We start from the raw sequence: 55,961 nt of genomic DNA, 5'->3' as shown, positions 1-55,961 counted from the left end.
GTTCGGCCAGTCGGCGGGCGAGCTCTCCGGCCTTGAGGCGCTGCAACTGGCCCAGATCGCCGCCCAGTTCTCGGGCGATGGCGACAGCGCGTTTGACAGCCTGCGCCGCACCCTTGGTCTCGGCGGCTCCGACATGGATGGGGACAGCAACCAGGGCTTCCTGGCGCGGGCCAGCCGGGCGCTTGGCAAGCGCATCCGCTTCAGCGTCAAGCCAGGCACGTCGCCGGAAACCACCGGCCTTGGCGTCAACATCAACGTGACCCGTCACATTCGCGTCCAGGGTCTCGTGGGGGCCACCGGCAATACCTCGGTGAATATTGGCGCCGAATGGGAATACTGATTCGCGCCGGCGAGTTGAGGGCCCCCATGGCGGTTGCCAATGGGGCGTCCGCTTCTCTGGCGCCCTTGCAAGGCTGTTTTGCAAGGTTGTTTTACCCGCTCCCTTTGCCGGACGGGGCGCCGGTCCCCGGGCGTCGATCCAGCGATTTTCGTTCAGAAATTTCTGGCGGCGGGCAATAAATCTTGCCGGTCCGTTACTGCCCTACTATTGTCCCCAGGCTTTCACATTTTGGTGAGATCGCTGGTATGTCCGCTGTGTGATTGAAGAATCGCCTTTTGGGGCGCCGGGCCGGGGGCCTGGCGCCGCCGGATGGCGGGAACATGGCGTTGCGTTGGGAGCAATGGATGAAGCGTTGGGCGATCTTGTGTGCGGTTGCGGGCATGGCTGTCGCCGCCGCTTCCACGGCGTCGGCGCAGTCGCTTCCCGCGTATCAGGCGAATGCCACCCTGAATTTTCCGGGCGCGACCAACCGTTACAGCGACCCGCTTGGCGCGCCGCGCAACGTCTGTTTCAGCGCAGCGGCGCTGCACCGCTGGTGCCGCGTGTTCGTGACGTCTTCGGCCGGGCCATGCGTTTGCGGCGCCACGGCGGGGGGCGGCGCGGTCTTCGCCGGCACGCTGATCACCGATGCGCAGCTTTATGAGCTGATTGGTGAGAACGTGAAGCAGGCCGAAGTCGGGGCCAACGGCCGCCGCGTGGCCAACTCCCGGAATTACAACGGCTACTGAAGCTGCTCCCTCCCTTCAGGGTTTTCCATCGCGAAGGGGCATCGCGCCCGCGCGTCCCGTCCTCTGTAACGAATTTGCCTCGGCTGGCCCGGATGGTTCGGGAGCGTGGATCGCGGCGTCGCCGCGTGAATGGCCGGACCAGGTCCGGCATGCTGGCGGCGGCCTGACGCTCGGGCAGAGGCGCCGGCTCAGGGGCCGGCTCAGGTTCAGGGGGCCGCCTGGGGGGCCTGTTCCGGCGTTGCCGGGAAGGTTGGCAGCGCCGTGTGAATGACGCCGTAAACCTTGGTTTTCTCACCCCGCGTCACCGCGCCGGCAAGGGCGTCCAGACAACGCTCCAGCTCATTGATGTCCGGGAAGCTCGGGTCGGCGGCGATGATGCCTGGCAGGTTGACGTCGCGGGTGGCCTCGCCGTCGTCCAGCACGATCTCCTCCAGACGCTCGCCCGGGCGCATGCCGCTGAACACGACGTCGATGTCGACATTGGGCCGCAGGCCGGCCATCTCGATCATGCGCGTGGCGAGGTCGAGGATTTTCACCGGCCGGCCCATGTTGAGCACATAGATCGAGGTGCCCTTGTCGGGGTCGTCGATGGCGTGGAACGACGCCACCACCACCAGATCACAGGCCTCCGGGATGGTCATGAAGAAACGCACCATGTCGGGGTGTGTGACGGTGACCGGCCCGCCCTTGTCGATCTGCTCGCGGAACTTGGGCACGACCGAGCCGTTCGAGCCCAGCACATTGCCAAAGCGCACCACGACGAGGCGCGTCAGGCGCGGGGCCTCGGGATCCCCGGCGGCGCCGTTGCGCGCCGCCAGTTCGGCGTCCTTGGCCTGCACATACATTTCCGCCAGACGCTTGGTGGCGCCGAGGATCGACACCGGCTTTACCGCCTTGTCGGTGGAAATCATCACGAAGGCTTCGGCGTTGCATGCAATTGCGGCGTCGGCGGCGTTCATGGCGCCGAAGACGTTGGTGCGCACGCCTTCGCTCCAGTCCTTCTCCAGGTAATGGACGTGCTTGAGCGCGGCGGCGTGGTAGACGACCTGCGGCCGGTAGTCGCCCAGAATGGCGAACAGCCGGTCGCGATCGCGCACGTCGCAGATGCGGCCAACCGGATTGCAACCAGGAATTCGGCCGAGGTCTTCGAGAATGGCGTGCAGCGCCGGCTCGGAATTCTCCAGGATCAGGATGTCCGTGGCGCCAAAGCGGGCGAGGCGACGGGCCAGCTCGCCGCCGATGGAGCCGCCGCCGCCGGTGATGGCGATGCGCCGGTGCGCCGCCAGCGACGTGATGGTGGCTTCATCAATGCTGATCGCCGGGCGCAGCAGCAGGTCTTCCATGGAGATCGGCGCCAGGCGCGCCGGGACGTTATGCGCGCCTTCGTCCAGCCCCTGGGTGCGCAGCACCTCCACGCCAAAGCGGCGGGCAGTGGTGAGGATGGTTCCCGGGTTCACCTCGTCAGCGAGAGCGGAGGGAGCCATGACCACGATGGCGGGGGCCTGGTCGCGGGCGGCGAGCCCCTGCATGACGCTGGCCAGATCATTGAAGCCGCCAAGCACCCGGATGTCGCGGATCGACTGGCCGGCGTCGGAGCCATGGCGGCTGAGGGCGCCGACCGGGCGCAGCCGCGACAGGGCGCCCTGCTCGATGCCGCGCAGGATCGCCTCAATCTCGATGCCCGTCCCCAGAATCAGCGCGGCGTCGCGCTTGCTGGCGGGGGAGGCGGAGGTGAGCTGCCGCTGTTTCAGGGCGCGATAGGCGACGCGCGGCGCCGCCAGCAGCAGCATTTCCAGCAGGCAGAACAGCAGGATCCAGCCGCGTCCGAAGAAGTTTTTGCCCAGCAGGTCCGGGTGCGACACCACGGTGTCGAACACCAGCAGCACCAGGGAAAGCGCCAGCGAAGCCTTGGCGATCTTGATGATGTCCGGCAGCGACGTGAAGCGCCACTTGGACTGGGGCAGGCGCACGGCGAGAAACACCAGGGCGGCCACCGGCAGCACGCCCGCCAGAATCAGCGGCAGATCATGCAGGTAGACGCCCAGGCGCTGGTCCTGAAACCGCAGGAAAAAGGCAAGCGCGGTCGCGCCAGCGGTGACGACGAGATCCGCCGTCAGGTTCAGCAGGATGGTCCTGATCGCGCGTCGCGACGCCATGGTGCTCCCCGGATACGCCGACAAACGGCGAAACTGTGCTGCAGGACATAAAGCATCATGCGCCCGCACGGAACCGGCGTTGGGCCCCGGCGCCCGTCAAATCATGCTCCCGCCTGGAGAGAGACGGCATTCGCGGCCATACCAGGGCGGTTGCAACGCCCATGGGCATTGGCGCCGCCAGAGCCCTTTAGCGAATTCTGGTCGATCAGACGGTTCTGCCGGGCCGGAAAGCGCTCCAGGCAGATGGCTTCAGGGCAGGCAACTACAAGGCAGGCAACTCCAGGGCGGGTCAAAGGCCTCGCCAGCGGCGGAACCAGTCCACGAAGCTGGCGACGCCGGTTTCCAGGGGCGTCGCCGGCACATAGCCGATCGCCGCCTGCAACGCATCGGTGTCGGCCCAGGTGGCGGGCACATCGCCCGGCTGCATCGGCTCCAGCACGATCTCGGCCTTGCGGCCGAGGCCTTCTTCCAGCAGGGCGATGAGGCGCGGCACCGGCGTTGGGCTGTTGGCTCCGATATTGTAGACGCGCCAGGGGGCGGAGGAGCTGCCCGGCGTGGGCGCGGCGCCACTCCATTGCGGATCAGGCCGGGCTGGCCGGTCGAGCAGGCGCACGACGCCTTCCACAATGTCGTCGACATAGGTGAAGTCGCGGCTGAGGTCGCCATTGTTGAACAGCCGCAACGGCTTGCCGGAGGCGATGGCGTCGGCGAACAGCCAGGTGGCCATGTCAGGGCGACCCCACGGCCCATAAACCGTAAAGAAGCGCAGGCCAGTGGTCGGCAGGCCAAACAGGTGGCTGTAGGCGTGGGCGGAAAGCTCGTTGGCCTTTTTGGTGGCCGCGTACAGGCTGAGCGGATGATCGACGTTCTGGCTGATGGAAAACGGCATGGCGCGATTGGCGCCGTAAACCGAGCTGGACGAGGCGTAAACCAGATGGCGCACGCCATTATGGCGGCAGCATTCAAGAATGTTCTGGAAGCCGACGAGGTTGGAGCGGGTGTAAGCGTCCGGATTGATCAGGGAATAGCGCACGCCAGGTTGCGCCGCCAGATTGACCACGAGGGCCGGTTTGCCGGCGCGGAACACCCCGGCGAGCGCGTTGGCGTCGGCGATGTCGGTCGGGCTGAAGCTGAAATTGCCGGATGGCGTCAGCTCCGCCAGCCGGGCGCGCTTGAGCGCCGGGTCGTAATAGTCATTGAGCGTATCCAGCCCAATCACGCGCCGGCCTTCCGCCAGCAGGCGCCGGCACAGGTGAAAGCCGATAAAGCCGGCGGCTCCGGTGACCAGAACCGTTTCCTGGCTGTCCATGTTCCCGCGCTCCATTCCGGATGCGCGATCCTGTCCGGCGCGCGCTGCTGTGATGCCATTGCTGGCGCGGGTTGGCCAGCCCCCGCGGTCCGCCCGCCCACACCGCGCGCCGCCGGAGGGCCGCCGCCCATGGGGGCCGGTTGACGCCGGCCAGGCTCCCGGCGACATTCAGCCAGCGGTTTTTTGGCTTAGGATGACAGGGCGCGGGCATGCGGCCAGTCGCGAAGCCAGCGATATCCACGAAGATCCAGCGCCATGGCGCCAGCAAGCGACGCGTCAGGCCGACCTCGCCGGCGGGCTACGGCGCAGGCGGCTACGGAGGCCATGTTGTCGAAATCTGCGCGAAACCTTTTGAGCCGTCGCGATCTGTCCCTCGGGGCGCTGGCCGCGGGGGTTGCGCTGCTATCGGGTGAAGCGTTCGCGGCGCCGGTCATGCTGCGCGGCGAGGTGGTCTATCGCGAGCGTATGGCCTTGCCGCGCGGTGCGCGCGTTGAGGTGCAACTGGTCGACATTTCGCGGGCTGACGCGCCGGCCAGCGTGCTGGCCACGGCCCAGGTCGGCAAATTCACCGGCAGTCCGATACCGTTCACCCTGCGCGTGGACAGCCGCAAGCTGGGGCAGGGGCGGCGTTACGCCCTGCAGGCGCGCATCAGCGACAATCGCGGCAAGCTGATGTTCATCAACGATACGGTTCATTCCTGGAAACCTGGCGACGCGGGCCCCTTCACCATCCAGGTCGTGCGCGCTGGCGGCTCTGGCAAGCCTGAGGCGGCCAGGCCGCGCGCGCCAACGGAGCCCTGGGGCCGCTGGGTGGCCGAGGACATTCTTGGCGGCGGCGTGGCGGAGCGGGTGCAGTCGGTGCTGGAAATCGCGCCGGATGGCCGCGTTTCCGGCCACGGCGGTTGCAATGGCCTGGGCGGCGCGGCGCGGGTGAAGGGCAAACGCATTGTCTTCGGCCGCATGGCCTCCACCATGATGGCCTGCCCGCCGCCGCAGATGAACCAGGAGCGCCGCTTCCATGAGGCGCTCGGACTGGTCCGCAGCTTCCGCGTGGAGGCCGAGCCCAGAAAGCTGTTGCTGCTCGATGGTTCGAACCGCGTGGTGATGCGGCTGGCGGCGGGTTGAGGCCGGGGCGCGGGCAGGCGCGCAAAGTCGCGGAGGCCTGCCGCTGCGCGATCTGGCGCAGGCGCCCTGGCAACGGCGGCGGGCGTCAGACGACGACGACGCCGCAGTGTTTGGCCTTGTGCTCCGGCTCGATGTGGATGGTGATCTGCGCCCCGGGCACTTCGTCTTTCAGCGCGGCCTCGATCCGGTCGCAAATGCAGTGGGCGGCCTCAACCGTGGAGTCGCCAGGCACCACCAGGTGAAAATCGATGAAGGTGACGCGCCCGGCGACGCGGGTGCGCACGTCATGGGCTTCCAGCGCGCCGATCGCCTCGCGGGAGATCACGCCCCGGATGGTGGCCAGCATGTTGTCGGGGGCGGCTTCATCCATCAGGCCGCTCATGGATTCCTTCGTCACCTTCCAGCCCGACCACAGGATATTGAGCGCCACCAGGGCGGCGAGCAGCGGGTCCAGCACCAGCCAGCCGGTAATCACGGCCAGCGCCACGCCAACGATCACGCCGAGGGATGAAACGACGTCGGTGAGCAGATGGCGGCCATCCGCCTCCAGCGCCGGGGAGCGCAGCTTGCGGCCCTGGCGGATCAGCACCCAGCACCAGATGGCGTTGATGACGCCGGCTGCGGCGTTGATCGCCAGGCCTTCCACGGGCGCGTCCAGCGGTTGCGGAGCCAGAAAGCCTTGCCAGGCCTTGTGCAGGATCAGCAGGGCGGCGACGACAATCATCACCCCCTCCATCACGGCGCTGAAATATTCCGCCTTGTGATGCCCGTAAGGGTGGTTGGCGTCCGCCGGCCGCAGGGCGATGCGCACGGCGGCGAGCGCCGCCAGCGCCGTCGCCACATTGACGATGCTCTCCATGGCGTCTGAATAAAGCGCCACGGAGCCGGTCACGCGCCAGGCAAGCAGCTTCAGGGCCAGAACCACCAGCCCGACCGCCAGGCTGCCGATCGCGATCTGCAGGGTTCTGTTCATGTCCGTCCTGACGCCTTCTCCGGAGCCCTGGGGTTTAGGCGATCGGACGGCTGACGGCAACTCTATGGTTTTTAAATGCAAATTGGTTGCAGTTGCGATATGTGGACAGACGTGCTGCAAATCTCCTGGAGCCTGGGTCTGGCGCTGCTTTCCTGACCCCGCGGCTGTTGGGAGAGGTCGTCATGTCGTCAGATATCCGGCTCAAGCGCATTTATGAACCCGCCGACGCGGCGGACGGCGCCCGCATCCTGATCGACCGTTTGTGGCCGCGCGGCGTGCGCAAGGAGAACGCGCATCTCACCCAATGGATGAAGGAAATCGCGCCCAGTCCCGAATTGCGCAAATGGTTCTGTCACGATCCGGCGCTGTTCGGCGAATTCACCTTCCGCTACCAGGCCGAGCTCGACGCCAATCACGCCGCCGTGGCGCAGATCGCCGGTTACCTGCAACATGGGCCGGTGACGCTGCTCTACGCCGCGCATGATCCGGTGCACAATCATGCGGTGGTGCTGGCGGATTATTTGCGGGCCAGCCTCGGGAATGCGGCCCCGCGCCGGAGCGCCTGACGCGTCAGGGACGGTCCCCGCAAAGCAGCTCCACCACCTGGCCGAGATTCATGGAATTGGAGCCCTTGACCAGGATGTGGTCGCCATGGACCAGCCAATGGTCAACGCCGTGCATCAGGCTGTCGACATTCTCAAACCAGCCGCCATGCGGCGATGCGCCAGTTGCGCCTGACAGGGTCGTCCACAGGTGGCGCATGAGGGGGCCGCAGGCGAGGACGCAATCCGGCTTCAGCTGGCTGATGTCATCGGCGAGTTCGACATGATGCCGGATCGCCTGGTCGCCCAGTTCGGCCATGTCGCCAAGCACGAGGACCTTGCGTCCGGTTCCCGCACTGGCCCGCGCCAGCGAAAGCGCCATCCGCATGGAGAGGGGATTGGCGTTGTAGGAATCGTCGATAACGGTGATTGACTTGCCCCTGAAGACGGCCTGCAGGCTTCGCCCCCGGCCTGACGCCGCCTGATACTGGCCCAATGCGGGCAGGATGGGCTCAATGGCATTGCCCAGAAGATGCCGGACCGCGATGCAGGCAAGGCTGTTCAGGGCCATGTGCAGCCCCTTCGCCGCCAGGGCGTAGACGTAACGGCGGCCATCGGGGGTGGCGGCCGCGATGGCGCCGGTTTGCGCGTCATGGGCGAGCAGCCGGAAGTCGGCGTCCGCCATCTGGCCATAGCTCAGAACCCGCAGGCCGCGCTGCTCCGCGCGTTTGCGCAGATCGTCAAAACAGGGCGTTTCCCGCCAGATCAGCGCTGTTCCGCCCGCGGACATGCCTTCGAAGATGTTCGCCTTGCGCTGGGCGACATAGGCAAGGCCCTTGCCCGGCGGCAGGTGGGAGGGGGCGATATTGGTGACAATGGCGATATCCGGCCGCACCAGCCGGATATTCTGGAAGTTGGGCGCGTTAATCGCGCTCACCGCCGCTTCGAGAACCACAAGACTGGTGTCCGGCAGCGTATTGGCCAGCAGGTGCAACAGGCCCACGCGGGAATTGTAGTTGCTGGATGCGTTGCTGCTCACCTTCTTGTCGACGGACATGGCCAGCGTCATCATGCTGGTCAACGACGTTTTTCCGGCGCTGCCAGTGATCGCCACGACCGGGGCCTGCAATCTGTTGCGGCCGGCGACGCCAAGCTGCATCAGGGCGTGCAGCGGATCCTCAACCTGCAGCAGGGGGAAGCGGGGATCCAGACCAGGGAGCGGGCGGGCGACCACGGCGCCCGCGAGGCTGCGCTGCAGCTCGGGCAGGCGCGCATGGGAATCCCAGGGGCGCGCCGACATATCCGTGTAAAGCTCATGCCGCGCCACCAGGCGCTGGTCGGTCGCGAAGAACAGGCGGGGGCCTGGCATGTCATCCCGCACGAGCATGCGCGGCTTGTGGGAGACTGAGCGGGCAAACCAGAATCCGGGCGGCGGCGTAAGCCATGCCCCGCCGGTGATCCGCTGGATCTGTTCGGCGCTCCACAGTATTTGCGGCGCCTGGGGCAGCGTCTCCGGCGCCGGAGCCCCGTACACGGGAACATTTTCCCTCAGCACCCTGAAGGCTTCCTTGCGGGAAAGCGCGAACCGCACCTCTACGGGCAGGGCCACCCGTTTCGTACGGATGTCGCGTTGCTTCAGGCGCACCGACAGCTTCAGTGCGCCATCCAGCCAGCGTCTGACGGCCGGCGGGCGCAAGGTATATGCATCGCGATAAATAACGCCGGACTCCCACCGGCTGGTCGGCCACATCCAGTCACAGGGATCGTGATCGCTGGAGGCGCCCCAGGCGCCGGAAATACCGGAAACCTGGCCAGAATCCAGGTAAGGGACCGCCTGAAATTCGATGCGCCAGTCATCCGCTGTTTTGTCTTCCGCGAGGCGCCAGAAGGATTCGACACAGATCAGCCCGCAATGATCAAGCTGTTTGGGGCTCGCCAGAGCGCCCAGCAATTCCAGCGGGCCAAGCCGGATCGGCGTGGCGAATGCGGCGTCGGCGGGAACCTGGTCAACACTCCAGTCAGAACCGCGTGGAGGGGCGGCCAGGATTGCTGGCGGGGCGGGCGCGGCCGCCGCCGGCGTGGGTTCAGCGGCGCGCGCGCTTTGCGGCAGGTCTTTCCGGGCGGGCGCTGGCAGTTCGATGACGCCTTCACCCGTTTCAGTGACAGTCATGACGGTCTGCAGTCCGGCGCATTTGACGGCAAGTCTGCGTGCAAGGGCGAGCGCCTCTTCGCCTTCCAGCGGCGATGTTTTGCAGAAATCCACCCGCAATGGCGTGAACCTGACCCGCCGCACGCCATTGCCCGTCGCCTCCAGCGTGAAAACGCCCGAGCCGGCGTCCCCGCGCTGGAACGCGTCGAACAGCAGGTCGCCCGCGTCATGGATGATGGGGCGGCCTTGGTAGATCTCAACGCCCTGCAACATGTGCGCCGAGGCGCCAAGCACCGCATCGGCGCCGGCGTCGATGATGGCGTGACCGGCGGCGATCTCGTGGCTGCATGGCGCGGCGCGATTGTTGGCGCCCCAGTGGACGGCGACCAGAATGAGGTCGGCGCCGCGCCGCGCATCCGCGATCAGCGGCGACAGCGTCTCGCGCCAGGCGCCGGGATTGGTCAGTTCGATATGCGCGTGCCCCGGTGAGGCGTGCGTCGCCGCGAAACTTGCCTGGGTTGCATCGAAGGAAAACAGGGCGATGTTCAGGCCGCCAACCTTGCGGATGACCGGGCGCCAGGCGTCGGCCAGCGTGGGGCCGGAGCCCGCGTGGCCGATGCCGGCCGCCGCAAGCCAGCGCGCCTGCTCCAGCAGGGCTTCCGGCCCATAGTCGCCGCTATGGTTGTTGGCGGTGGCGACGATGTCGACGCCGCCATTGACCAGCGTTTCGACCATCTCCGGCCGCGCGCGAAAGTAATAGGAGGCCCGCTCCCCCTTGTCAGCCGGGGCGCCGCAGGTGGCGATGACGCATTCCAGATTGACGATGGACAGATCGGCGTTGCGCAGGGGAGGGATCGTGGCGAGCGCTTGCGCGGCCGCGCGCTCCGTGAAGCAATAATGGAAGCGACGCCCGATATTGACGTCTCCGCCCCAGGCAATGGTAACGGTTTGTTGTTCCCCATCGTCAATCGCGCCTGTCATTACTGTTATCTCCTGGGGCATCAACAAGAGCCGTGGTGGGCGCGGCGCGCCTGAAGCCGGAACGGGCCCCTCTGGAGGGAGCATGCGGTTGCGCCGGGCGCCTCTTGGCATGGCCTTTGTCCTCGCGACCCTTCCAGCTGGCGCGACGGGCGGTGAACCCGCCGACGCGCCGCTGCTGTGGGGACAGCCAGCGCAAAGGGAGCATTGTCCTGACGCGCCAGGGTTCGCCTGGACGACAGGGGACGGCGCGCCATCCTGCCTGCGATATTTTGCCAGCGCGGAGATCGACGGGGCCGAACTGGCGATCGTCATGTTGCATGGCGACCGCAACCGCCTGATGGGCAAACCGCCCGGGGACATTCCGCTGAACACCGCGCGGCAGCGGCAGGCCATGGCCCGGCGCCTTGCGGCGCGTCTTGGCCGGCCGGTGATCCTGCTGGCGAGGCCGGGCGTCTATGGCAGTTCGGGAGACCACGGACACCGGCGCAGGCGCGCGGAGTTTACGGCGATCAATCAGGCGCTCGATCTGATCCGCCTGCGATACAATATCCGGCGACTGGTCCTGGTGGGCCATAGCGGCGGCGCCACGGCGGTCGCGGCGGCGCTCACCATGGGGCGGACCGATGTCGCCTGCGCTGTCCTGACGTCCGGCGCCTATGACCTGGTTGAGCGGCAGCAGATCCGGCGCAAGCGCGAAGGTCGGCCGCCCCTGACCCCGGAGGCGGCGTCGCGGGCGGCGTCGCGCGTTTACGATCCGATCCAGCATGTCGACGGCGTCAGGCGGGATCCGGCGCGGCGCATCGTGATCCTGGGGGATCCTGACGACGTGGTGACCCCTTACGCGCTCCAGCTGCGCTTCGCGAACAGGCTGGCTGACGCCGGGCACGCCGTGACGGTCAGGGAGGTTGCCGGCAAGCCGCCCGAACATCACGACCTGAACCGCGCTGCGGTTTTCGCGGCGATCAGGGCTTGCGCCGGAACCTGAAGCCGCGCCCTTTCCCGGGCCTGACAGCGCCACGTCACCGCTCCCGCATCGCCTCGCGGGCCCGGTTAAGCGGCCGCAGCAGATATTGCAGCACGGTCTTTTCGCCGGTGTGGATGTCGGCGGTGGCGATCATGCCGGGGAAGATGGGGAAGCGCTTGCCGACGCTGTTGGTCAGGGCGTCGGTTTTGGTTTTGATGAACACCCGGTAGTAAAACTGGTCGGCGCGCACCTCGTCGCGGATGGTGTCTGGCGAGATGCTCGAAACCGCGCCCTCAAGCCCGCCATAGATGGCGTAGTCATAGGCGCTGATCTTGACCACGGCGCGCTGCCCTTCGTGAATGAAGGCGATATCGCGCGGCGAGATGCGCGCCTCGATCAGCAACTGGTCGTCCAGCGGCACGATCTCCATCAGCTTGCCATTGGGCGGGATGACGCCGCCGAGCGTCGTGACCTCGATGTTCTTGACCACGCCGCGCACCGGAGAGCGGAAAACCAGCCGTGAAAGACTGTCCGTCCGCCCCCGGATCTGCGATTGCAACGCTTCCACGTCGGCATTGGCCCTGGCCAGTTCCTCGCGTGCGCGAACAATGTACTGGGACTGGAGGTCGGCGAGCTTCAGCTCCATGTCCACCATCTGGCGGTTGAGCCGGATGACGTCGATGTGGCTGGCGGCGCCGACCTTCTGGAGGTTCTCGCTGATCGCCAGTTCCTTGCGCACCAGGTCCATCGCGTGGCGGAGCCAGCGCGAGGATTCGTCCAGCGCCTTGCGGCGGGCGTTGTAGAGCCGGGTTTCGGACTGCACCAGTTCCGGCCAGGCGTTCAGCGCCGCCGGGAAGTCCAGCTCCGTCATGTTCACTTCGGCGGTGAGCCGGGCGGCGCTGGCCTGGGCGGCCCGCAGGCGCGCGGCGGCTTCGCCGACATTGGCCTCCGTGCGGGTCGGGTCGAGCTGGGCGAGGATCTGCCCGGGCGTGACGACATCATCCTGCCGCACGTTCAGCGCGGACAGGATGCCGCCTTCCAGCGACTGGATCACCTGCTCGCGCGACGACGGCGCCACCTTGCCCTGGCCGGATGCCACCTCGTCCAGCACCGCCACCGAGGCCCAGACGAGAAAAGCCGCCGCCAGGCCCACAGCCACCCAGATAACCCGCGTGGCGCGGGTCAGCCGGACGTCGGTCGCGTCATGGTCGAGGACATGATCGGGCTCAGGGCCGCTGACGCCCGGTGGCGAAGCGGACTGGAGGCCGAGGGCGCGGGTGATCATGCCGTTGCTCCGGTTTCGGTCACGGCTGGCGGGCGCGTCGCGGCGGCGGACGTGGGCGCCACGGGCTTCACGCCGGTGAGCCGCCGCAGCGCCGCCTCCTTGCCGTCGTCGAGTGCGATGCGGCCGTTGTCGACGACGAGGATCCGCCCGACCAGATCCAGCGCGCGCATGCGGTGGGTCGCGATGATGACCGTGCGGCCCTGCGACCAGGCGCCGAACTGGGCAATGAAGGCCCGTTCGGTGGTTTCGTCGAGGCTGGCGGTCGGCTCGTCGAGAATGATGATCTGCGGGTTGCGCAGCAGATTGCGGCTGAGCAGCAGCAACTGGCGCTGCCCCTGGGAAAAGCCGGCGCCGCCTTCGCCAACCGGGTGGTCGAGCCCCTTTGGCAGGCGGCGAACGAACGCCAGGGCTCCGGTCAGCGTCAGGGCGCGCACCAGTTCGCCGTCGCTGGCGTCCGGCGCGCCCATCATCAGGTTTTCCCGCAGGGAGCCATGGAACAGGCGCGCATCCTGGCCGACGTAACAGATGTCGCGCCTGACGTCGGCCGGGTCGATATGCGGCAGCGCGATGCCGTCGAGCATCACTTCGCCGGCGGCGGCGTCGAGCTGGCCGGCCAGCGCCTTGAGCAGCGTTGATTTGCCGGCGCCGTTCTTGCCAAGCACCGCGATGCGCTCGCCGGCGGCGATGGACAGGGTGCTGACGGTCAGCGCGATGGGCGTTGTCGCATCGCCATGGCGGAAGGCGGCGTCGCGCATGTCGTAGGCGCCGGCTATGGCCGGCAGATGCACCCGCGCTTCTTCCGGGGCGTGGTCCACCGGCAGGCGCATGATTGCCTCAAGGCTGCCGGTGGCGACGCGCGCCTGTTGCAGGCGGGCCAGCACCTGGGAGAGGTGCGCCATGGGGGAGATCATGCGCGAGCCGAGCAGGGACGCGGCGACCAGGCCGCCGGTGGTGATGTCGCCGGCGATGACCATGGGCGCGCCCACCACCACGACGCCGGCGTAGACCAGCATCTGCACCGTGTGCACCCATGACGACATGCCGTTGGTGAGGGCGCGCAACTTCAGCTGCGCCCCGGCGGTGACGGCGTTGTAGTGGTTCCACAGCCGCAGGAAGCGGGGCTCGGCCTGCAACGACTTGATGTCCTCGATGCCCTGCACCGCCTCCACCAGCATGGCGTTGCGCAGGGAAGCCTCGCGCATTGAGGTCTGCGCCAGCTTGCGCAGGCGTCCCTGCAACAGCAGCCCCGGCGTCAGCATCAGCGCGAGCCCGGCCAGCGGCACGAGCGCCAGCTTGCCGCCGATGAAGCACATGACCGCCAGGAACATGAAGAAAAACGGCAGGTCGGCGAGGGCCGAGATGGTCGTTGAGGTCATCAGCTCGCGCACATGCTCCAGATCGCGCAACTGGGCGATGAAGCTCCCGGTGGAGCGCGGACGGGCCTGGTTGCGCACGTGCAGGGCGTGGCCGAACACCACGTCGGACAGGCGCCGGTCGGCGTCCTTGCCCATGAGGTCGATGATCTCGTGGCGCACCCTGCGCATGATGAAGTCGAACAGCAGCGCCAGCACCACGCCGGAGAACAGCACGAACAGCGTCGACATCGATTCGGCCGGGATCACCCGGTCGTAGACCTGGCCGGAGAAGACAATGCCGGTCAGGCCCAGGGTGTTGGCGACGAGTGAGGCGACCAGCACATAGCCATATGGCCGCCAGTCGCGGATCACCAGACGACGGAGCCAGTGCGCCTCATAGGGGCGGATGTAGTCGTCGACCCGGGCGTCGCGCACCCGGCGGGCCGGTCGCGCCACGGCGGCGCGGGCGATCATGGTCGCCAGCTCTCCGGCGGGCGTGAGAACGGGCAGGGAATCTTCGCCAGAAAAAGTCACTTCGGCAATGCCGTCGGCGCCCAGGCTGCTGATGATTCCGACCTGGCCGTCAGCCAGCTCGATGATGAGCGGCAGGCGCTGGCTGTCGATGAACCGCCCGCGCTCAGGCAGGAGCTTCAGGCGCAGGCCCATGCAGCGCGCCAGGCTGGCGATGGCCTCGTCCTGGCTGGCGGCCCCCTGCCAGCGCGCTTCCAGACGCGCCCGCTGCAGCGACGGCGACAGACCATAGTCGCGGCAGACCCGGGCGAGGGCTTCGATCCATGCGTCGAGCAGCGCCGTGGACGGCGGTGGCGGCGCGGCGGCGGCGTCAGGCTGGATGGAATTGCTCATGGCGTTGCCTGCGCGTTGAGCGCGAACGCCGCGCGCGTCATGCCGGTGTTGTACAGGCACTCCACCTGCAGCCGGCGCAGATCGTGGGTGATGTTCACGGCCTGGAAGCGGGCCGCGAACAGTTCCTGCTCGGCGTTCAGCAGATCAAGCAGCGTGCGCGTGCCCAGGTCCATATATTGTTGCCGGTAGAGATCGCGGGTCTTGACCATGGCCTGATCGCGCAATTGCGCGGCCTTGTGTTGGGCGCCCAGGGCGCCGATGCGGCTGCGGGCCTGCGCCAGGCCCTGTTGCACCTGCAGGCGCACCGCCGCGCCGGCCGCCATCGCCGCGGTCAGCGCATGGTCGGCGGCCCGGCGCCGCGCCACGGTGGCGCCGCCTTCGTAGAGATTGCCGGAAACGCGGATGCCGGCGGCGTAGTTGAAGCGGCGCGTGTTACTGTTGTTGTAGGACCAGGCCGGCTCGCGCTCGTAAAACGGAGCGTAGTCGGCGCTGCCAGACAGGGCGATGGTCGGAAACAGCTGGGCCTTGCTGTTGTCGAGCTGGGCGATGGCCTGGCGCCGCTTCTCCTCGGCCTGGACGGCGGCGGGTATCCGGCTCCAGTCCAGTTCGCCGCTGGCGCATGCCCTGTTCAGCCACGCCGGCGCGCTGGCGGCGACGGAACTGACCGGCAGGCTGGCGAGAAACGAGACGTTGCTCAACCAGCGGCTGCGTTCGCCCTCAACTTCGAAGCGGGTGGCTTCGGTCGCCAGGATGCGGGCTTCCGCCTGCTCCTTGTCCGACAGGGCGCTGGCCCCCTGCTGGTTGCGCTGGCTGACCAGATCGCCAATGGCGCGCACGCCCGCGACCTGTTCGGCGGCGACCGCGAGCAGGGCCTGGTAGCGCTGGGCCTCGACGAAGGCGAGGGCGGTGTCGCGGGCAATATTGTCAGTGGTGAGCGCGACCTGGGCGGCGCTGGCGCGGGCGCCGGCGGAGGCCGCGTCGACCTCGGATGACACCTTGCCGAAATCATAAAGCATCTGCGATGCGGACAGGTTGAGCGCCGGCCGCCAGTTCTGGTTTCCGGCCGCGCTGACGCCGCTGCCGGCGCCGGCTGAAATCTTTGGCAAATATCCGGATCGGGCGACGGCGATCTGCTCCTGCTGCTGACGCATTACGCCAGTCGCCTCTGCGATGGCCGGGTGATGCTTTGCCGCGCTGCGAACCACGGTTTCCATGTCCGGGGCGCCGGCCGGTCGGGCGCGCGGTTTCCTCGTCGCGGCCTCAGCCTGCAAGGGAGGGCCCAACGCCAGGCAGACGCTGGCGCCGAGGAGCGTCTGGAACAGCAGCGCCTGACAACGCGGAATTCCGCGCCGGACATTCCGGCGCCGGGTGAAACGGAGCGTTCGGCCGCATGCGACGCGTCCAGCCAAATTCATTCAGGGCTCCACATGGTCGACGGCTTGCCACTGTCAGCGCCGGTCAATCCGGAACGCGACCCGATCAGTCGATGATTGCCAGGCCGCCAGGCTGCCAGGACGTTGGACGTATCCGCGGCCTGCAAAACCGGAGGAGGCGCGATGCCTGTCCTCGCGGGAGACATTTTGCGCCGCCCGGGCTTCGTCAAAACCCGATGCGGCAGGCGCGCCGGGGGGCTGGCGGATGATCGCAGCGCCGGCGCCCTGGAGGGCGCCGGCGCCATGGTTTCGTCGGGACCGGCTGACAGTCCGGCCCGGAGGCCGGGCGACGCGCGCCGCCCGACCCCGGTGGAAACGGGGAGCGGCGAACCGCTCCCCGGCTCCGCGTTAGACGACCGGATGGTGGGTCTGTTCGTCGTCCGGCGTTTCGGCGAGGTAGACCAACGGCTCCTCGACATCGACGCCGTCTTCGGCGTCTGTCGCGCCATCAGGCGTTTCGGTGAGGTAGACCAGCGGCTCCTCAACGCCTGCGCTGCTTCCGGCATCCGTCGCGTCGTCAACTGACGCTTCCGCCGCCGTTTCGCTCTCCGGCGCCTCGGGGATGTGGGAGAGGCCGTCAAGCCCGATATCCCCGCCAGCCTCCGCCAGCGTCAGCTCCGGCAGGCTGTCATGACCGCCACTGGCTGGGTCCGCCTGGTCGCGCCCGTCGTTCAGCTCGACAGGAACCGCGTCCGGAACGTCCGTCGCCTGCGCGACGGGAGCAGCCAGCGCCTGGCCGGCGCCATCGTCAGCTGGTTCCGGCTCCGCCGGATCGGCTGGCGTCCCGGACGCTTCCGCTTCGGCGCTTCTCGCCACCCTCGCGCCGGCGAGATCTTCCGGCTGCGTTGCGGACGTGTCCGCAGCGCGCCCGGCAAGTCCGTCCACATGCTCCCCGCCAACATGCTCCCCGTCGCCGGCTGGAGCCCCGGATGGGGCAAGGCTGGCGATGGCGAATGGCGCGGCGCCACCGCCGCCATTGATATTGACGGTGAGATGGGCGGCAGACCCGCTGCCATCCGGCATGACGATCTTGTACTGGAACACATCCGTGTATCCGGTGGCCGTCTGCGGCAGGTTGGCGAGCGGCTGGTAGTGATATCCACCATTGCCGTAGACTGTGAGGCTGCCATGGGCGCCGGCGATCACCGCGCCCGCGCTGGCGACGTCGACGAAGCTGCCGTGGTCATCAACCTGCAACTTCGCGGAGAGCGGCACATCGCCGTCGTTGCCGAACAGGTTGCCGTCTGCCGCCCTGGCCGAAGCCACCTCCCACTGGTTGGTGTGGGCGACATTGACGTCCGTGGCGATGGTCACGGCGCCTGCCAGACCCGTGAGGCTGGTGTGAACGCGGTAGTTGCCCGGGCCCAGGTCAAGGTCGGCGATGTTGATCGTTTTCACAGGGCCAAGCAGGCCAACGACCATGTTGAAGTCACCGTTCGCGCTGACAGGCTGCCAGTTGCCGGGCGACATCTCCTTTTCAATGGTCACCGCGCCGTTTGCGACGGCCGCCACCGTCGCCGACACCACCACGGTTCCCGAGGCGGCCATGTTGTCGGTAAGGGTGAAAGTGCCACTGTTGATTGCCCGCGGGACGCCCAGCAGGGCGGCGAGCGGGTCGTGGTCATTGAAATGATCGCTGACCGGATGCCGCCATGTAACCTCGGCGTCCCCCCTGTCATCGCTCGCCGCGAAATCACGCGCGGCTGGTTGCGACCAGTCTTGATCATTCCACACCAGGCCCTGATCCTGGCTGTCGATGCGGACATACAGGTTAGCGGTGCTGTCCGCGCCCGTCGCCGCGTCATGGAGCGTGTAGGTGAACTGATCCACCTTGCCGATACCGGCGGCGCTGGCATTGGGCTTGTAAACGTACGAGCCATCCTGGTGGACAACGAGCGTTCCGTATTGCCCGGCAACTTCCGCGCCCGCTGGCCCGCTTTGCACCTCCTGCGCTGGGCCCCCGTTGACGCTGACCCTGGTCACCAACTGACCGGGGAAGGCGGCGGAACCATCATTTTCAATGACGTTTCCGCTTACCGGCGGTGCGTTGACGGCGCTGATCGTCTTGTGATCCACATTGACGCCATCGACCGACAGATTTCCAAGCAGGCTGATGCCCGCGACGTCCCTGACCGCCACGAAGGCGCGATAAACGCCCTCTCCCAGCGACGCGCTGGCTTCTGCGCGATTGCCGAGCAGATTGAGGTTCAGGAATGTGCCGTCGCCGTCTCCATTAACGGAAGCCCATGAGCCGTCAGCCTGCTGCTTCTGCACCACAATGCTGGTTGAGCCCAGCACATCAAGGCCAATGGTCTGCGAATAGACCAGCGACAGGTTCTGCTCATGCCCCTGACCAACGGAGAAGTTAACGGCGTTGACGCTGAGAACCCGCAGGTCGACCCCGATCAGGCTGACAAGCGCGAGATACGACGCATCTCCATGATCGACTGCGGTTGACGTTGGGACGAGCTCCAGGTTCGCCGTTGCGTGATCCTCGACAGCATCGGCATCCGCGTCAGCATCGGCGTCGGCATCTGCGTCAGCGTCAGCATCTGCATCGGCATCCGCATCTGCGTCGGCATCCGCGTCTGCGTCTGCGTCGGCATCTGCGTCTGCATCGGCGTCGGCATCAGCGTCCGCATCTGCGTCAGCGTCCGCATCAGCATCCGCGTCGGCGTCAGCATCTGCATCGGCGTCGGCATCAGCGTCCGCATCGGCATCTGCATCAGCGTCGGCGTCTGCATCAGCGTCAGCGTCCGCATCCGCGTCGGCATCAGCATCTGCATCCGCGTCGGCATCCGCGTCTGCGTCTGCGTCGGCATCTGCGTCTGCATCGGCGTCGGCATCAGCATCAGCATCTGCGTCAGCGTCCGCATCAGCATCCGCGTCGGCGTCAGCATCTGCATCGGCGTCGGCATCAGCGTCCGCATCGGCGTCTGCATCAGCGTCAGCGTCCGCATCCGCATCCGCGTCGGCATCAGCATCTGCATCCGCGTCGGCGTCAGCATCCGCGTCGGCATCCGCGTCCGCATCGGCATCGGCGTCTGCGTCGGCATCGGCGTCTGCATCCGCATCTGCGTCGGCATCTGCGTCAGCGTCAGCATCCGCATCGGCGTCCGCATCGGCGTCAGCATCAGCATCCGCGTCAGCGTCTGCATCAGCGTCAGCATCGGCGTCGGCATCCGCATCAGCATCCGCGTCGGCATCCGCATCCGCGTCTGCATCTGCATCTGCATCTGCGTCAGCGTCAGCATCCGCGTCTGCATCAGCATCTGCGTCCGCGTCTGCATCCGCATCGGCGTCCGCGTCCGCGTCCGCGTCCGCGTCTGCATCCGCGTCTGCGTCGGCATCCGCATCTGCATCCGCGTCGGCATCCGCGTCCGCATCTGCATCAGCGTCCGCATCCGCATCAGCATCCGCGTCTGCATCTGCATCTGCATCTGCATCCGCATCAGCATCCGCGTCGGCATCAGCATCAGCATCCGCGTCTGCATCCGCGTCCGCATCTGCGTCCGCATCCGCGTCAGCGTCCGCGTCCGCGTCTGCATCCGCGTCTGCGTCGGCATCCGCGTCCGCATCTGCATCAGCGTCCGCGTCCGCGTCTGCATCCGCGTCTGCATCTGCATCCGCGTCAGCATCCGCGTCAGCGTCAGCGTCGGCGTCCGCATCAGCATCCGCATCTGCGTCTGCGTCTGCATCAGCGTCCGCGTCCGCATCTGCGTCTGCGTCGGCATCCGCGTCGGTATCCGCGTCGGCGTCCGCGTCGGCGTCAGCATCCGCGTCGGCATCAGCATCAGCATCAGCGTCAGCATCCGCATCCGCATCAGCATCCGCGTCGGCATCTGCATCCGCGTCAGCGTCCGCATCAGCATCAGCGTCCGCATCCGCGTCAGCATCTGCGTCGGCATCCGCGTCCGCGTCTGCGTCTGCGTCGGCATCCGCGTCCGCATCCGCATCCGCATCTGCATCAGCGTCGGCATCCGCGTCAGCATCCGCATCAGCATCAGCGTCAGCATCAGCGTCCGCATCAGCATCAGCGTCCGCATCCGCGTCGGCGTCCGCGTCTGCGTCTGCGTCTGCGTCGGCATCCGCGTCCGCATCCGCATCTGCATCAGCGTCGGCATCCGCATCAGCATCCGCGTCGGCATCTGCATCCGCGTCAGCATCCGCGTCGGCATCAGCATCAGCATCCGCGTCTGCATCCGCGTCCGCGTCAGCATCTGCGTCTGCGTCGGCATCCGCGTCTGCGTCGGCATCCGCGTCCGCATCCGCATCTGCATCAGCGTCGGCATCCGCGTCCGCATCAGCGTCCGCATCCGCATCCGCGTCTGCATCCGCGTCAGCATCCGCGTCGGCATCAGCATCAGCGTCAGCGTCCGCATCCGCATCGGCGTCCGCATCTGCATCCGCATCGGCGTCTGCATCCGCATCCGCATCTGCGTCGGCATCCGCATCGGCGTCCGCATCAGCATCGGCATCCGCGTCGGCGTCCGCATCTGCATCAGCATCCGCGTCCGCATCGGCATCAGCATCTGCGTCGGCATCAGCATCCGCGTCGGCATCAGCGTCAGCGTCCGCATCCGCATCAGCGTCTGCATCCGCATCCGCGTCGGCGTCCGAATCCACGTCGATAACCCGCGCAGGTTGTGGCGTTGGGGCGGGTACAAAGCCGCCGCCTGAACCGCCACCGCCGCTGCCAGCGGCAAGGCCCACGGCTCCGCCCGCCGCAGCAAGGCCGCCAAGAATGGCGAGAGTGGACATGTCGCTGTCGTCGTTGCCGGAAGCCGCGTTCGCAGCGCCAACGCCGCTGAGGCCAGCCGGAAGAACAGCGGCTGTCACTGCGCCATCTTCATCGACAAAATATAAATTGCTGTCAGGGTTTCCGTCTCTATCAAAGAAATTCCGGATACGAATGACGCTGCCTGATTTGAGCCGGATAATAATGTCGGCTCCCTCCCGGCTGTAGGAGGTGACGTTGGCTGCGCTTGTCGGAAGCGTAACAATACTTGCTTCTGCGAGCGTAACGGATCCGTTTTGCACGGATTGCGTGGCGCCGGTGGCTTTTGACTTGACAAAAAATTGCATAAAATACTCCAGGCGAACAAAATTTGCTCGTCTGGGGGGAAGCCGGCGCGCGATCAAAAAGAAATTTATTATTGTCTATCGGACGCAATCCTGCCCCAGGATGTGGCGCTAAACTGGATGTACGCGTCTGATGTACGCAATAGTCACGAGCATCACATTTTTTTGATGTAGACTGAATAAATAAAATTGCATTGTGTGATGTTTGGCTGGGTTTGTTGAAAAATAAGGCTTTCTAATCGCATTCTTGAACTAAACTGCGCCAACAATTAATTATATTGACAATGAAGTGGGTGTTCACAAGTTTTGATGTTGCGGTATCGTCACGCGCATATCGCGTCGCTGCCATGATGATGGCGCGCTGATTTCGCAATCATGACAAATTTTCTGGGCCATTTTTGATATAAAATACAATAAATATTAGTAATTATTGCATGTGCCTCCAATGGGCGCGGCGTGAATTCTTGCGGGAATTGTGGGCGCTTTGCGTCTGGATGAAGGGTTGTGGCCAATTGAAGCCAAGTAATATCCGGTTGCTGTTTGCACGTTTGCGGCGTCAGGTCGCGGAGCGCATCGGCCCCGCCGGCGGGGACGTTCCGGCATTTGTTTTGTTTGCATCGCTGACGGACGGAGCGGCGCGCGCGCGGACTGTCACGGTGTCTGGCGAGGAGTTTGAAGCGTGCTGGCGCGACCTCGTGCAGGCGGCTGAGCGGGTGATGAACGACGCGCGGATCAGGCCGGCATGGTTGCGGGTAGACTGGGTCGAGCGCGCGGAAAAGCTGACCTGGAACGCGCTTGAGGCGCGGCTCCGCAAGGTCAAACGCAATTATTTCAGGTTCGGCATCTCACTTGACGGCGCATTCCGCCATGCGTTCCTGGAGACCGAACTCAACGCCAACGCCATGTTGTATGGCGGGCCCGGCGCGCGCACCGCCGTGGTGAATGACAAGAATTTCCGGCGATACGCGCGCATACGCCACGGGCTTGCGAACCTGGATCGCCGCGCCGACGGCGAGGTGTGGCAGTTTTCCACGCGGGGCATGTTTGTTTCCCTCGATTCTGCCGATGTCCATGAGCTGCACGGCGCCGGCCGTGACGCCGGGCGCCGCATCATCGCGCGTCTGGAGGCGCCCGACGTTCGCGCGCTGGTGGCCGCCGGTTCCGGGTATCTTGCCAGCCAGGTTGGAGAAACCGGGCGCTTCATCTACGGCTGGCACCCGTGTTTTGACCGCGAAATTTCTGCCTATAACAGTCTGCGCCACGCAAGCAGCCTGTATGCCATGATCGAAGCCTGGGGCGTGACGGGCGACGCGACGCTCGGCGCGGCCATAGAGCGGGCGCTGGCTTGTCTTGCGACCGGGCTGATCCGCGACGATGGCGCGGAGGGGGGCGGGCGCGCGTTCCTCGTGGAAGACAATGGCGAGATCAAGCTTGGCGGCAATGCGGTGGCCATTCTGGCGCTGTGCAAATATTGTCAGGTCACCGGGCGCCGGGATCACCTGGAGCTGGCGCAGCGGCTGGCGGAGGGCGTGCTGTTCATGCAGGACGCCGCGACCGGACGGTTCCGCCACGTGCTCACCTGGCCGGATCTGCAACTGAAGGACGCCTTCCGCATCATCTATTACGATGGCGAGGCGGCTTTTGCGCTGATGCGTCTGTATGAACTGACGCAGGACGGACGGCTGCTGGATGCGGTTGAAAACGCGTTTCGCCATTTCATCGCAGCCGGATACTGGAATACGCACGATCACTGGCTGGCGTATGCTGTGGATGCCCTTGCGCTGCACAGGCCGCGCCCGGAGTATTACGATTTTGGCGTGCGCAATGTTGCCGGCTATCTCGATTTCGTCATTGACCGCATCACCACCTATCCCACCCTGCTGGAGCTGATGATGGCGTCCGAGCGCCTGGTCAGCCGGATGCAGGCGGATCCGGCGTTGCGCGGCGGCCTCGCGGGGCTGGATCTGGACAGGTTCCATCATGCGCTGGAGGTGCGGGCCCACTACCTGCTTAACGGGCATTTCTGGCCGGAACTGGCGATGTTCTTCGCCAATCCCGGGCGTATTTGCGGCAGCTTCTTCATCCGTCATCACGCGTTTCGCGTGCGCATCGACGATGTGGAGCACTATCTGTCGGGGCTCGTCGCCTATCTGGCCTGGCGGGAGCGTCAATCCGGCGGCAAGCAGCGCGATGCGCCCATAGCCCTGGCCGGCTGACGCATACCGGGGCCCGGCGGGGGCCCGCACGCAAGGCAGCGTTGGTTTGCGGAAGGATGCGCTGTCGTTTTCAGGCTTTTCCTGCGGGAAAAGTGGACTCCACCCTTCCTGAAAATGCACAGGGGCCTTTGCGGTCAAACTGGACCGGAAAAGGCTCCTGCCTGCTTTATCTTGCCGAATTCTGGCCGACCAGACGATGCCGTCTGATCACAAGGCGTTCTATCCAGCGATATCAAGCCGGTAGAACTCCCTGGCGGCGCCGGCGTAAAGGCTGTGTTTTTCCGCAAGGGAAGCGCCCGCGGTGATGCGTTTGAAGGCGTTCCAGAGGGTTGCGTAGCCGGCGCCCCAGCGGTCGACCGGGAAATTGCTTTCGAACATGCAGCGTTGCGGGCCGAAAGCTTCGATGCAGGTTTCGATCCACGGCCGCCACAGTTCCGCAAGCTGCTCCGAGGAAGTCTGGCTGCCGGGGCCCATGCCCGCAAAGCCGGGGAAGGGCATGGCGAGCCCGCCAAGCTTGACGTGAACATGGGGCAATGCGGCCAGCTGGCGGATGCTGTCGCGCCAGATGGGGAAGCGTTCGTCCCGCTTGCCGGCGTAGGCGCCAACGCCCAATGGCGTGCCGGCATGGTTGAGCAGAATGGCCGTGTCGGGGCAGGCCCGCGCCAGGCTGACGATTTCAGGCAACTGCGGCTCCAGAACCCAGGCGTCGAACGACAGGCCGCGGGCGCCGAGCCGCCGCACGGCCACGCGCACGGCGTCCTCGCCGGCAAGGCCGGCGGGCATGGCGGCGAGTGGGCCGAGCACGGCGGGATCGCCATCGTGGGCCATCATGTGCCGGATGCCGCGAAAGCGGCCGCCGCCTGCCGCGACATGCGCATCGAGCACGGCGTCCACGCCGTCGCCAAGGCGCAGATCCGCGAACCCGACCATGCCGGCGCAGGCGCGAACCGGCCCGTAAAGACCGCTGGCCGCCATGGCGGCGATGCCGTTGATGAACTCGGTTTCGCCGACAGGGCGCAACGCCTCCGGTCCGCTGGCGCGGTAGAACGCGCCGCACTGGACATGCACCGTGCCAATGATGTTGTGGCCGGCGTTCAGGTCGGCCAGCAACTGGTCGAGCAGGTACAATGGCGTCAGCTGGATGGTCTGCTCGAAGGCATGCAACGGCGCGCGCATCTCCGCCACCCGCTGGCGGCGGTCCCACAGATGGTGATGGGGATCGATGATCGGCAGCTCGGGCTCGATGATGGGTTCATTCATTCTGGCGTTTCTCCCGCGCGACGTCGCGTCTGGAGGCAGCATAAGGCTGTCGGATCGTCGGGGAAAACCGGGGCGCGTTTTCGCGACATGAGAGGTTTGCCGCGACGTGGTCGACGCGGCGCTCCCCGGCGCACAATACCCGCCCCATTATCCTTATTGTCCGCCGGGCGGTTCTGGCATGCCTCACGCCGCGCGGGCATGGTGGGCGGGGGGCGTGCACGGATGCGGTGCTGGGCTGGCCCGCCCGGAAGCGCGCCGGCGCTTCCGGCTCAGTTTTCCATGGCCAGCGCCCGCGCATAGTGGCGTGGGGCGAGGCGGGTGGTGAGAACGGCGACAATGGCGGCGTTGCCCGCGTGCATCAGCCAGCCGGCGGCGTATCCGCCGGTGAGATCGTGCAGGTTGGCGATGATCCACGGCGGCGCCGCCGCCAGCAGGAAGCCGCCGCCCTGCATCAGCGCCGACAGGGCGCCAGCCTGCAGCGGGTCCGGCAAATGATCCAGCGCCGTCACCATGGCCAGGGCGAACCAGCCGCCAAGACCCGCGCCCACAATGACCACCCACGCGACTGGCGTCGCGGTTGGCCACAGGGCCAGGCCGGTGAACCCGCCGATTTGCAGGGCCAATGTCAGCCAAAGCCAGGGCCGGCGGTCGTTGTGGCCGCTGGCGAGGATGGGCAGCAGCAACGCCGCCAGCGCCTGGCTGGCGGCCATCAGCGCCAGCAGGCTGCCGCTGGAGGCGCCGCTCCAGCCCAGTTCCTGCCAGGATGGCGACAGCCACGCCACCACTGACGAATAGCCGCCGTTGACCAGGCCGAAGCTTGCCATCAGCAGCCAGACGCGCGGGCGCTTGATGAGGCGCCAGGCCGGATTGACCCGCGCGGATGGGCCCGTCCGGTCCGCCGGCAGGGTCGCCGCCGCCAGGGCCACCGCCGCCAGGGCCGGCAGGGCCAGAAATGCGAGGCCGGCGCGCCAGCTGCCGGCGAGCGACGCCGCCAGCGGCGCCAGTTGCGCGCCCAGCGCCCCGCCGCACATCAGCATGGATGAATACAGGCCGGTGACGGCGCCCACCCGCTCTGGAAACTGCTGCTTGATAATGCCAGGAAACACCGCCTGGACAACCGCGACGCCGAGGCCGATGAGCGCGGCGGTGACGACCAGCAGCCAGCCCGGCCCCGGGATCAGGCGCAGCAGCGAGCCGGCGCCAATGACCACGAGGGACATGATGACTGCCCGCCGGGCGCCAATGCCCGCCTGCAAGCCAGGGCCCGCGAAGGCGACGAGGCCCATCAGCAGCATCGGCGCCAGGGTGAGCAGCGACATCCCCTGCAGGCTGAGGCCCGTGTCAGCCTGAATGGCCGGCGCCAGTGGGCCGACCCCGGTGATGAACGGGCGGAGGTTGAGCCCGATGATCGCCACGGCGGCGACCAGCAGCGCCCGGCTGGCGCCGGATGTTGTCTGGCCCAAAGCCGCCGGGGCGACATCACCCGCGTCTCCGATATGCGGCGGAACGGCCATTGCAACCGGGCGCGGGTTGGCGGATGCGTGGCGTGTCACGCGTCTGGGCCTGTCGCGGCGGCGGATTGCCGGTTCTTCCAGGCCACATAGGGTTCAGGTTCGGAGCCAGGCGCCAGCACCGGCTGATGGCGGATGGCCATGGATTGTCCGGCGTGTGGCAGGGACAGCTCCGCCTGCAACGCCGCCGTCGACAGGCCAAACGGCGCGCCGTCGTCGTTGGAGAAGGCGTAGACGACTTCGCTGACGCCGGCGAGGCGCATCGCCGCCATGCACATGGGGCAGGGTTGGCCGCTGGCGTAGACCGCGCAGCCGGACAGATCCGGCGAACCCAGCTTCTGGCTGGCCGCCCGCACCGCGAGCAGCTCCGCGTGGGCGGTTGGGTCGTGGCTGCGGACGATCTCGTTGACGCCCGTGGCAATGACGGCGCCGTCGCGCACGATCACCGCGCCGAACGGCCGGCCGCCACTGGCGACGTTGGCGCGCGCCAGCTCAATGGCTTCGCACAGGAACTGGCGCCCCCGCGGGCCCTGGTCATTATCGGTCATGGCTTTGTCCTGAATTATCTGGCGCCGGCGGCGGTGAGGATCTGCGCGATGGCGCTGTAGCCGCGTCGCCGGGCATGGGAGAGGGGCGTGACCCCGTCGTGGTCGGCCAGATCGACGTTGGCGCCCGCTTCCACCAGCTGGCGGACAATCTGCTGGTGCGCCGGGCCGCCGTCGCTGAGGATGATGGCCTCCAGCAGCGCGGTCCAGCCCAGCCGGTTGACGTGATCGACGGCGACGCCGGCCTGGATCAGCAGGCGCACCGCCTCGACATGGCCGCGCTCCGCCGCCGGGATCAGGGCCGTGCCGCCGAAGCGGTTGACGCTTTTCAGATCCGCCCCATGCGCCAGCGTCAGCTTCAGAATGTCGAGCAGCCCCCGGGCTCCGGCATAGAGATAGGGGCTGTCCTGGATGTTGTCCTTCGCGTTGACGTCGGCGCCCGCCGCGATGAGCGCTTCGGCGGCGGCGACGCTGTTGGCGTGCGTCGCGACGAGCAGGGGCGTTGCGCCGGCGGCGTTGCGCCCGTCAACAGGCGCGCCGGCGGCGAGCAGCTTGCGGACAGCGGCGACGTCGTTTTTCGCCGCGGCGCCGTGCAGGTCATTGGCCATTGTGGACGCTCCTGAAACGGTTGCCGGGGCTGCGCGGGACGGAGCCGCGCCGGTGATCGCCATGAGCGCCAGCCCGGCGCAGGCGATCGTCAAGGGCAGTTTCAACATGGAATTCTCCCACGGCGCATCGGGCGATGGCCGCGTCGCCACGGATAGTGCGTCAGATGGAATGTATTTGAAAATTAAATAATTTTATTATTACTATTATGAATCATGATGACAAGGGTCAGGTCACGCCATGTTTGATCCGCGACTGTTGCGGGCGTTCGTCGCGATTGTTGATGCTGGCGGTTTCACCCAGGCGGCCGCGCGCCTCAATGTCACCCAGTCCACCATCAGCCAGCAACTGGCCCGGCTGGAGGAAGCCGTCGGCCAGCCGCTGGTTGACCGCACTGTGAGGCCGGTGATGGCTTCTCCGGCCGGCGAGCGTCTGCTCGGCCATGCGCGGCGCATCCTGGCCCTGCAGGACGAGGCGCGGCGGCTGCTTGCAGACCCGTCCGGCGTCACCGCGATCCGCATCGGCATGGCCGAGGATATTGTCACCGCGCCGATGATGGCGCTGTTCGCCGGGTTCACCGCCGGGCGTCGTGAAATTCGTCTTGATGTCGCCTCCGGCCTGAGCCGGGATCTGGGCCGCCGTTACCGTGATGGTGAGTTCGACATCGTGGTGGTGAAAGAAGCAGAGGCGGGGGCCGGGGCGCGCGCCAGTTTTCCGGAGCCGCTGGCCTGGTTCGAAAGCGCAGGCCATGCCGGGGACTGGTCCGATCCGCTGCCGCTGGTGACATTCCCGGCTGGCGGATTGTATCGCGACGCCATGTTCGCGCGCGTCGAGCAGGATGGGCGCGGCTGGTACGTCGCCTTCTCGGGCAGCAGCCTGCACAATGTGCTGGTGGCGGTGGAGGCGGGGCTCGGCGTGTCGCTGCTGCCGGTCAACGCGGCGCGGGGCCGACGGTTGCGCCGCCACGCTGGCCTGGGGAGCGAGCCGGCCATGGTCACCACGGTCTACGCCGCCGAGCCGGCCGGGCCAGTTTCCGAACTGGCCGACGGCATGATCGCCGTGCTTGGCGCACGCGGGGGTGAGGGAGCAGCAGAGGAAGCGCGCGACGGCCCGCCAGCCTGAGCTTCTGCGCCGCCACGCGCCGCGGCGGGGCGCGCCAACATCGCGGCCGCCCGCATCGGCGTTCGGTCGCCCGGTGTGGCGGAAGCCGTTTGCGGCCGCCAGGCGGCGCGGCCTCCTGTTGCCCGCCGGGAGCTTGGTACTTGGCGAAGGTTTGCTACCTGGCGAGGGTTTGCTACCTGGCGGGGGCTTTCTCCTTGGCGGGGGCTTGCCGCCCGCCGTTGTCCTGGGCTTTGCCGTTCTGGTTGATGTACACCGTCGCGGTCATGCCGGCGACGAGATTGACGCCTTCCGGAACCGGGTCGAGCCTGATGCGCACCGGAATGCGCTGGGCAAGGCGCACCCAGCTGAAGGTGGGATTGATGTTGGCCAGCAGACCGGAGCCGATGGTGCGTTCGCGATCCTCGATGCCGGCGGCGATGCTCTCCACGCGGCCGTGAAGGGGCTTTGACTGGCCCATCAGCCAGATCGTGGCGCTGTCGCCGACGTGGACGCGATTGAGCTTGGTTTCCTCCAGATAGGCCTCCACCCGCAACGAATCCGTGTCGATCAGCGCGACTTTGGCCGCGCCGGCGGCGAGATAGTCGCCGGGGCGCACGGTGAAATTGGTGATGATTCCGGTGACCGGCGCGCGCACTTCCGAGCGCTCAAGGTTGAGCCGGGCGAGGTCGCGGGCGGCGGTGGCCTGTTGCAGCGCCGCCGAGGCGCTGTCCAGGGCCAGTTGCGTCTGCTCGGTCTTTTGCTGGGACACCACGTCTCCCAGCTTTTCATAGCGTCTCAGCTCGCGTTCGGCCTGCTCGAGCGTCGCCTTGCCGCCAGCCAGGGCGGCCTCGGACTGCCTCAGGGCGATGGCGAAGCGGGCGGGGTCAATGCGGAACAATACGTCGCCGGCCTTCACGGGCTGGTTGTCCTGCACCAGCACCTCGCTCACCAGCCCGGAGACATCCGGCGCCACGCCGACGATGTCGGCGCGCACCTTGGCGTCGCGCGTCCAGGGGTCGCTCATGTAATGGCTCCACAGCGCCCGCCCGGCGAAAAAAGCCGCGACGCACATGAGCAGCGTGACGAGAACGCGCGCCAGACCGCGCAACGAGAAAGTCATGACAGCCACCACCGTGACAGATTGAACACGCCCAGAAGCAGGACGACGTAAAGCGCGATGTCGAACAGGCCCCGGTGCCAGACCAGGGCGTAGAAGCCGGCCCATGCCAGCGCCCGGCGCACGATGAGGCTGACGGCCAGCGTCGCCAGCATCAGCGCGAGCAGCGTCGGCACATAGACGCCGTAAATGTCGATTTCTCCGGTCATGCGACGCCCACTTCCCGAGGCAGCTGGTTATTCTGGCGCAAATCCACCGGCGGAGCAGCCGGCGCCGCCGCGTTTTCCGCAAATGCCGCCAAGGGTGGCGGCGCCTCGGGGCAAAGGATGCGGCGCAGGCCAACCAGGGCGTCGAGGGCGCGACGTGAGGCGGCGTCGTGATCGGCGATGGCCATGGTCATGGCCCTGTCGATGGCCGAGGTCAGGCTGTCGGGCGCCGGGATCAGCCGGTCCGCGGCCTGACGGGCGCGATAAAGCGCCGCCACGCCCTCCAGCACCGCGTCATAGGCGGTGACCTTGTCTGGGCGTTGCTGGCGGCGGGCCTTTTGCAGTTCGATGATGTTGAAGCCGACGCGCACTTCCGAGTAGCCGTCGACCCGGGCCAACTCGCGGTCGCCCAGCGTCGCGAGGCGCGGAACCAGCTGGCCGAGCCTGTCGAGCATGCGGCCGGCGAGCCGCTGCGGATCATCGCGCCGGTAGCCGGCGGCGGCGTCGGCGATGTCGCGCCAGCCAGCCCGCACCAGCCGCCATGCGGCGATTTCAGCGCCGAACGGGCGGGTGGCTACATACCAGACATAGGCGAACAGCAGGCCGGCGACGGCGGCGGCGCCCTGGTTGATGAAGCTGGCGAAGTCGGCGTCATAGCGGTTCTGCATGGCGACAAACGAGGCCGTGTTGGTCGCCAGCATCAGGCCGAGCATGGTGTATTGCGGCCGCGACATCAGCAGGCCGACGATCAGAAACGGCGGGGCGAACACAAGCGCCAGCATCTCGAAATCGTGGATCGCTGGCAGGATGGCGAACAGATAAACGGCGGCGACCAGCACGCTCACGGCCGTCCAGATGGTCATGAACCGGGCCTGGGGGGCAGGCTGGTCGAGCGCGCCGAAAAAGCAGCAGGCGACCGCCGTCATCATCACCGCGCCGCCGCCGGCGGACCAGCCGGTGGCGATCCAGAAAGCGCTGGCGAGCAGGGTGGCGACGACGCAGGTCGCGGCCGAAAACAGCATCATGCCATAGTCGTAATGGCGCACGGTGCGCACCACCTGGCGGTGCCGGAAGCGCGGCCGCCATGGCCCGGCCGGGCCTTCGCTGGCGATGTCCTGCATCAGGTCCAGACAGTCGCCCCACAGGGCGATGATTTCGCCCAGCCGGTCGAGCGCGCTGCCCTGAATCAGATCGCGCCAGCTTTGCGGCGTCTCACGGCGCAAGGCGCGGATGTCGGCGAGCATGCCGTCGGCTGCGGCCGGGTCGCCGTCGCGGCCGCTGGCGAACCAGGCGGTCGCCCGCGCCAGCAGGGCTGACAGTTCCGCCGGCAGTTCGGATGTGGCGGCGGCGGGGGGCGTCATATCTGTCGCGGCGAACTGGTCGTCGGTCCGCAGGGCGTGCAGGCGGTCGGCGAGCGAGGACAGCAATGGCAGCATCATCATCAGCCGGCCGCGCAATTCGCGGGCGCGGGGCGCCAGATCGCGGGCGGTGGCGTCGAAGGCGAGCTGGGTGATCAGCATGTCCAGTCCGCCGATGTCGGCCGCCAGCTTCTGCCGGCGCAGCGGGGTCATGGGCAGGGCGCCTTCGCCGCGCAGGATTTCCGTCGCCCAGGAGGCGGCGTCGTCGATCCAGCTGGCGACAGAGCTGGCCAGCACGCCGCGCATGCTGGTGGGAAACACCACGGCGCCGATGACGGTGGCGCAGGTGATGCCGAGAATGATCTCCTCGCTGCGCGCCACGGCCACGTCAAAAATGGTTTCGGGCGCGCTGACGGCCGGCAGGGCGATGATCGGCAGGCTGTAGCCGGCGAGCATGAAGATATAGCTGCGCGGCGTGCGGATCATCAGTGAGATGTAAAGCAGCGTGCCGGTCCACAAGGCGACGACCAGGCTCAGCAGCTCTGGCGAGTCGATGAACAGCGGCACGAAAAACACCGAGGCGCTGGCCCCGATCAGGGTGCCCAGCGCCCGGTACAGCCCCTTGGAGGCCGTGGCGCCTGAAAGCGGGTTTGAGACAATGTAAACCGCCGCCATCGCCCAATAGGGGCGCGACAGGTCAAACGCCAGCGCGATGTACAGCGCCAGCATGGCGGCGAGAAAGGCCTTGCCGGAGAACAGCCACTCGCGGAGGGTGGGCAGGTTAGCCGTCACGGGCGGCTCCGCCCTGGCTGGCGGCCGCGGCTTCAATGGCTTTCAGCACGCGCATGGTTGCCTCAAGATCGCTGGCCGGCATGCCGTCAAGCGTGGCGGCGCGGGCGCCATTCAGCGCCTTTTCAATCTTGCCAGCCAGTTGCTCGCCAGCCGCCGTCAGCCAGATGGCGTTGGCGCGGCGGTCTTGCGGATGGGCGCGCCGCTCGATGAGGCCAGCCCCGACGAGCTGGTCGAGCAGGCGCACCAGCGAGGCCCCCTCGATGCCGATGCGCGCGGCAAGGGTGATCTGGCGGACGCCGCCGCCAAGCCGGCTGGCCCAGATCAGCGGCATGGCCAGCGCTTCCGACAGGCCCAGCGACTTCAGCTCGGCTTCGGCAATGCGCCGCCATTGCCGCCCACTCTGGAGCAACTGCGAGGTCAGCGCGCGTCGAAGGGCGTCGTCACGGTTCATGCCAACCAGTTAGTAGCCAAACTATCAGCAGGCAAACCAATCCAGTCATGCAACTGGTGCATGCATATGACCATTGCGTGGGGTTGGCATGCGTCTGGAGGCGCGGGTCCTTTGCCCGGAAAGCATGGCGGGCAACTGGCGGCCGGAGCGCTTGCGGATGCCGGGGCGCCGGCGGAGCAGCGCATTCGGGGGGCCTCCGCGGGCATCGCGCGCGACGGCCGAAATTAGGCGGCGGCCGGCAATCTGCGTAATGTCAAAATGTTACTTGAACGTAGCCCGTGTTCATGGCGCAGGAAAACCCGAATGCCCGCGATGGACGCGGGCATGGAGCTGAAAAGGGCCTGGGCGGATCGCGGAGCGGCGCATGGGCGCCCCTGGCCCATGCAGGACGCGTCCGGGTTTATTCCGGCGCGCCGGGGGCAATCTTCGCCAGCGACACCAGCAGGCGCTCGCGCAGGTCGCGCAATTCGGCGTAGCGCTCGAAATGTGGGGTATTGTCGAGCAGGGCCCGGGTCACATTGCCGGGATCGTTGTTGAACTGCACCAGGATGGCGCGGTTGTTGGCCCGGATTTTCTCCTGGGTCTCCGCGATCTCCTGGTCGATATCCCTGAGTTCCGCCCGGATCGCTTCTTCATCGATCATGATTTGCCTCCCTGCCGCCGCGGTATTCTCGCTGGCCATGCGCGGCGGCGGCGCATGTTTCAGCGAAGAGCAGTGTTCCCTTACGCCTGCCTCACGGCGCCGGATGGCGCCGGTGCCAGTCCGTGTGACTCTGGAAGGCATGTCCGGCGTTGACCAGCCGGGCTTCATCAAAATGGCGGCCCACCAGCTGGAAGCCAATGCAGCCGCCATTGGCCGCGGCGCCGGCGGGCAGGGTAATGGTCGGGCTGCCGGTCATGTCGAACGGGCAGTTGAAACGCAGGGCGCCCAGAAGGATGGAGGGGTCGTTGGCAAGGCCCGCCATCTTCGCCAGCGTTGGCGCGGCGAAGCCGAGCGTCGGCATGGCGATGAGGTCGACATCCTGAAACAGGGCCCGGACCTGCCCGCGAAAGGCTTCGCGCCGCAGCACGATCCTCTGGTAGTCCATGGCCGACAGATTTCGCCCCAGCTCTATGAAGCTGGCGAGGCCGGGGCCATAGGCTTCCTTGTGGGCCGGATACAGATCCGCGTGGGCCACCGCTGTTTCAATGCCGCACAGGGGCGTCCAGTCGTCGACAGCCTGCGTGGGGTCGGGGAAGGCAATCTCGCGGATCTCCGCTCCGAGTCGGGCCAGCGTCCGCAACGCTTCATCGAAGGCGGCGCCAGTTTCGTCATCCACGCCCTGGCTGACGAGACGGCTGTCGACGCCGATGGTCATGCCGCGCACATCATCGCGCAGGCCGGCGAGATAGTCCGGGACGGGTTCGGGCGCGGCGGTCGGGTCTTTCGGATCAGCCCCGGCGATGACGCCGAGCATGGCCCCGCAGTCCATGGCGCTGCGCGCCATCGGGCCGATGTGATCCAGGGTAGCCGCCAGCTCGAAGGCGCCATGGCGGCTGACGCGGCCCCAGGTCGGCTTGAGCCCGGTGACGCCATTGCAGGCGGAGGGCAGCCGGATGGAGCCGCCGGTATCCGTGCCGATGGAGCCGTAGCAGAGGCCCGCCGCCGTCGCCACGCCGGAGCCGCTGGAGGAAACGCCGGTCCAGAGATCGGGATTCCACGGGTTCACTGGCGGTTCGATATCGGGATGATGCAGGCCAAGCGCGCCTTCGGTCTGCTGCAGTTTGCCCAGGATCACGGCGCCGGCGGCGCGCAGGCGCGCCACGACAGTTCCGTCTTCGGCGGGCCGGTTCTCCCGCAGCAAGGGCATGCCGTGGGAGGTCGGCGTGTCCTTCACCCAGCAAAGGTCCTTCACCGCAACCGGCGCGCCATGCAACCGGCTGCGCCTTTTGCCTTCCGCCAGTTCCCGGTCGGCAACCCGCGCGTCGGCCAGGGCCGCCTCGGCTGTGACGGTGGAGAAGCTCTTCAACGCGCCATCAAGGCGGCTGATGCGATCAAGCGTCGCCTGGACCGCCTCCACCGACGACATGCGCCGGGCATGGATGTGCTCGCCAAGCTCGACCAGCCCCAGATACTGCAGATCATCGCCAGTCATCGTTTCTCCTGTCGGCCGGACTCAATTCTCAGGACGCGAGCCTGACATACCCTTGCGATGCGGACAAACCGCGCCATGTTCACAGTGGCGCGGCGCACAGATGCGGCGACAGAAGGTGCGGCGATACAGGTGGATCCCTGACCGGGACTTTCCTTGCGCGAGGCCAGGCGGCGCAGGAAAATACGCCAGTTACAACGAAAACCAACGGGTGGAGACACGGCCATGGCAGGGCAGTTTGATGCAGAATCCACGACGGATGACGTGCTCGCGGGCGTTGATCTGAAAGGCAGGCGCTTTCTGATCACGGGCGTCTCGGCCGGTTTGGGCGTCGAAACCGCCCGGGCGCTGGCGGCGCGGGGCGCCGACGTGGTTGGCGCGGCGCGCGATCTGGCCAAGGCGGAGCGCGCCACGGCCGACGTGCGGGCCGCGGCGACGGCGGGCGGCGGCAGCCTGGAGCTGACTGAACTCGATCTGGCTTCGCTGGCCAGCGTCCGCGCCTGCGCCGAGCGACTGCTGGCGGATGGCCGGCTGTTTGACGTGGTGATCGCCAACGCCGGCGTGATGACCACGCCCTTCGGCCACACCGCCGATGGCTTCGAAACCCAGTTCGGCACCAACCATCTGGGCCATTTCGTTTTCATCAACCGCGTGGCTCCGCTCATCCGCGAAGGCGGGCGGTTCGTGAGCCTGTCGTCCTCGGCGCACCGCCTGTCGGACGTCGACCTGGACGACCCCAATTTTGCCAGGACGGAATATGACCGTTGGGGCGCCTATGGCCGCTCGAAAACCGCCAACGCCCTGTTCGCGGTGGAGTTCGATCGCCGCCATCGCGATCGCGGCGTCCGCGCCTGCTCGCTGATGCCGGGCATGATCCAGACCGAGCTGGGCCGCCACATGCGGGAAGAGGACAGGGAGGCCCTGAGGGTGCGGGCCAATGCGGCCAGCGAGGCGGGCGGCCCGCCGCCAGTCTTCAAGTCGGTTCCACAAGGGGCGGCGACGTCGGTCTGGGCGGCCGTCGTCGCCAGCGCTGACCAGATTGGCGGGCGTTACTGCGAAAATTGCCAGGTGGCGGATGTGGTTGACGAAAGTCGTCGCCGGGACGGCGTCCGCTCCTGGGCGCTCGATGCCGAAAGCGCCAGGCGGTTGTGGGCCAAAAGCGAAGAGATGACCGGCGAGCGCTTCTGACGCCAGGCGCCGCTCAAGCGATGGGACCATGTGATGGGGCGAAAGGCCGCCTGCGTCCGGCCTGAAACGGACGCCGGCGTCCGGTGGCGCGGACCAGACGGCGTTGCCTTGTCTGTCCCGCCGCTGGCGGGCTGCCATGCGCATTCCGGGCCGGCCGAAGTACGGGGCGGGGGCGGCCGCTTCCCGGTCAGCCGGAAACGGCTGATCGATCAGCATTCGCACAAGACAGGGAGAATTGGAGCAGCTTGCGATCCATATTGATCGGGAACTGCCCTATCGTCCGGAAGGCGCCGCGTCCTTCACCATCGACACCAGGATTTGCTTCAAAAGCTCCGCGAGGATGGGGGAGCCCGCTGATTTCATTTCGGTGGCGATGGCAGGGCCTTCTGATTGTAACTTTGCATAATACGGCGATTTTTCCCGCTCCTTGCCAAGGGACCTGAGCTCAGCGGCTGAGAAATGGTTGCCGTACACAGTGGCAAGCGTCCTGTTCCATTGTCCCTGGAACTTCGGGATCTCCCTGCCGAGGCGCTCCTGAAACATTTGCCGGGCCCGCTGGGGGCCAACGGAACGCGCGATCATCTGGAATGTCTGGGTCGACGCGCCGAACTGGCGCGCAAGATCGCCGAGGTTCTCGCCGATGCGGTTCTTCTCAATGAAAGCAAGCGCCGCTTTGTTCTGTTCGCTGGCGTCTCTGGAGAGGGCCGGGATCGCCGCGAAGGCTCCAGCAATGGATGCCAGGAAGACTCGTCGATGCATGGGGACCGTCCGGTATGGGCGTTGCGCGTCGGCGCAAGACCATCATGTGCGCGAGATGGGGGCAAGCGGGGAGACAGTTCCCTCATCCTGAAAGTGGAAACGCGTCCATCAGGACATATGCGCCGGATTGCCGCTGGTGGGCATCAATCATTGGGACCAGGCGCCGGAAGTGTTCCGTCGCGCAGTGGGCGTCCAGTGCGGCGCGATCGGGCCATTCCTCAATGAAGACGAAATGCCCAGGGTCCTTCTGGTCGACAAACAGATCATAGGCGATGCACAGCGGTTCCCTGCGGGTCAGATCCACCAGCTCGCGGTAAAGCGGCATGACGATATGGATGCTGGCTGGCTTGATGAAATCCTGGGCGATGACTTTGAGCATGGCTGGCCTTGCGAATCCCGGCGATGCGCCGCCGCCATGGCTATGCATGAACATGATGGACGGGCAAATTTCAGCAATGTCGGCGGCGAGGGGCGGCGATCACTGAGATGCGCGCCAGAGACTGATGGCGCAGGGGGGCGTGGCCTTGTTCATGTCTGTGGCCCGGACTTGGGGCGAACAGGCTGAGGCCGAACAGAGAGCATGCCGGCAGGCTGGGGAGGCAGCATGGCGCGCCGCCCGTTTGCCTTTCACGTATTTCCCAACTGCCAGCCGGACGGAATCGTGCGGGCTGTCCACCTCAAAGCCATGCCGGCAATTGCGATCGTCCCGAATGATATCGCGACGTGGGTGCAGGGCTGGGGGCAGGGGAAGGCAGCGCGTTGCGGCGGCCATGGGTGGATGGCCTGTTTCAGACGCGCGAACAGGAAAATCTGTAGAAGGAAGCGGGGGCAAACTGCTCCCCTGGCGTGCTCCCGCGCATCTCAATTCCGGGAGATGCAGGTCAGCAAGCTGCTGACAATACGCGGGAAAAATGGTCGGAGTGAGAGGATTTGAACCTCCGACCCCCTCGTCCCGAACGAGGTGCGCTACCAGGCTGCGCTACACTCCGACTTGTCAGCGTCGCCGCCAACGTGGCTGCCTTATAGCGACGCTCGCGGGTCCCCGCAAGCGGGGCGCGGCAGGTTTTCGACAATCATGCGGCGGCCATTGGCGGGCGCCTGGAAATATTGATATTTTTCCAGAATGCGACGCCCGCCGGCTGGGGATATCTGCCGGTGGGAGCCGATCGCGGGAGGCTGGATGGCCGGGCCAGGCAATGGGCGCCATTGGCTTGGGCGTCCAGCGCGCTGGCGTTCCGGGGGTGGGGGCGTACAGGTCGCGCAACTGGTGACAGCGGGGCGGACGCGTGCGCTGCCGCACCCACAGCCGCTTCCGAAATTGGCAGTGTCACAGGCGTTGAGGCGGTGGCGTAACGTATTGATGGCGTTAATGAACGGTTAACCTCTTTAACGAAACAAGTAGCCGCCCGGGCCGGAACAGGGAACGGGTTGAGGCGTTAAGCCCATATCCCGGCGGGCGCCGGCGCTGCTTCTTGTCTGGCGGTGTCCGGCGCTGTTTGCGGGATGTATGTGGAGGTTGAGCCGTGTCAGCAGCGGTTTTGGGCAGTCTGATTGTTGTCGCCGCAAGCACTGGGGTTATCGCCTTGTTGGTTTTCCTGCTACCGTTTCCACGCGTGGCCCGTACTGGCATGTGCGCCCTGACGGTGATGTGTGGCCTGGTCTGGGGCGTCGATCAGGTGCGCATGGCTTCTCTGGCTGATCCGTCGCAACTGGCAATGGTGCGCCTGGCGCCCGACGCACGGCTCTGATGGCGGGGGCGTGAAAAACGCACGACGCGCGCCGTGCGTCGTGAGCGTTCGGCTCCGCACGCACAAAGACGCCTGCCGGCCTTTGCAAGGAGGCTTGTCTGGCGAGCGCAAGGCCTGGCCCGTTGCGGCGCCGTCACAGAAGTCTGGCGTTATGCACAGACGCCCGAATTTGCCCGCAGTCACAGATTGCCACGATAACAGCCCCAGCTTATGTTCCGGGCCAGTTGGGGCGTAGCCAAGTGGTAAGGCAGCGGTTTTTGGTACCGCCATTCCCAGGTTCGAATCCTGGCGCCCCAGCCAGTGAATTTTCATTCCTTAAAATTCAATGATTTCAAAGCGTTGCAGTGTGAGCTGAATCACATCGGTACCCCACTGGTACCTCAGATTGGTACCGCAGTCGGTACCCCAAGCCCGGATCGCAGAATCAGATCAAGGCAGGGGCTGCATCTGGTTGATGCGGCGAGCGCAGGCCGAGGTTCTTCGCGAGGGCCGACGACGTGATCGTGGACGCGGTGTTCTGGAAGGCCTCCCAGTTCTCCACCTTGGGGGCGTCTTCAGCGACCTTGGCTTCCAGCTTCAGACGCTTCTCATGTTCGTCGGCGGCAAGCCGCAGGGCGGAAGCGTAGTCCGTGGGAATGGACTGCTGCGACCGCTTGCGAAGCTCTTCCTCCATGCGGTTGAACTCGTTGATGTAGTCCTCTTTGAACCCCGCCGCCTTTGCGCCGGTGAAGCCCATAGCGAGGAACACGAAGCCATCGCGGGTCATGTCATACATAGGGCGTTCTTCGCCCTTGGCGTCCGTGTAAACAACCGACGCAAAATTGCGTTCGTTGAACTCGCGGCTGCAATCAAGGCTGCGGATGCTCCGCACCACATCGGCATGCCGCTTCTCAAAGTAAGCCGCTACGTCATGGCTATTAGTGACCACGCGGTCGGACTTGATGGTAACGATTGGAACGAGGTGGTGCATGTCGGAAACTCGCGGTTCTATTGGAGTGAATGGGGGCGTTTTATTCCCGCCCCCTTGCGTTACGGGAATAGTCCCTGAACGGGGATCATTTAGGCAAAGAAAAAGTCACTCTCTGCCACCTGCGTCAGGTCCAGATTTCCTTTAGGTGGCACTGGTGGAAGCTGCTTCACGTTCTCTTCTGACAGGTGCAGGTAGATGTCGACGCGGAAGTCCTCCAGCGGATCGTGGAGGGTGTACAGGTCAATGAAAGCCTGACGCAGGCAGCGCCCCATTAGGTCAACGTCAGCGGCCACTGTGCCGTAACTGTCGTGGACCAGAGCGAAGTGGCGGATGCCGTGGTTGCGGGCCATGACGACGTACATGCCTAGCGGCGCAGCCGCATTGGAGCGCAGCAGCATTGGAGCGCGGCAGCTTGACCTGCGAGTTTCATCGGATCAGAACTGGAAGCTGGCTGTGTCGGGGGGCGCGTATGTCACTTCACTATCTAAGGGTCGGACTGTTGCTCACCTTGGGGGCCAGCATCTGCTCCCCGGCTTTTGCTCAGGACGAAGGAGCAAAGCGACGGGCGCTGCTGCCGTCCATCCGCGCCGCAACGGACTGCGTCGCTAACCAAGTGCGTATCAATCCCACGGCGCTTGGGCAGGCTCGCTATCAGCAATGGGGGCAAGCCTTCACCACGGCCATGGCGTATGACAGGTGCCTGCCCCAACTGAAGCAGGTGGCGGCGATGCACGACTACCTGCATGGGCCGGGCACTGGGAGCGTGTTCGTTACAGGTGCCTATGCCGCTGACCTGCCGCGTGCTGTTGGAGGCAGGCTGAGGGCTGACATTGACAGGTTCATACAGGCTGAAGCTGCCGAGTTTGTCCGAAAGCAGCGGGAAGCTGAAGCACGTCAGGTAGAAGTGCGCCGTCAAGAGGCCAACGCCAAGCAGGAAAGCGACGCACAAACCGCGTTAATCAAGGATGCCATTGGGGCGTTCTATGAGTGTGTTGACAAGGGGGTTGTTGCGCTGTCCGCCGCGACGATTGAGCCCGCAGAAACCATCGTGAACGTGGCAGTGACCAAGTGTGATGACCTGAAGCAGAAGGCCATCACAACGGGCGTTGCTGTGGGTGCCGGGAACCGGCTGGAAGTGACAGCCGTCTTTAATGAAGGCTTTGAAAAGAAGCGCTCGATCTTGGTCGCCGATATTGTATCAGCCCGCGCCCTTGCAAATTTGAGCAGCGGCCAGACCGGCAAGCAATCGCCAGCCCCGCAAGACGCTCCTGTGGGCGTACCCGCTTCTCGCCAGTACTAATCACCAACCGGGCCTCAGTTGGTCCTGTTGGTCGGTCCAAGTCTACTGCGTCTACTCACGCCGATAAGCCGGATGTCGCGTCACGCGTGTTTAATAAGACGCTGTAACGATTGCATAATATGTCGGTCACACACGCGCGGGCAACTTCTGCGTGGTTCGCGAAGTCAGGGAGCGAAGGCTTCTCCGGTCATGTTGTAGGCGGGGGCCGGAGTTGCCGGATGCTTCGTCCCGAAAGGGCCGTAGCCCGTGGTCCAAAACCGGACCGTGTCCGTACCGCCCTAGAATCCCCGGCAGTGGCTCCCCGGTGTGCTCATACCCCGAGGGCCTTCCTGCCGATTTTAGGCCTGCCCCCCGGACACTGGAGGGCTATCCTGTGAAGTGTTTGTAGGCTTCCACGGAAGGACCACGCTTGGCGTCCTCTCTGACGGTCAGCTTCGCCGCTACCCCAAGGCGCTGCTTCAGACAATCCATGTCCTTGCCTACATGGCGCATGACCAGAAGGGCGTCGGGGTCGTGGCCCTCTTCGACCAGCTTCCGGGCCGCTGCATAGAACGGGGTGCGGCTGGTGGTGATGTGCTGGCCTTCGTGGAAGGCGTCGAAGGTCTGGCCCCTTGCTGTGACTTTGGCTGGCCTGACGGTGATGACCAGTGCGTCGTGAGTGGGCTGCGGCCCTGCCGTGAGGGCTTGGGGGGTGTTCATCGGTTCTGTCCTTGGGAAAAAGAAAAACCCCCAGCCGTGAGGCCGGGGGCAAATGTGTAGTGACTGCACTTTTGAAGGGGCGGGGGTGTGGGGCCTGCCGCTATCCGATCTTGAACAGGTCGTTCATGGGTGTCCCTGACCACTTGCTGTAGTTGGTGACGCCCCCGATCAGGCTCCCGGCAATGCCAGCCGTAAGAGCGCCATTGCTGGGCATGGGGACAGGCGCGGAAGGCTGGACGGGGTTAACCGGCTGGGGCTTCCTGATCTGTGTCGTCGGGTTGTAGGTCTTCATCTGGAGGTTCATCAGGCTGCTGTCGGCCTGCGCCTTCACGCCCTGCATCTCCAGACCAAGCTGGCGCATGGTGGCGCTTCGGTTCATCTCCATGACCGTCACGGCTTCGCCCTGCTGGCGGGCAACGTCTCCGATGATCTGGTCAACGGAGATACCTTCGATGCCCTTGTCGGCAGCGTAGGCGTCAGCCCCGGCCTGCGTCTTGCGGGCCTGCCTGTTGAGGTCATCCACGCCCATCATGTTGGCGATGCCCTCTTCGACCTGACGCAGGAGAAGGGTTCCGTACTGGGCTGTCCGGCCCTTCTCAATGATCTTGGATGACTGGTCGAGGTAGTTAACCTGCCGGTCAAATTCACCCTTCTGGTAGTTCAGATAGGTGAATCCGTAGTCGATGTCCTGCTGGTAGACATCGTTCTGGTACTGGATCAGTTGGCCCCGGTACTCTTCGGCCTGTGCTTCGGCCTTCACATTGTGAAGCCACTGGTCATACGCCTGCTTCTTCTGGGCATTGTGGCCCATGACCTGCCCGGCAATGCCCACGCCGGTGGAAAGGAGGGAGGCTGCGCCTGCGAGACTGCACATCAGTAGCCTGCCTTCCGCATACGCGACTTGCGACCACTGACGCCACTGTAGGTGGCCCATCCACCCAGACGCTGGCGGCGCTTGGCCGACAACTCCGCGTCCCGCTCTTCGGCAGACTTCACATGGTAGAGGTAGAGGTTGTCACGGCGCAGGTTGAGCGGGTTGCGATCACGGAAGCGCACGTAGGTCCGGCTGTCGGTGACGCCCATGAGGACACGGGAGATGCGCTCGGGCATGTCCTTGGCGGTGGCGTTGAGGCGACGGGTGTGGACTGCGCCGCCACTGAAGCACCAGTTGGGGGAGTAGCCGCGTTGTTGGAGGTCATGCCAGTCATCAGCAAGGATGCGGGCGGTGAAGTTGGTGCCGGTTACTGGCACGATGTAGACGGGCTTGCCGTCCGGGTCTTGGTCGGGCCTAGCGGGCCTGAGGGGTTGCTTGGGTGTCATGGGGGTGTTGTTGAGTTCCGAAAATTAAAGAAGACAGTGCAAAGCACATATACGAGATGGGAATTAGGGACGGGTCAGTGAACGGTCACGCCGCTTGCGGCCAACTCCATTCGCCAGCGTGCCAGCTTGCGCTGGATCGCAGTGGTCAGGAGCTTGCTGAACTGTTCAGGGGTTATCTCTCCCCGCGCCAGCAACTCTTCACCAGCGCAATAAGCGCCATCTTGGGTGATGGCTGCGGCCACATCATAGGTGTCTGCGGTGGCGCTGGGGCCGTGTGGGCCATTGGTTAGCGGGTTCGCCGCATTGGGTTTGGTGGTCATGGTTATGGTTATGGCTGGCCTGAAGCCGCTAGAACGGTGCATTGCCTAGCGGCACAGCCAAGATGGGCGCAGCCCATGATGCATTGAGGCTGCGAGGGAAGGCGTCCGCCCCGTCCTGTCCGTTTGTATAGTGACTACACATGGGCCTTCGTCCGGCTCATGGTGTCCGCCTAACAAGGCAGCCCCGGCCATGGGGCCGGGATGGAAGACAGGAAGGGGGAGGCAGCTTGGAGAGCTGGTCATGGTCGAGGGGATCAGACCTGCCAGCATGGTCCCGTTCAGGGGCCTCTTCAGTCGCGGCTTGAAGCGGACACGAAAGGGCTGGCCTGCGGGGTGCTGAAGTTTGGCTTAGGTGTAAGCCTTACTCCTATCTTCCTTCATGTCTTCATAAGGATGATATGATGAAGGATGAAACTGAAGAGGACACCTAAGGAACACCTAAGTGTAACACTTCAGTTGACACTTAGGTGGGTATCTTCACTCTTAGTGTGGGCAATAATTATAAGTCATTGAAATCATTGAATATTGATTTGTGTAGTCGGACTATACAAATGCAGCGTCCTGCACAGCCCGACCAATGGGCCAATGCGCTAGGTAATGGCCCTAGACACACGGCTCCGGCTTCACCACTGGATGCTGAGGTCTTTCCGCCGCTCGGCTGTGGCTGTGATCTGGACCCGGCCAAGGTAGGCAAGGACAGACTGCCCGACGTGCGGGTGATGCGACCTGCGCCGCTCAAAGCTCCAGCCCGCGCCCTGTCCCTTTGGCCAGCGGACGATGTGGACGGAGAACAGCGGGGTCGTGATGAAGAGGTCCATGGTCGTTCCTGATTGCGGTGGTGATTTGGAGCGGCCAGGGTAGGCAAGAAGTCCGCTGTATCAAGCTAAATATTTGATTTCGTTACAGGAATCATCCCGCTGCAGGGATCATCGGTCAAAGTCTGAGTCCTGCCATAGGGTTGTCCTATGGTCTGCGACAGGCTGTCCTGTGGATAGCGTTGCGCTGCAAGCTGTCAGGGGGGCGGTCCAGAACCCGCAGGACTGGTTCGCGGGTGTCATCGTACCCGGACAGCCATGAAGGCCGTCCTTGGTCGATACGGGTGACAAGGAAACAGCTATCCACCAGCGGAGGCGACTATTCGCCCAGCGCCCGGTAAACGCTGGCCCTACCAATGCCCAGTTCCTTGGCGATGGCTGAAGCGCCCATGCCCTTGGCCCTCATGGCCCGGACCTGTTCCACGTCCACGCTGGGCTTCCGGCCCTTGTAGACGCCTGCGGCCTTTGCCTTGGCAATCCCTTCCATCTGCCGTTCCCTGCGAAGGTTCGTCTCGAACTCCGCGAAGACACCCAGCATGTCGAGGAAGGCCTTGCCGGCTGCTGTGGTCGTGTCGATTGGCTGTTCGGTGGCCTGTAGCGCAGCGCCCCTGTCCTTCAGTTCCCTAACGATGTCCTGAAGGTCGCCTATGGAACGGGCCAGACGGTCAATGCGGGTGACAACCAGCGTGTCGCCTTGCCGGATCATGTCGAGGATGGTCCGCAGTTCGGTCCTTCCATCCAGCTTCGTCCCGCTCACCTTCTCCTGCCGGACGCAATCACAGCCTGCCGCCTTCAGGGCTTCAAGCTGGATGGTCAGGTCTTGGTCCGTGGTGCTGACGCGGGCGTATCCGATGCGCATTGGCGAGCCTCAAATGTACCAATAGGTTCTAGACCACGTCAAAGTGATGTACCAAAATGCGCAAGTCAACCCTATTGAGGCGCTAAAAGTGTCTCAGGTCAGCGTCTCGTGGAGGTATACCCAAGTGGGATGCGGGACGGTGCGGGAAGGAGTGAGGCAGGCCCCCGTGTCCGGTGAGGTGCTGGCAGGCGGAAAGGGCATGGCCCCGGCTGGAAGACTGAAGGCGAACCGGGGATGGCGTTGGCTATGTCGGGGGGGGAGCCTAGAACGGCTCTCATTCCCTCGCGGCCATCATCCTGCCTGAAGGCTGCTTCCTGCCCTCCTTGGTCGATACGTGCCACACGGAAAGGCCATCGGCGCTAGGCAGGGGCCTTCCATGAGCGGGCTGTAGGGCAGGCCGGATGTTCCCTGCCGTGCGGACAAAGGCAAGGCCCATCCCGGCCCCACAATTCAGCTTTCACGCGGGAGCCATAGCCGCGTCCAGCCGCGCATGGCACGGGAGCTTTCACTCCCGCCCAGCCGCGCGTCACGCCGGAGCTGCTCTGCGCACGCGCACAGGGGGACGGGGGGATTTTTCGCCGCCCCGTATAAAAGAAGGGCTTCAGATTTTTTTGGGGGAAAACAGCCCCGATGCCCAACCGCTCAAAGCGATGGGGGCTCTATGTTGGCAGGGCGTTGCGCACCAGCTTGCGTCACGGGTGGACTCTCCAAGTATGGGACCGAACGATGTCGACATACTGCTCGAACCCTGCCGCGCTCTCGATGCTTCGCGGCTCTGAATAGAATTCTGCGATCCGCTCGGGCAGAACTTCCGTCGAGCCGTGCGTCAAGCCACAATTGAAGATGTCGACTGATCGCGCTGGCAAACGAGTTTTTGCAGCATTTAATGAGAAGCCCGATTCAGCAATCGCCGCGTTCAGGCTTTCAAATGCAACGCACAGCGCCACCTTATCATTCGATGAAAGACATATATCATCCATATAGACAGAGACGGTTGTGCCTTGCGCATCCAAATCGCGTAGCAAACTCCCGATGGATGACTTCATCAAAACAAGAGTGGCCAAAATTGGAGATTGAATGAAGCCATAAGGCAGCACGTACCCGCCGTCATCATAAGGGCTCTTGACCGTTGACCATTTTGCAAAGGTCTCTGCCTTACGAATTCCAATCTCGCGCAAGCTACGTCTGACACGATTGCGGCGGATGCTGTAGAAAAATCGCTCTATATCTACGCGGCAGAAGAAGGTGTTCTTTCGATGTTTGTGTAACGCCAGAACGTGCGAGCCGTCTTTAAAATGATATACAAAATCGTCAAATACGTAATGCTTCGCTACGCATAGCCTTATCTTTTCACCCCACTCACTGCCCTTGGCGCTCGGTGCGAAAATAGGCTTCCCGCCCTTAGCGAAGGAGTATGCGAAGTTGTCGAATGTGTGTGTCATTGTAGTTGACAACCTTGCTGATCAGGTCAACGAGCGCACTCAAGCTCCTAAGAGCCCAGTACGTGAACTGCGCGACCCTCACAGCAAGGTTCAGACGCTTCTGATTGTTGGTCATAGGCGGCACCTCCATTGCTATACTCCGGCAACCTGCAACTCATCTTCACGATGGAGTCGTCAACTGAGAGAATGGGAATTCCCGAAGCCCCCGCAAAGCCCGTAGCTTCAAGTGAAACTAGCGTGCCTGAGGGCCAGTGCGAGGTGCGGCTAACGCCGAAGTCGAGAAAAGATGTAACTTGGGAATACCCACAAGGCAATCTTGGCCCACAGCAATTTATCCTAGCCCCTGTTCGTAGGCTGCGTCAGTCGCGTTCGACATCAAGCGGGGGGGAGAAAAAAATAAATAGTATCAATTGGTAAGCGAGGAACTCGCGGTTCTAATCCTCTCGTCTCGGAGGCAGGCAAACAGCCTCCACAACCGCCCTGAACTGCTCCACATCCGGCCCCCCTGAATACAGCCCAAGCGTCATTCCTTCCCGCTTATGCCCAACCAGCGCCGCTATGAAGTGGGGCGGCTGGTGCGCCTGTTCCGCCTTGGTGATGAACCAGCGCCGGAAGCTGTGGAAGTCCACGCGGGACTGCCGAGCTCCCGGCGGCACGTCATTCACTCCCACTCGCCTGCGATAGGTGGTGAATGCCTTCACGACATACTGGGAGCGTTCCACCGCTGATCCGGGTTTGGGCTCCGGCAGTTCAGGGAACAGCCATTCGTCGCCAGCCTTGCTAGCGATGCGCTGCTGCACGATGCCCTTCAGTCCCGAATGGATGGGCATCCACCATCGCGAGAAGTGGAGTGGCTACACCTTTGGCTGCGTCCACGAATGCCTTGGCCCGCTCATGGCCCTCCTGCGATTCGATCTGTTCCGCCCGTTCGACAAGCAGCAGGGAGGCAGCTTCGGCGTTGTCGTCCTCGCCAGCCGGGGCGTCACGCCATTCCATGGCTTCGTCCATGAGCGCGTCACCTGCGGCGCTGGCGTTCTGCTTCAGCTTTCGTTCAGCCTCCGCCAGTTCGGCCTTCATCCGCGCCACGATGCCGAACTTGTCCCGGTTCGCGGTGGTGAGGTTGTCCGTATGCAGGGGGTGCTTCAAGTGCGCCTTGCCGACGATTTCACGCAGGCGGGCAGGGACCTTGACGACAACCACCCACTGGTTGCCGTGCTTCATGAGGTGTCGTTTGTCGGCTGCCATACAGGGGGTGTCCGGGGTCGCTGGGAGTCTAGCTGGTACCCCACTGGTACCTCAGACTGGTACCCCAAAACAAGCGTGAAATACCAATAAATATAACGATTTCATCGGCTCTCAATCTGTGAAGAGAGGGTCCTGGCGCCCCAGCCAGTGAATTTTCATTTCATATTGTTGATTGAAATCAGCGCTTTGCTGCCTGGGCAAAATCGCGTCGCCAGCCCATGCTGGCAGACTAGCCGGGTTTTTTCTGACGCCGCGCTGGTTTCCTGATCGCTGCGTGGCGCGGCGGTCGCTTTTTCCTCTCTTCTCTTTTGTTCATTTCAGCCTGCCGTTGGCTGTGGTCCAATGTCTGGGCCGCCCGGTGGCCTGGCGAGGGGGGATGGGGACGGTAACGCGTCCATCATGCGACGGGATGGGAGGGCTGAACGTGACGGCCAATGAAGAGATCGTGCGCAGTTTTATCTCCGCGTGGTCGCGTCTGGATGCCGGCGAGATTGTTGTTTACTTCACGCAAGGCGGTGTCTGCCACAACGTCATGAACAAACCGGTCAGCGGTCACAACAATCTGCGCGGTTTATACACGGGTTTATCAAGGACTGGACCTGGACTGCGTGGGAGACGGTGAACATCCTGGCCCAGGGCCATATCGTGATGGCCGAGCGCATCGATCGCACCATGGTCGGCGACAGGAGGGTCGAGCTGCCCTGCTGCGGGGTGTTTCTTCTTGATGATTCAAAGATCAGCGTAGGGCGGGGCTATTTTGATCTGGCGACTTACGCGCGCGCCATCGCCGCCACGGAATAGGGACGGGACGCGTTCGGGAATGCCGGCGCATTGACTCTGAAAGCCTCACGGTTCGCCGCGACCCCGGCTGGTGCGCCAGCGCGCTGACAATTGCAGCGAGGTTCATGAAGCGGGGCATGGCTGGCTGCAGCGCCTCCTGCCGTGGCGCATGATGGTACGCCGGATCTGGCGGGTGGTCCCGACGTCTGGTTGCCCTGCAAGGCGCCCGCCATGTTGACGTACATGCGCATGGCGTTCGCCATGCGGCGCCGGGCCTCCGTCATTCCGCGGCAAGCGGACAGGTTTCTTGCGCTGCACAACGCCCCCCGTGGCGAAGACAGGGGGGGCTCAATCCTGCGTTTCAAGCCGTTTTGCAAGCCACCGGGAGCCGCCTTCGCCGATGGCGACGGCGAGGACGCCGCCGGTGAGAAGCAGGAGAAGGTGCGGGCCGAGAAGCTCCCGGAAGGCGAATAGCCCGGTGAATACGGTTATCAGGGCCAGTGCGCCCGCCAGCGACAGCAGTTTCAGGGCCAGCATCGCGGCGATCGATCTCATTGTGGCTCCATGCGGTTCGACGGAGAGCCGGGCCATCTGGAAGTATGCCGCATAGGCAAAGGCGGCGCGCGGCCTCCGGTTTTCCCCATCGGGAGAACGCGATTGTAAGCCAGAACCGCTGCAATGTCAGTTGGCGGCCGGGTGGGTCTGGCGCGCCAGCGCCGGCATCTGCGGCTTCGCCTCACGTGTGCTGGCGGCCTGCCGCCGTGCGGCGCTCCGCGGGTTGGGGATGGCCATGGCGGTTGTGATGCGCTGTAATCACCATGCAAGGTTGCGGCTTCGCCGGCCCCATGGGCTGCAAGCCGCAATGTCGCTGTCGGGGGGCTGAAACAGGGAGGAGCCTTGGCCATGAACACCATCAGAATTCTCATTGCGGCTTCGATGGCGATGTTGACGCCCGCAGGCATGGCGCTGGTGAGTTCAGCAGCCATCGCGCAATGGACCGGCCCGTCCGACACAAAGCAGGCGGCGCAGCCGGCTTATGGCAAGACCACGGTTTCGGCGATCAAGGCCAAGCCGGTGGATGACCAGAAGGTGACGCTGGAAGGAACGATTGTTCGCAAGACTGGTGACGAGCGATATCTGTTCAAGGATGAGACCGGAGAAATTTCGGTCGAGATCGACGATGAAGACTTTCCCAGGGAGCCGGTCGACGCCACGACCCGAATCAGGATTGAGGGTGAGGTCGACACGCATCTGATGAAAGAGCCGGATATCGACGCAGAGCGGGTCACCGTCGTGAAATAAGGCGCGCTGCGCCGCTATCGAAACCACGACAGCCGTTGCCGGGCTGTCCAGACCTCACGCCCGTCCGCCTGCCAGGCCGGACGGGCGTCGTGTATGGCGAGCCTTCTGTAAAAGGGGAGGGGGGACGCCGGCATGGGGCCGGGGCCGTGCGCAAACGGCGACGAAAAACGGCGGCCAGCTGCCAGGCGACTACACTTTTTGGGTCAATGCGTTTACGTGACCCCTGTATCGGGGTGAGTCCCGCCGGACCATGTGTGACGGCCAGGGCGCCCCCGGAAGAGATTCCCTTCGCAGGGGATGCCTGGGGCGCGGGTTCTGTTTCCCGCGCCGGAAGACGCGGGAGACGAGATATGGCCGGACAGGTCAGGGAACCGGATGCGCTGGATGGCGAGGCAGGCCGCGACGCCCTGCGCAACTTCCTCGAGGGGTATTTTGGCGAAAAGCCGGAGCGCTTCGAGGTCGCCAGGATTTCCGGTGGCCAGTCCAATCCGACGTATTTCATTGATTTCGGCGACCGCCGCATGGTGCTGCGCAAGCAGCCGCCAGGCAAGCTGCTGCCCGGCGCCCACGCCATCGATCGTGAATACCGCGCTCTTGAGGCGCTGAACCCGGTCGACGTGCCAACCCCGCGCGCCGTGCTGCACTACAGGGAGCCGGACGTGCTTGGCACGCCGTTCTATCTGATGGATCGCCTCGACGGCCGGGTGTTCCATGATTGCGCCCTGCCGGACATCGCGCCTGAAGAGCGGCGCGCCATCTATCTTGGACTGGCGGAAGCCATGGCGAAGCTGCACGCGGTGCAGCCGGAGAAGATCGGCCTCGGCGATTTCGGCAGGCCGGGCAATTACTTCCAGCGCCAGATCGCCCGCTGGACGCGCGCCTACAACGAGAGCCCCAGCGAGCGCATTCCCGCCCTCGACCGGCTGGTCGAATGGCTGCCGGCCAACATGCCGGAGGACGACGGCCGCGTTGCCATCGCCCATGGCGATTTCCGCCTCGGCAACATGCTCTACCACCCCACCGAGCCGCGGGTGATCGGCATCCTCGACTGGGAGCTGTCGACCCTTGGCCATCCGCTGGCGGATCTGGCTTTTGCCTGCATTCCGTGGCGCACCACGCCGGAGCAGTATGGCGGCATTCGCGGGCTCGACCACACGGCGTTGGGCATCCCGACCGAGGCCGAGTTCATTGCCCATTATTATGCGCACGCCGTGCCGACAGCGAAGCTGCTGCCGTTCCATGTGGCGTTCGCGCTGTTCCGCTTCTCGGTGATCTTCCTTGGCATCAACGACCGCGTGCGCGCTGGCAACGCCGCTGGCGAGGATGCGGCGAAGCTGGAGCCGCTGGCGCGGGAAATGGCGGATCGCGCCGTGGAAGCCATCGGCTGACGCGCCAGGCGGCGGGGCTCGCCGCTTCAGCCGCCCGTCAGCAGCCGTTCGAAGTTGATGCGGCTGAACAGGCGCGCCGCCGTATCGGCGGAGGCCCAGGCGATCAGCAGCAGGGCCGCCATGATCAGACAGGAGCGAAAGCGGGGTCGCGCTTGCGCCGGATGGTCCCATGGGTCGTCTGGCAGGCGCGCGACGGCGCCGGCGCTGGCTGTCAGGTTGCGGCGGGCGGCGGGCGGCCGTTGGCTGTCCCGGCCGTCGCCAGATGTCGGGCCGGGGCTGCCGTGGTGGGTTCGCCGCCAGAATAGCAGCGTGACGTAAAGCTGCGCCTGCCACCGCGCGCCGCCTGCCGAGGCGGTGAGCCTGAATGCGCCCGGTTTCTCCGGCGGCGGGCAAAGATTTTGATCCATGCTGTCGGCCTGTCTCTGGCCAGACAGATTGCCCGATATGCCGCGGGGCTTCCTGCCCGGATGGAAGTCAGGCGTTCTCGGTTGCGGCGTCGACGCTGGCGCCTGGCGGGCCTGGCGCGGTGAGGCCGGGCGCCGCTCGACGGCCATTTGCTCCCGGTGTAACCATGGCGGAAGGCTGATGTTGCCTGCCGCCCGCGCCCCGGGAGGGGAATGGTGAAAACATCCGTGATCCGGGATTTCCCAATCAGGCTCTATGGACCGGCGGAACGTCGGTAATGCGGGCGCCGTGCGACACCGCCGGGAACAGGAGCTTCCCATGCCCGACATAGCTGAGGCCAAAGCGATGGCCCGTCGGCTGCGCGATGCGCTGGCCGCACGCGGCGTCGCGGCGCCGCACGCGCTGGCGCTGGAACTGGTCGCCAGCCAGCTTGGCTTCCCCGACTGGAACACCGCCGCGGCGGCGCTTGCCGCTGAAGATGCGGCGGCGGGTAAGGTAAAGGCGTCTGACGTTGCCCGAAGCGGCGGCGTCAGCTTCCTGGCGACGATCCCGATCCTGCGGATTTTCGACGAAGCCAGGGCTCGCGAATTTTATTGCGACTTTTTGGGGTTTTCAGTCCGGTTCGAGCACCGCTTCGCGTCTGGGCTGCCGCTGTACATGGAGGTGGCGCGCGCCGGCATGCGCCTGCATCTCTCGGAGCATCACGGCGACGCCAGCCCCGGCTCCACCCTGTTCGTCCCCATGCAGGGCGTGCGGGCGCTGCACCGGGAGCTGCTGGCGAAACAATACAAATACAACCGGCCTGGCCTGGAGACGCTGCCATGGGGCGAGCAGGTGGAGGTGCATGATCCGTTCGGCAACCGCATCCGCTTCTGCGAGCAGGGCCAGGAGGCGGGCGGATAGCCGGTTGCGGCGCAGCCGATGTGGTTTTGCCGGACGCGGTTGTTGCCGGAGGCGGTTCTGGCTGGATATGGCTTGCGCCTGGCTCCCGCCATCGTCGTCATGTCCGCGCCTGTCAGGAGCTCCACGCTGCTGCGCCGGCGCGGACAAATTTCGTTGCAGACGCCGCGCCGTCGCGGCTAGCCGGATCTGGCCCGGCCATGATGGGGCGAGGGCGGCGGGGCGCCAGGGGTGATGGGTGGGGGCGGCATGGCGTCCGCCCCGTTGCCATCGCCGGCTCAGGCTGGCTGGCCGTCGACCTTCGGGAAATCCGTATAGCCGCGGCTGTCGCCGCCGTAGAACGTCGGGCGGTCGTAGGGGGCCAGGGTCCCGCCGGTCCGCAGGCGCTCCGGCAGGTCGGGGTTCGAGGTGAAATAGCGGCCAAAGGCGATGATGTCGGCGTTGCCGGCGGCGATCGCGTCCTCGGCCATGTCGCCGGTATAGTTGCCGGCGGAGATCAGCACGCCTGGCCACAGTGGCCGGAACAGCTCCGCCGCTGACGGCACATCCTTGTGGTCGACCTCGCGCTGGCCGGCGCCGCTGGCGCGCGGCTCGATCAGATGCAGATAGGCGAGGCCCATGGGCGCCAGTTGCTCCACCACATGGCTGTACAGCGGCATCGGATCGTCCTCGCCCGAGCCGTTGGCGACGCCAAACGGCGACAGGCGCACGGCGACGCGCCCAGCGCCGCAGGCGGCGACGAGTTGCCGGGTCACTTCCAGCAGCAGGCGGGCGCGGTTGGCGATATTGCCGCCCCATTGATCGTCGCGCTGGTTGCTGCGGCTCTGCAGGAACTGCTCAAGCAGATAGCCATTGGCGCCGTGAATCTCGACGCCGTCGAAACCGGCTTCCAGAGCGTTGAGGCCGGCCTGGCGGTAGACGCCGATCAGTTCGTGGATTTCCGCGTCAGTGAGGGCGCGGGGCGTCGGCATGGGCTCCGGCGTTCCGCTGGCGCTCATCACCTTGATGTCGGCGGCGACGGCCGAGGGGGCGACGGGCAGGGCGCCTTCAGGCTGGTAGGACGGGTGCGACACCCGGCCCATGTGCCACAATTGCAGGAAGATCTGGCCGCCGCGCGCGTGAACCGCCTCCGTGATGGCTTTCCAGCCGGCGATCTGTTCTGGCGTGTGAATGCCCGGCGTGTGAAGCGCGCCGCGCCCGGTGGGATGAATCTGCGAGGCCTCGGCGATAATCAGCCCGCCTTCGCTGGCGCGCTGGCCGTAATAGACCGCGTTGAGCGGTCGCGGCGCCTCGCCTGGGCCGGCGCGCATGCGGGTGAGCGGGGCCATGGCCACCCGGTGGGACAGATCGAGCACGCCGGCGCGCAAGGGCGAGAACAGGCGCGGCCTGTGCGTGGCGGTTTGCCTGATGGTCTGCATCGACAAGTTGTGTTTCCTCCTGCATCCGTCATGCTGGCGTGGTTGGGCCAGGGAACGGAAGGCTGCGCCTTGTTGTTGCGGCGCATGCTGCTGTGACAAGCTTCTGTGCAAATTGATAACCGCTTTGGCGGGAAACGCCATGGCGCGGCGTCACCGGCGCGTCATGTATTTCATCTGGCGCCTGACTACATGGGCCTGGCCACATGGGCCTGGCCACCTGGCGGAGATAGCGGTGAACAATGGCTGAAGCGAATGTTGCAGTTGATCCTGGCGCAGATCGCCGCCTGCGCATATTGGTCGATGCCGACGCCTGCCCGGTCAAGGACGAGATTTACCGGGTCGCAGCCCGCCATGGCGCGCCGTGCTTCGTGGTCGCCAACAGTTTCATCCGCACGCCGCGCGACCAGCAGGTGGCGTTCGTCCGGGTCGGCGACGGTTTCGACGCGGCCGACGACTGGATCGCCGATCATGCCGGCCCCGGAGCGGTGGTGGTGACCGCCGACGTGCCGCTGGCCAGCCGCTGCGTCGCCGCCGGCGCCGTGGCCCTGGCGCCCGATGGCCGGGGGTTCACAGAAAATTCCGTCGGCATGGCGCTGGCCATGCGCAATCTGATGCAGGACCTGCGCGAGGCTGGCGCGATCACCGGCGGCCCACGGCCGTTCTCGGCGCGCGACCGCTCCGCGTTCCTGTCGGCGCTGGATCTGGCCATCGTGCGCCTGAAGCGGGCGGGCTTCGCGCCATAAAGCCAGGCCGCCGCGCCCCCGCTTCCTCCAGGGCGCAAAATCCTGCGGCGCCTTGCCTTGCGGCGCGCGCCTCGCGCCGTCCGGGCGTGACGGGAGCTGGACCCAGACGCGGCAGGCTCCGGCGCGGGGCGATGTCTGGCGGAGGTTATGCACACCACCGGAACGTCAGGCCCGCCCGCCAGTTTTCGCCATATGCGCGCCCCGATCCATGAGCACATCTCCGCCCCCGCCGCAGGGAGCTGCGCGCCGGGTTTCGCGAAGGCGTTTTCGCCCTGTGGACAGAAATGCGCCGGCGCGCCGGCCCGGTCTATTGTCAGCGCATCCGTGTCACGGAACACTGGAGGCGAATCGTTGGCGAACTGGCTGTTTCAGGCAGAATTGGAGAGCATGGCGTGAGCACATACCGTCTCGACAGATTGTTCCGGCCCGCCTCCGTGGGCGTGGTCGGCGTCAGCCGCAGGGCGGGGTCACTGGGCCGGGTGTTGCTCAACAATCTGCTGGCCGGGGGCTTTGAGGGCAAGGTTTACGCAATCAATCCGGCCTTCGCCTCCGCCGACAGCCGCATCGACCTGCCGGGCGTGACCTTTGCCGCGAACCTTGAGGAATTGCGCGAGACGCCGCCGGATCTGGTGGTGATCGTTTCTCCGTCGCTCACCATTGTCGAGAACGTCGCGGCGGCCGGGCGCATCGGCTGCTCGGCGGCCATCCTGGTGCCGCCATCCCATGGCGTCAGCGCGCCGGAAATTCTCGCCGCCGTGCGGGCGGAAGCGCGCAAGCATGGTTTGCGGCTGATCGGCCCTGGCGGCGTCGGGGTCATTTCACCGCGCGCCCGGCTCAACGCCTCGCTCGGCGCCCGCATGCCCGGGGCCGGCGACATGGCGCTGATCTCCCAGTCCGGCGCCATCGCCAATGGCCTGGTGGAGTGGGGGCGCCAGCACCAGATCGGCTTTTCCGGCGTGATTTCCATTGGCGAGCAGGCGGACGTCGATGTGGCCGACTGCCTGGACTATTTCGCCGTGGACGACCGCACCCGCGCCATCCTCGTCTATGTGGAGGACATCGCCGCCGCGCCCAAGTTCATGTCCGCCGCCCGGGCGGCGGCGCGGGCCAAGCCGGTGGTGGTGTTGCGCCCCGGACGTCATGAAAAGCGGCCGGCCACCACTGACATGACCAGCGTCGCCGCCCTGGCGACGCGCGACGCCGTTTATGACGCAGCCTTCCGTCGCGCCGGCCTCCTGCGGGTGTTCGACCTTGACGAGATGTTCTCGGCGGCGGAAACGCTCGGCCGCCAGCGGCCGTTCCATGGCCGCCGCCTCGCCATCATGGTCAACGACCGGGGCGTCGGCGCTGTGGCGGTGGACCGGCTGCTTGATTTGCACGGCGAACTGGCGGAACTGACGCCGGAAACCCGCGCCAGGCTGGACACGCTGATGCCGGAGCGGGCGCCGGTCAGCAACCCCGTGGACACCACCGGCTACACCGATCCTGAATCGCTCGACGTGCTGGCGCGGACGCTGCTGCTCGACAAGACGGCCGACGCCCTGCTCGTCATCAACATTCCCAGCGCGCTGGCCGATTCCAACGAGGGCGCCCGCGCCCTGGTGGAGGCGGTGAAGACGCACCGCAAGGGGCGGGCCCTGCACAAGCCGGTGCTGGCGGTGTGGGTGTCGTCCGACCCCGAGGCGGGCCGGATCTTCGATGAAGCCGGCATTCCACACTTCACGACCGAGGCCGAGGCGCTGGCGGGCTACATGCACCTGGTGCGCTACCGGGCGGCGC

Annotated in this window: 51 protein-coding genes, 2 tRNA genes and 3 pseudogenes (2 of these 56 only partly in view); 20 read left to right on the top strand and 36 right to left on the bottom strand. The window is 65.6% G+C overall.

Annotated elements, in window-relative coordinates; translation table 11 throughout:
- Together ACERNI_RS06720 and ACERNI_RS06715 are read left to right on the top strand one after the other, a co-directional pair.
- Positions 1-340: the final stretch of a translocation/assembly module TamB domain-containing protein gene (locus ACERNI_RS06720; protein ID WP_448832830.1), read on the top strand. Its footprint begins 2,843 nt before the window's first position; the window shows 340 of its 3,183 coding nt (coding positions 2,844-3,183); its start codon lies off the left edge, out of view; it ends in the stop codon at positions 338-340.
- A gap of 320 nt (positions 341-660) precedes the next feature.
- The gene (locus ACERNI_RS06715) at positions 661-1,068 is read left to right on the top strand and encodes a hypothetical protein (RefSeq protein ID WP_448832503.1); all 408 of its coding nucleotides are present in this window, start codon (positions 661-663) and stop codon (positions 1,066-1,068) included.
- Positions 1,069-1,274: 206 nt separating this feature from the next.
- Here the strand turns inward: ACERNI_RS06715 and ACERNI_RS06710 are convergent, their stop codons facing one another.
- Together ACERNI_RS06710 and ACERNI_RS06705 are read right to left on the bottom strand one after the other, a co-directional pair.
- The gene (locus ACERNI_RS06710; protein WP_448832502.1) at positions 1,275-3,224 is read right to left on the bottom strand and encodes an SDR family NAD(P)-dependent oxidoreductase; all 1,950 of its coding nucleotides are present in this window, start codon (positions 3,222-3,224) and stop codon (positions 1,275-1,277) included.
- A 289-nt stretch (positions 3,225-3,513) separates the two neighbouring features.
- Positions 3,514-4,533, bottom strand: a complete 1,020-nt coding sequence (locus tag ACERNI_RS06705) for an NAD-dependent epimerase (RefSeq protein ID WP_448832501.1) — start codon at positions 4,531-4,533, stop codon at positions 3,514-3,516.
- 351 nt (positions 4,534-4,884) lie between these two features.
- Between ACERNI_RS06705 and ACERNI_RS06700 the strand changes: the two genes are divergently transcribed.
- On the top strand, positions 4,885-5,658 hold the full coding sequence (locus tag ACERNI_RS06700) for an META domain-containing protein (RefSeq protein WP_448832500.1): 774 nt from the start codon (positions 4,885-4,887) through the stop codon (positions 5,656-5,658).
- A gap of 85 nt (positions 5,659-5,743) precedes the next feature.
- Here ACERNI_RS06700 and ACERNI_RS06695 read toward each other — a convergent pair whose 3' ends face one another.
- Positions 5,744-6,631: a cation diffusion facilitator family transporter gene (locus ACERNI_RS06695; protein WP_448832499.1), complete on the bottom strand. Its 888-nt coding sequence runs from the start codon at positions 6,629-6,631 to the stop codon at positions 5,744-5,746.
- A gap of 182 nt (positions 6,632-6,813) precedes the next feature.
- Here ACERNI_RS06695 and ACERNI_RS06690 point away from each other — a divergent pair, with 182 nt between their 5' ends.
- Positions 6,814-7,197: a DUF488 domain-containing protein gene (locus ACERNI_RS06690; RefSeq protein WP_448832498.1), complete on the top strand. Its 384-nt coding sequence runs from the start codon at positions 6,814-6,816 to the stop codon at positions 7,195-7,197.
- Positions 7,198-7,201: 4 nt separating this feature from the next.
- Here the strand turns inward: ACERNI_RS06690 and ACERNI_RS06685 are convergent, their stop codons facing one another.
- Positions 7,202-10,303 (bottom strand): CapA family protein, encoded by a 3,102-nt coding sequence (locus ACERNI_RS06685; protein ID WP_448832497.1) that lies wholly within the window; start codon positions 10,301-10,303, stop codon positions 7,202-7,204.
- A gap of 82 nt (positions 10,304-10,385) precedes the next feature.
- Between ACERNI_RS06685 and ACERNI_RS06680 the strand changes: the two genes are divergently transcribed.
- The gene (locus ACERNI_RS06680) at positions 10,386-11,288 is read left to right on the top strand and encodes an alpha/beta hydrolase (protein ID WP_448832496.1); all 903 of its coding nucleotides are present in this window, start codon (positions 10,386-10,388) and stop codon (positions 11,286-11,288) included.
- Between the two features lie 34 nt (positions 11,289-11,322).
- On the opposite strand, the gene ACERNI_RS06675 is transcribed toward ACERNI_RS06680, so the two are convergent.
- From ACERNI_RS06675 to ACERNI_RS06660, 4 genes and pseudogenes are all read right to left on the bottom strand, one after another.
- Positions 11,323-12,552 carry an HlyD family type I secretion periplasmic adaptor subunit gene (locus tag ACERNI_RS06675; RefSeq protein WP_448832495.1) on the bottom strand — a complete coding sequence of 410 codons (1,230 nt, stop codon included), beginning with the start codon at positions 12,550-12,552 and terminating at the stop codon, positions 11,323-11,325.
- Positions 12,549-14,771 carry a type I secretion system permease/ATPase gene (locus ACERNI_RS06670; RefSeq protein WP_448832494.1) on the bottom strand — a complete coding sequence of 741 codons (2,223 nt, stop codon included), beginning with the start codon at positions 14,769-14,771 and terminating at the stop codon, positions 12,549-12,551. Before ACERNI_RS06670 ends, ACERNI_RS06675 begins: the two co-directional genes overlap by 4 nt.
- A complete protein-coding gene (locus ACERNI_RS06665; RefSeq protein WP_448832493.1) occupies positions 14,768-15,985 on the bottom strand; it encodes a TolC family protein in 1,218 nt (405 codons plus the stop codon). The genes ACERNI_RS06670 and ACERNI_RS06665 overlap by 4 nt, the downstream gene beginning before the upstream one ends.
- 567 nt (positions 15,986-16,552) lie before the next feature.
- A pseudogene (locus ACERNI_RS06660) lies at positions 16,553-18,556 on the bottom strand (BapA/Bap/LapF family large adhesin); the annotation flags it as partial.
- A gap of 135 nt (positions 18,557-18,691) precedes the next feature.
- Here ACERNI_RS06660 and ACERNI_RS06655 point away from each other — a divergent pair.
- Positions 18,692-20,884, top strand: a complete 2,193-nt coding sequence (locus ACERNI_RS06655) for a hypothetical protein (protein ID WP_448832492.1) — start codon at positions 18,692-18,694, stop codon at positions 20,882-20,884.
- 150 nt (positions 20,885-21,034) lie between these two features.
- Here the strand turns inward: ACERNI_RS06655 and ACERNI_RS06650 are convergent.
- Positions 21,035-21,289: pseudogene (locus tag ACERNI_RS06650) on the bottom strand (BapA/Bap/LapF family prefix-like domain-containing protein); the annotation flags it as partial.
- A gap of 653 nt (positions 21,290-21,942) precedes the next feature.
- Here ACERNI_RS06650 and ACERNI_RS06645 point away from each other — a divergent pair.
- Positions 21,943-23,502 carry a hypothetical protein gene (locus tag ACERNI_RS06645; RefSeq protein ID WP_448832491.1) on the top strand — a complete coding sequence of 520 codons (1,560 nt, stop codon included), beginning with the start codon at positions 21,943-21,945 and terminating at the stop codon, positions 23,500-23,502.
- A 219-nt stretch (positions 23,503-23,721) separates the two neighbouring features.
- Here ACERNI_RS06645 and ACERNI_RS06640 read toward each other — a convergent pair whose 3' ends face one another.
- The 4 genes from ACERNI_RS06640 to ACERNI_RS06625 all read right to left on the bottom strand — a co-directional run bounded on the left by ACERNI_RS06640 (position 23,722) and on the right by ACERNI_RS06625 (position 27,426).
- The gene (locus ACERNI_RS06640; RefSeq protein WP_448832490.1) at positions 23,722-24,762 is read right to left on the bottom strand and encodes an amidohydrolase family protein; all 1,041 of its coding nucleotides are present in this window, start codon (positions 24,760-24,762) and stop codon (positions 23,722-23,724) included.
- A 269-nt stretch (positions 24,763-25,031) separates the two neighbouring features.
- Positions 25,032-26,315 (bottom strand): cyanate transporter, encoded by a 1,284-nt coding sequence (locus ACERNI_RS06635; protein WP_448832489.1) that lies wholly within the window; start codon positions 26,313-26,315, stop codon positions 25,032-25,034.
- Positions 26,312-26,821 carry a nucleoside deaminase gene (locus tag ACERNI_RS06630; protein ID WP_448832488.1) on the bottom strand — a complete coding sequence of 170 codons (510 nt, stop codon included), beginning with the start codon at positions 26,819-26,821 and terminating at the stop codon, positions 26,312-26,314. The genes ACERNI_RS06635 and ACERNI_RS06630 overlap by 4 nt, the downstream gene beginning before the upstream one ends.
- Before the next feature lie 14 nt (positions 26,822-26,835).
- Positions 26,836-27,426 (bottom strand): ankyrin repeat domain-containing protein, encoded by a 591-nt coding sequence (locus tag ACERNI_RS06625; protein ID WP_448832487.1) that lies wholly within the window; start codon positions 27,424-27,426, stop codon positions 26,836-26,838.
- A 52-nt stretch (positions 27,427-27,478) separates the two neighbouring features.
- Between ACERNI_RS06625 and ACERNI_RS06620 the strand changes: the two genes are divergently transcribed.
- Together ACERNI_RS06620 and ACERNI_RS06615 are read left to right on the top strand one after the other, a co-directional pair.
- Positions 27,479-27,616, top strand: coding sequence for a hypothetical protein (locus ACERNI_RS06620; RefSeq protein WP_448832486.1), 138 nt, complete (start codon positions 27,479-27,481; stop codon positions 27,614-27,616).
- A gap of 48 nt (positions 27,617-27,664) precedes the next feature.
- Positions 27,665-28,546, top strand: coding sequence for a LysR family transcriptional regulator (locus ACERNI_RS06615; protein WP_448832485.1), 882 nt, complete (start codon positions 27,665-27,667; stop codon positions 28,544-28,546).
- 172 nt (positions 28,547-28,718) lie between these two features.
- On the opposite strand, the gene ACERNI_RS06610 is transcribed toward ACERNI_RS06615, so the two are convergent.
- From ACERNI_RS06610 to ACERNI_RS06585, 6 genes are all read right to left on the bottom strand, one after another.
- Positions 28,719-29,645, bottom strand: coding sequence for an efflux RND transporter periplasmic adaptor subunit (locus ACERNI_RS06610; protein ID WP_448832484.1), 927 nt, complete (start codon positions 29,643-29,645; stop codon positions 28,719-28,721).
- Entirely contained in the window at positions 29,642-29,851 is a 210-nt protein-coding gene (locus tag ACERNI_RS06605; RefSeq protein ID WP_191317623.1) for a DUF1656 domain-containing protein, read from the bottom strand. Before ACERNI_RS06605 ends, ACERNI_RS06610 begins: the two co-directional genes overlap by 4 nt.
- Positions 29,848-31,998, bottom strand: coding sequence for an FUSC family protein (locus tag ACERNI_RS06600; protein ID WP_448832483.1), 2,151 nt, complete (start codon positions 31,996-31,998; stop codon positions 29,848-29,850). Before ACERNI_RS06600 ends, ACERNI_RS06605 begins: the two co-directional genes overlap by 4 nt.
- On the bottom strand, positions 31,988-32,449 hold the full coding sequence (locus ACERNI_RS06595; protein ID WP_448832482.1) for a MarR family winged helix-turn-helix transcriptional regulator: 462 nt from the start codon (positions 32,447-32,449) through the stop codon (positions 31,988-31,990). The genes ACERNI_RS06600 and ACERNI_RS06595 overlap by 11 nt, the downstream gene beginning before the upstream one ends.
- A gap of 400 nt (positions 32,450-32,849) precedes the next feature.
- Entirely contained in the window at positions 32,850-33,092 is a 243-nt protein-coding gene (locus tag ACERNI_RS06590) for a hypothetical protein (protein ID WP_448832481.1), read from the bottom strand.
- A 91-nt stretch (positions 33,093-33,183) separates the two neighbouring features.
- Positions 33,184-34,584, bottom strand: coding sequence for an amidase (locus ACERNI_RS06585; RefSeq protein ID WP_448832480.1), 1,401 nt, complete (start codon positions 34,582-34,584; stop codon positions 33,184-33,186).
- A gap of 222 nt (positions 34,585-34,806) precedes the next feature.
- Between ACERNI_RS06585 and ACERNI_RS06580 the strand changes: the two genes are divergently transcribed.
- Positions 34,807-35,769 carry an SDR family NAD(P)-dependent oxidoreductase gene (locus ACERNI_RS06580; protein ID WP_448832479.1) on the top strand — a complete coding sequence of 321 codons (963 nt, stop codon included), beginning with the start codon at positions 34,807-34,809 and terminating at the stop codon, positions 35,767-35,769.
- Positions 35,770-36,042: 273 nt separating this feature from the next.
- Here the strand turns inward: ACERNI_RS06580 and ACERNI_RS06575 are convergent, their stop codons facing one another.
- The 3 genes from ACERNI_RS06575 to ACERNI_RS06565 form a co-directional block, all read right to left on the bottom strand.
- Entirely contained in the window at positions 36,043-36,528 is a 486-nt protein-coding gene (locus tag ACERNI_RS06575) for a hypothetical protein (protein WP_448832478.1), read from the bottom strand.
- Between the two features lie 82 nt (positions 36,529-36,610).
- The gene (locus ACERNI_RS06570; RefSeq protein ID WP_448832477.1) at positions 36,611-36,907 is read right to left on the bottom strand and encodes a putative quinol monooxygenase; all 297 of its coding nucleotides are present in this window, start codon (positions 36,905-36,907) and stop codon (positions 36,611-36,613) included.
- A gap of 533 nt (positions 36,908-37,440) precedes the next feature.
- Positions 37,441-37,517: transfer RNA gene (locus tag ACERNI_RS06565), tRNA-Pro, on the bottom strand.
- A 534-nt stretch (positions 37,518-38,051) separates the two neighbouring features.
- Between ACERNI_RS06565 and ACERNI_RS06560 the strand changes: the two genes are divergently transcribed.
- Together ACERNI_RS06560 and ACERNI_RS06555 are read left to right on the top strand one after the other, a co-directional pair.
- Entirely contained in the window at positions 38,052-38,276 is a 225-nt protein-coding gene (locus ACERNI_RS06560; RefSeq protein ID WP_448832476.1) for a hypothetical protein, read from the top strand.
- Between the two features lie 225 nt (positions 38,277-38,501).
- Positions 38,502-38,576: transfer RNA gene (locus ACERNI_RS06555), tRNA-Gln, on the top strand.
- A 124-nt stretch (positions 38,577-38,700) separates the two neighbouring features.
- Here the strand turns inward: ACERNI_RS06555 and ACERNI_RS06550 are convergent.
- Together ACERNI_RS06550 and ACERNI_RS06545 are read right to left on the bottom strand one after the other, a co-directional pair.
- Positions 38,701-39,246 (bottom strand): Rha family transcriptional regulator, encoded by a 546-nt coding sequence (locus tag ACERNI_RS06550; RefSeq protein WP_448832475.1) that lies wholly within the window; start codon positions 39,244-39,246, stop codon positions 38,701-38,703.
- 89 nt (positions 39,247-39,335) lie between these two features.
- Positions 39,336-39,656 (bottom strand): annotated as a pseudogene (locus ACERNI_RS06545) (DNA-directed RNA polymerase); the annotation flags it as partial.
- 59 nt (positions 39,657-39,715) lie between these two features.
- Between ACERNI_RS06545 and ACERNI_RS06540 the strand changes: the two are divergent.
- Positions 39,716-40,546, top strand: coding sequence for a hypothetical protein (locus ACERNI_RS06540; protein ID WP_448832474.1), 831 nt, complete (start codon positions 39,716-39,718; stop codon positions 40,544-40,546).
- Positions 40,547-40,912: 366 nt separating this feature from the next.
- On the opposite strand, the gene ACERNI_RS06535 is transcribed toward ACERNI_RS06540, so the two are convergent.
- The 9 genes from ACERNI_RS06535 to ACERNI_RS06495 form a co-directional block, all read right to left on the bottom strand.
- A complete protein-coding gene (locus ACERNI_RS06535; RefSeq protein WP_448832473.1) occupies positions 40,913-41,245 on the bottom strand; it encodes a hypothetical protein in 333 nt (110 codons plus the stop codon).
- A gap of 100 nt (positions 41,246-41,345) precedes the next feature.
- Entirely contained in the window at positions 41,346-42,119 is a 774-nt protein-coding gene (locus tag ACERNI_RS06530; RefSeq protein ID WP_448832472.1) for a virion core protein, T7 gp14 family, read from the bottom strand.
- Positions 42,119-42,565 (bottom strand): hypothetical protein, encoded by a 447-nt coding sequence (locus ACERNI_RS06525; RefSeq protein WP_448832471.1) that lies wholly within the window; start codon positions 42,563-42,565, stop codon positions 42,119-42,121. Before ACERNI_RS06525 ends, ACERNI_RS06530 begins: the two co-directional genes overlap by 1 nt.
- Before the next feature lie 74 nt (positions 42,566-42,639).
- On the bottom strand, positions 42,640-42,885 hold the full coding sequence (locus ACERNI_RS06520) for a hypothetical protein (protein WP_448832470.1): 246 nt from the start codon (positions 42,883-42,885) through the stop codon (positions 42,640-42,642).
- A 623-nt stretch (positions 42,886-43,508) separates the two neighbouring features.
- A complete protein-coding gene (locus tag ACERNI_RS06515) occupies positions 43,509-43,703 on the bottom strand; it encodes a hypothetical protein (protein ID WP_448832469.1) in 195 nt (64 codons plus the stop codon).
- Positions 43,704-44,019: 316 nt separating this feature from the next.
- On the bottom strand, positions 44,020-44,559 hold the full coding sequence (locus ACERNI_RS06510) for a recombinase family protein (protein ID WP_448832468.1): 540 nt from the start codon (positions 44,557-44,559) through the stop codon (positions 44,020-44,022).
- Positions 44,560-45,251: 692 nt separating this feature from the next.
- Positions 45,252-46,001, bottom strand: a complete 750-nt coding sequence (locus ACERNI_RS06505; protein ID WP_448832467.1) for a reverse transcriptase domain-containing protein — start codon at positions 45,999-46,001, stop codon at positions 45,252-45,254.
- Positions 46,002-46,435: 434 nt separating this feature from the next.
- Positions 46,436-46,801, bottom strand: a complete 366-nt coding sequence (locus tag ACERNI_RS06500; protein ID WP_448832466.1) for a hypothetical protein — start codon at positions 46,799-46,801, stop codon at positions 46,436-46,438.
- Positions 46,782-47,246, bottom strand: coding sequence for a DUF6538 domain-containing protein (locus tag ACERNI_RS06495; RefSeq protein WP_448832465.1), 465 nt, complete (start codon positions 47,244-47,246; stop codon positions 46,782-46,784). Before ACERNI_RS06495 ends, ACERNI_RS06500 begins: the two co-directional genes overlap by 20 nt.
- A gap of 424 nt (positions 47,247-47,670) precedes the next feature.
- On the opposite strand from ACERNI_RS06495, the gene ACERNI_RS06490 reads away from it, so the two are divergent.
- A complete protein-coding gene (locus ACERNI_RS06490) occupies positions 47,671-47,868 on the top strand; it encodes a hypothetical protein (RefSeq protein WP_448832464.1) in 198 nt (65 codons plus the stop codon).
- A complete protein-coding gene (locus ACERNI_RS06485; RefSeq protein ID WP_448832463.1) occupies positions 47,865-48,047 on the top strand; it encodes a limonene-1,2-epoxide hydrolase family protein in 183 nt (60 codons plus the stop codon). Before ACERNI_RS06490 ends, ACERNI_RS06485 begins: the two co-directional genes overlap by 4 nt.
- Before the next feature lie 327 nt (positions 48,048-48,374).
- On the opposite strand, the gene ACERNI_RS06480 is transcribed toward ACERNI_RS06485, so the two are convergent.
- On the bottom strand, positions 48,375-48,581 hold the full coding sequence (locus ACERNI_RS06480) for a hypothetical protein (RefSeq protein ID WP_448832462.1): 207 nt from the start codon (positions 48,579-48,581) through the stop codon (positions 48,375-48,377).
- Positions 48,582-48,929: 348 nt separating this feature from the next.
- On the opposite strand from ACERNI_RS06480, the gene ACERNI_RS06475 reads away from it, so the two are divergent.
- Positions 48,930-49,328, top strand: coding sequence for a YgiW/YdeI family stress tolerance OB fold protein (locus ACERNI_RS06475; protein WP_448832461.1), 399 nt, complete (start codon positions 48,930-48,932; stop codon positions 49,326-49,328).
- Between the two features lie 350 nt (positions 49,329-49,678).
- Positions 49,679-50,716, top strand: coding sequence for a phosphotransferase family protein (locus ACERNI_RS06470; protein WP_448832460.1), 1,038 nt, complete (start codon positions 49,679-49,681; stop codon positions 50,714-50,716).
- A gap of 26 nt (positions 50,717-50,742) precedes the next feature.
- Here ACERNI_RS06470 and ACERNI_RS06465 read toward each other — a convergent pair whose 3' ends face one another.
- Positions 50,743-51,123, bottom strand: a complete 381-nt coding sequence (locus ACERNI_RS06465; RefSeq protein ID WP_448832459.1) for a hypothetical protein — start codon at positions 51,121-51,123, stop codon at positions 50,743-50,745.
- Positions 51,124-51,439: 316 nt separating this feature from the next.
- Here ACERNI_RS06465 and ACERNI_RS06460 point away from each other — a divergent pair, with 316 nt between their 5' ends.
- Positions 51,440-52,024: a glyoxalase superfamily protein gene (locus ACERNI_RS06460; protein WP_448832458.1), complete on the top strand. Its 585-nt coding sequence runs from the start codon at positions 51,440-51,442 to the stop codon at positions 52,022-52,024.
- Positions 52,025-52,299: 275 nt separating this feature from the next.
- Here the strand turns inward: ACERNI_RS06460 and ACERNI_RS06455 are convergent, their stop codons facing one another.
- Positions 52,300-53,439, bottom strand: coding sequence for an alkene reductase (locus ACERNI_RS06455; RefSeq protein WP_448832829.1), 1,140 nt, complete (start codon positions 53,437-53,439; stop codon positions 52,300-52,302).
- A 239-nt stretch (positions 53,440-53,678) separates the two neighbouring features.
- On the opposite strand from ACERNI_RS06455, the gene ACERNI_RS06450 reads away from it, so the two are divergent.
- Both ACERNI_RS06450 and ACERNI_RS06445 read left to right on the top strand, forming a co-directional pair.
- The gene (locus ACERNI_RS06450) at positions 53,679-54,182 is read left to right on the top strand and encodes a YaiI/YqxD family protein (RefSeq protein ID WP_448832457.1); all 504 of its coding nucleotides are present in this window, start codon (positions 53,679-53,681) and stop codon (positions 54,180-54,182) included.
- A gap of 392 nt (positions 54,183-54,574) precedes the next feature.
- Positions 54,575-55,961, top strand: partial view of a bifunctional acetate--CoA ligase family protein/GNAT family N-acetyltransferase gene (locus ACERNI_RS06445; RefSeq protein ID WP_448832456.1) — the 5' portion only. It continues 1,337 nt past the right edge of the window; the window shows 1,387 of its 2,724 coding nt (coding positions 1-1,387); the start codon lies at positions 54,575-54,577; its stop codon lies off the right edge, out of view.

This window comes from Camelimonas sp. ID_303_24 (assembly GCF_053543495.1).
This window is presented reverse-complemented; position numbering and strand designations above follow the sequence as displayed.

Excerpts from the sequence above, each read along its gene's own strand:
- ACERNI_RS06715 (WP_448832503.1), top strand. The coding sequence starts at position 661 with ATGGCGTTGCGTTGGGAGCAATGGATGAAGCGTTGGGCGATCTTGTGT.
- ACERNI_RS06710 (WP_448832502.1), bottom strand. The coding sequence starts at position 3,224 with ATGGCGTCGCGACGCGCGATCAGGACCATCCTGCTGAACCTGACGGCG.
- ACERNI_RS06705 (WP_448832501.1), bottom strand. The coding sequence starts at position 4,533 with ATGGACAGCCAGGAAACGGTTCTGGTCACCGGAGCCGCCGGCTTTATC.
- ACERNI_RS06695 (WP_448832499.1), bottom strand. The coding sequence starts at position 6,631 with ATGAACAGAACCCTGCAGATCGCGATCGGCAGCCTGGCGGTCGGGCTG.
- ACERNI_RS06690 (WP_448832498.1), top strand. The coding sequence starts at position 6,814 with ATGTCGTCAGATATCCGGCTCAAGCGCATTTATGAACCCGCCGACGCG.
- ACERNI_RS06685 (WP_448832497.1), bottom strand. The coding sequence starts at position 10,303 with ATGACAGGCGCGATTGACGATGGGGAACAACAAACCGTTACCATTGCC.
- ACERNI_RS06680 (WP_448832496.1), top strand. The coding sequence starts at position 10,386 with ATGCGGTTGCGCCGGGCGCCTCTTGGCATGGCCTTTGTCCTCGCGACC.
- ACERNI_RS06675 (WP_448832495.1), bottom strand. The coding sequence starts at position 12,552 with ATGATCACCCGCGCCCTCGGCCTCCAGTCCGCTTCGCCACCGGGCGTC.
- ACERNI_RS06670 (WP_448832494.1), bottom strand. The coding sequence starts at position 14,771 with ATGAGCAATTCCATCCAGCCTGACGCCGCCGCCGCGCCGCCACCGCCG.
- ACERNI_RS06665 (WP_448832493.1), bottom strand. The coding sequence starts at position 15,985 with ATGGAAACCGTGGTTCGCAGCGCGGCAAAGCATCACCCGGCCATCGCA.
- ACERNI_RS06640 (WP_448832490.1), bottom strand. The coding sequence starts at position 24,762 with ATGAATGAACCCATCATCGAGCCCGAGCTGCCGATCATCGATCCCCAT.
- ACERNI_RS06630 (WP_448832488.1), bottom strand. The coding sequence starts at position 26,821 with ATGACCGATAATGACCAGGGCCCGCGGGGGCGCCAGTTCCTGTGCGAA.
- ACERNI_RS06625 (WP_448832487.1), bottom strand. The coding sequence starts at position 27,426 with ATGGCCAATGACCTGCACGGCGCCGCGGCGAAAAACGACGTCGCCGCT.
- ACERNI_RS06615 (WP_448832485.1), top strand. The coding sequence starts at position 27,665 with ATGTTTGATCCGCGACTGTTGCGGGCGTTCGTCGCGATTGTTGATGCT.
- ACERNI_RS06610 (WP_448832484.1), bottom strand. The coding sequence starts at position 29,645 with ATGACTTTCTCGTTGCGCGGTCTGGCGCGCGTTCTCGTCACGCTGCTC.
- ACERNI_RS06605 (WP_191317623.1), bottom strand. The coding sequence starts at position 29,851 with ATGACCGGAGAAATCGACATTTACGGCGTCTATGTGCCGACGCTGCTC.
- ACERNI_RS06595 (WP_448832482.1), bottom strand. The coding sequence starts at position 32,449 with ATGAACCGTGACGACGCCCTTCGACGCGCGCTGACCTCGCAGTTGCTC.
- ACERNI_RS06590 (WP_448832481.1), bottom strand. The coding sequence starts at position 33,092 with ATGATCGATGAAGAAGCGATCCGGGCGGAACTCAGGGATATCGACCAG.
- ACERNI_RS06585 (WP_448832480.1), bottom strand. The coding sequence starts at position 34,584 with ATGACTGGCGATGATCTGCAGTATCTGGGGCTGGTCGAGCTTGGCGAG.
- ACERNI_RS06580 (WP_448832479.1), top strand. The coding sequence starts at position 34,807 with ATGGCAGGGCAGTTTGATGCAGAATCCACGACGGATGACGTGCTCGCG.
- ACERNI_RS06575 (WP_448832478.1), bottom strand. The coding sequence starts at position 36,528 with ATGCATCGACGAGTCTTCCTGGCATCCATTGCTGGAGCCTTCGCGGCG.
- ACERNI_RS06570 (WP_448832477.1), bottom strand. The coding sequence starts at position 36,907 with ATGCTCAAAGTCATCGCCCAGGATTTCATCAAGCCAGCCAGCATCCAT.
- ACERNI_RS06550 (WP_448832475.1), bottom strand. The coding sequence starts at position 39,246 with ATGCACCACCTCGTTCCAATCGTTACCATCAAGTCCGACCGCGTGGTC.
- ACERNI_RS06540 (WP_448832474.1), top strand. The coding sequence starts at position 39,716 with ATGTCACTTCACTATCTAAGGGTCGGACTGTTGCTCACCTTGGGGGCC.
- ACERNI_RS06535 (WP_448832473.1), bottom strand. The coding sequence starts at position 41,245 with ATGAACACCCCCCAAGCCCTCACGGCAGGGCCGCAGCCCACTCACGAC.
- ACERNI_RS06530 (WP_448832472.1), bottom strand. The coding sequence starts at position 42,119 with ATGTGCAGTCTCGCAGGCGCAGCCTCCCTCCTTTCCACCGGCGTGGGC.
- ACERNI_RS06525 (WP_448832471.1), bottom strand. The coding sequence starts at position 42,565 with ATGACACCCAAGCAACCCCTCAGGCCCGCTAGGCCCGACCAAGACCCG.
- ACERNI_RS06520 (WP_448832470.1), bottom strand. The coding sequence starts at position 42,885 with ATGACCACCAAACCCAATGCGGCGAACCCGCTAACCAATGGCCCACAC.
- ACERNI_RS06515 (WP_448832469.1), bottom strand. The coding sequence starts at position 43,703 with ATGGACCTCTTCATCACGACCCCGCTGTTCTCCGTCCACATCGTCCGC.
- ACERNI_RS06510 (WP_448832468.1), bottom strand. The coding sequence starts at position 44,559 with ATGCGCATCGGATACGCCCGCGTCAGCACCACGGACCAAGACCTGACC.
- ACERNI_RS06505 (WP_448832467.1), bottom strand. The coding sequence starts at position 46,001 with ATGACACACACATTCGACAACTTCGCATACTCCTTCGCTAAGGGCGGG.
- ACERNI_RS06495 (WP_448832465.1), bottom strand. The coding sequence starts at position 47,246 with ATGGCAGCCGACAAACGACACCTCATGAAGCACGGCAACCAGTGGGTG.
- ACERNI_RS06480 (WP_448832462.1), bottom strand. The coding sequence starts at position 48,581 with ATGAGATCGATCGCCGCGATGCTGGCCCTGAAACTGCTGTCGCTGGCG.
- ACERNI_RS06475 (WP_448832461.1), top strand. The coding sequence starts at position 48,930 with ATGAACACCATCAGAATTCTCATTGCGGCTTCGATGGCGATGTTGACG.
- ACERNI_RS06470 (WP_448832460.1), top strand. The coding sequence starts at position 49,679 with ATGGCCGGACAGGTCAGGGAACCGGATGCGCTGGATGGCGAGGCAGGC.
- ACERNI_RS06465 (WP_448832459.1), bottom strand. The coding sequence starts at position 51,123 with ATGGATCAAAATCTTTGCCCGCCGCCGGAGAAACCGGGCGCATTCAGG.
- ACERNI_RS06460 (WP_448832458.1), top strand. The coding sequence starts at position 51,440 with ATGCCCGACATAGCTGAGGCCAAAGCGATGGCCCGTCGGCTGCGCGAT.
- ACERNI_RS06455 (WP_448832829.1), bottom strand. The coding sequence starts at position 53,439 with ATGCAGACCATCAGGCAAACCGCCACGCACAGGCCGCGCCTGTTCTCG.
- ACERNI_RS06450 (WP_448832457.1), top strand. The coding sequence starts at position 53,679 with ATGGCTGAAGCGAATGTTGCAGTTGATCCTGGCGCAGATCGCCGCCTG.